Origin of the sequence: Pelosinus propionicus DSM 13327 (genome assembly GCF_900114615.1) — a bacterium.
Taxonomy (GTDB): Bacteria; Bacillota; Negativicutes; order DSM-13327; family DSM-13327; genus Pelosinus; species Pelosinus propionicus.
Genome location: NZ_FOTS01000017.1, coordinates 57,672 through 103,937 on the forward strand (window position 1 = coordinate 57,672; position 46,266 = coordinate 103,937).

45 protein-coding genes, 1 pseudogene and 2 riboswitches (1 of these 48 cut by a window edge) are annotated in these 46,266 nt (G+C 38.5%); of the genes and pseudogenes, 10 read left to right on the forward strand and 36 right to left on the reverse strand.

The window, feature by feature from the left end; translation table 11 throughout:
* Nucleotides 1-669 carry the 5' portion of a sensor domain-containing diguanylate cyclase gene (locus tag BMZ99_RS10985; RefSeq protein ID WP_245754921.1) on the reverse strand. 642 nt of this gene lie to the left of the window's left edge, so only the first 669 of its 1,311 coding nucleotides appear in the window; it begins with the start codon at nucleotides 667-669; its stop codon lies beyond the left edge, outside the window.
* 113 nt (nucleotides 670-782) lie between these two features.
* Nucleotides 783-1,412 (reverse strand): PAQR family membrane homeostasis protein TrhA, encoded by a 630-nt coding sequence (gene trhA / locus BMZ99_RS10990; protein ID WP_090936697.1) that lies wholly within the window; start codon nucleotides 1,410-1,412, stop codon nucleotides 783-785.
* A 203-nt stretch (nucleotides 1,413-1,615) separates the two neighbouring features.
* On the opposite strand from trhA, the gene BMZ99_RS10995 reads away from it, so the two are divergent.
* Nucleotides 1,616-2,167: a cysteine hydrolase family protein gene (locus BMZ99_RS10995; RefSeq protein WP_090936703.1), complete on the forward strand. Its 552-nt coding sequence runs from the start codon at nucleotides 1,616-1,618 to the stop codon at nucleotides 2,165-2,167.
* Nucleotides 2,168-2,253: 86 nt separating this feature from the next.
* Here BMZ99_RS10995 and BMZ99_RS11000 read toward each other — a convergent pair whose 3' ends face one another.
* The 22 genes from BMZ99_RS11000 to mutY form a co-directional block, all read right to left on the reverse strand.
* Nucleotides 2,254-2,844, reverse strand: coding sequence for an IS3 family transposase (locus BMZ99_RS11000; RefSeq protein ID WP_090936706.1), 591 nt, complete (start codon nucleotides 2,842-2,844; stop codon nucleotides 2,254-2,256).
* A gap of 94 nt (nucleotides 2,845-2,938) precedes the next feature.
* Entirely contained in the window at nucleotides 2,939-3,253 is a 315-nt protein-coding gene (locus BMZ99_RS27005; RefSeq protein ID WP_245754922.1) for a helix-turn-helix domain-containing protein, read from the reverse strand.
* Nucleotides 3,254-3,411: 158 nt separating this feature from the next.
* Nucleotides 3,412-4,812 carry an anion permease gene (locus BMZ99_RS11010; RefSeq protein WP_090936709.1) on the reverse strand — a complete coding sequence of 467 codons (1,401 nt, stop codon included), beginning with the start codon at nucleotides 4,810-4,812 and terminating at the stop codon, nucleotides 3,412-3,414.
* 137 nt (nucleotides 4,813-4,949) lie between these two features.
* Nucleotides 4,950-7,400, reverse strand: coding sequence for an ATP-dependent helicase HrpB (hrpB, locus tag BMZ99_RS11015; RefSeq protein WP_090936711.1), 2,451 nt, complete (start codon nucleotides 7,398-7,400; stop codon nucleotides 4,950-4,952).
* Nucleotides 7,397-8,437 carry a DUF2157 domain-containing protein gene (locus tag BMZ99_RS11020; protein ID WP_090936714.1) on the reverse strand — a complete coding sequence of 347 codons (1,041 nt, stop codon included), beginning with the start codon at nucleotides 8,435-8,437 and terminating at the stop codon, nucleotides 7,397-7,399. Before BMZ99_RS11020 ends, hrpB begins: the two co-directional genes overlap by 4 nt.
* A gap of 35 nt (nucleotides 8,438-8,472) precedes the next feature.
* Nucleotides 8,473-9,756 (reverse strand): 4Fe-4S dicluster domain-containing protein, encoded by a 1,284-nt coding sequence (locus BMZ99_RS11025; protein WP_090936717.1) that lies wholly within the window; start codon nucleotides 9,754-9,756, stop codon nucleotides 8,473-8,475.
* Between the two features lie 170 nt (nucleotides 9,757-9,926).
* Complete coding sequence (locus BMZ99_RS11030) at nucleotides 9,927-10,325, reverse strand: response regulator (RefSeq protein ID WP_090936720.1); 399 nt, start codon at nucleotides 10,323-10,325, stop codon at nucleotides 9,927-9,929.
* Between the two features lie 30 nt (nucleotides 10,326-10,355).
* The gene (locus BMZ99_RS11035) at nucleotides 10,356-11,522 is read right to left on the reverse strand and encodes a sensor histidine kinase (RefSeq protein ID WP_090936723.1); all 1,167 of its coding nucleotides are present in this window, start codon (nucleotides 11,520-11,522) and stop codon (nucleotides 10,356-10,358) included.
* Nucleotides 11,523-11,565: 43 nt separating this feature from the next.
* Entirely contained in the window at nucleotides 11,566-12,597 is a 1,032-nt protein-coding gene (locus BMZ99_RS11040) for a protein-glutamate methylesterase/protein-glutamine glutaminase (RefSeq protein WP_175490531.1), read from the reverse strand.
* Between the two features lie 11 nt (nucleotides 12,598-12,608).
* Nucleotides 12,609-13,424 carry a CheR family methyltransferase gene (locus BMZ99_RS11045; protein WP_245754923.1) on the reverse strand — a complete coding sequence of 272 codons (816 nt, stop codon included), beginning with the start codon at nucleotides 13,422-13,424 and terminating at the stop codon, nucleotides 12,609-12,611.
* A gap of 75 nt (nucleotides 13,425-13,499) precedes the next feature.
* Nucleotides 13,500-15,893: a HAMP domain-containing methyl-accepting chemotaxis protein gene (locus BMZ99_RS11050; RefSeq protein ID WP_090936732.1), complete on the reverse strand. Its 2,394-nt coding sequence runs from the start codon at nucleotides 15,891-15,893 to the stop codon at nucleotides 13,500-13,502.
* Nucleotides 15,894-15,923: 30 nt separating this feature from the next.
* A complete protein-coding gene (locus BMZ99_RS11055) occupies nucleotides 15,924-16,421 on the reverse strand; it encodes a chemotaxis protein CheW (RefSeq protein WP_090936735.1) in 498 nt (165 codons plus the stop codon).
* Nucleotides 16,422-16,445: 24 nt separating this feature from the next.
* Nucleotides 16,446-18,518 carry a chemotaxis protein CheA gene (locus BMZ99_RS11060; protein WP_090936738.1) on the reverse strand — a complete coding sequence of 691 codons (2,073 nt, stop codon included), beginning with the start codon at nucleotides 18,516-18,518 and terminating at the stop codon, nucleotides 16,446-16,448.
* A gap of 57 nt (nucleotides 18,519-18,575) precedes the next feature.
* The gene (locus BMZ99_RS11065) at nucleotides 18,576-19,154 is read right to left on the reverse strand and encodes a TetR/AcrR family transcriptional regulator (RefSeq protein WP_090936741.1); all 579 of its coding nucleotides are present in this window, start codon (nucleotides 19,152-19,154) and stop codon (nucleotides 18,576-18,578) included.
* 166 nt (nucleotides 19,155-19,320) lie between these two features.
* Complete coding sequence (locus tag BMZ99_RS11070; RefSeq protein WP_217645079.1) at nucleotides 19,321-20,568, reverse strand: sensor histidine kinase; 1,248 nt, start codon at nucleotides 20,566-20,568, stop codon at nucleotides 19,321-19,323.
* 299 nt (nucleotides 20,569-20,867) lie between these two features.
* Nucleotides 20,868-21,545 carry a response regulator gene (locus tag BMZ99_RS11075; RefSeq protein WP_245754924.1) on the reverse strand — a complete coding sequence of 226 codons (678 nt, stop codon included), beginning with the start codon at nucleotides 21,543-21,545 and terminating at the stop codon, nucleotides 20,868-20,870.
* Entirely contained in the window at nucleotides 21,529-23,136 is a 1,608-nt protein-coding gene (locus BMZ99_RS11080) for a Spo0B domain-containing protein (RefSeq protein WP_090936749.1), read from the reverse strand. The genes BMZ99_RS11075 and BMZ99_RS11080 overlap by 17 nt, the downstream gene beginning before the upstream one ends.
* A gap of 123 nt (nucleotides 23,137-23,259) precedes the next feature.
* Entirely contained in the window at nucleotides 23,260-24,801 is a 1,542-nt protein-coding gene (citF, locus tag BMZ99_RS11085; protein WP_090936752.1) for a citrate lyase subunit alpha, read from the reverse strand.
* Nucleotide 24,802: 1 nt separating this feature from the next.
* A complete protein-coding gene (locus BMZ99_RS11090) occupies nucleotides 24,803-25,687 on the reverse strand; it encodes an aldolase/citrate lyase family protein (protein WP_090936757.1) in 885 nt (294 codons plus the stop codon).
* 34 nt (nucleotides 25,688-25,721) lie between these two features.
* A complete protein-coding gene (citD, locus tag BMZ99_RS11095) occupies nucleotides 25,722-26,003 on the reverse strand; it encodes a citrate lyase acyl carrier protein (protein WP_090936760.1) in 282 nt (93 codons plus the stop codon).
* A gap of 226 nt (nucleotides 26,004-26,229) precedes the next feature.
* Entirely contained in the window at nucleotides 26,230-26,730 is a 501-nt protein-coding gene (gene msrA / locus BMZ99_RS11100; RefSeq protein ID WP_090936763.1) for a peptide-methionine (S)-S-oxide reductase MsrA, read from the reverse strand.
* 21 nt (nucleotides 26,731-26,751) lie between these two features.
* Nucleotides 26,752-27,834: an A/G-specific adenine glycosylase gene (gene mutY, locus BMZ99_RS11105; RefSeq protein WP_090936766.1), complete on the reverse strand. Its 1,083-nt coding sequence runs from the start codon at nucleotides 27,832-27,834 to the stop codon at nucleotides 26,752-26,754.
* 173 nt (nucleotides 27,835-28,007) lie between these two features.
* Between mutY and BMZ99_RS11110 the strand changes: the two genes are divergently transcribed.
* Nucleotides 28,008-28,697 (forward strand): HAD family hydrolase, encoded by a 690-nt coding sequence (locus tag BMZ99_RS11110; RefSeq protein WP_090936769.1) that lies wholly within the window; start codon nucleotides 28,008-28,010, stop codon nucleotides 28,695-28,697.
* A gap of 1 nt (nucleotide 28,698) precedes the next feature.
* Here the strand turns inward: BMZ99_RS11110 and BMZ99_RS11115 are convergent, their stop codons facing one another.
* Nucleotides 28,699-29,169, reverse strand: a complete 471-nt coding sequence (locus BMZ99_RS11115; protein WP_090936772.1) for a hypothetical protein — start codon at nucleotides 29,167-29,169, stop codon at nucleotides 28,699-28,701.
* Between the two features lie 136 nt (nucleotides 29,170-29,305).
* On the opposite strand from BMZ99_RS11115, the gene nfsA reads away from it, so the two are divergent.
* Complete coding sequence (gene nfsA / locus BMZ99_RS11120) at nucleotides 29,306-30,043, forward strand: oxygen-insensitive NADPH nitroreductase (protein WP_090936774.1); 738 nt, start codon at nucleotides 29,306-29,308, stop codon at nucleotides 30,041-30,043.
* Nucleotides 30,044-30,087: 44 nt separating this feature from the next.
* Here nfsA and BMZ99_RS11125 read toward each other — a convergent pair whose 3' ends face one another.
* From BMZ99_RS11125 to BMZ99_RS11145, 5 genes are all read right to left on the reverse strand, one after another.
* Entirely contained in the window at nucleotides 30,088-30,654 is a 567-nt protein-coding gene (locus BMZ99_RS11125) for a nitroreductase family protein (RefSeq protein ID WP_090936776.1), read from the reverse strand.
* Nucleotides 30,655-30,787: 133 nt separating this feature from the next.
* On the reverse strand, nucleotides 30,788-32,062 hold the full coding sequence (locus BMZ99_RS11130; protein ID WP_090936779.1) for an Nramp family divalent metal transporter: 1,275 nt from the start codon (nucleotides 32,060-32,062) through the stop codon (nucleotides 30,788-30,790).
* Nucleotides 32,063-32,064: 2 nt separating this feature from the next.
* On the reverse strand, nucleotides 32,065-33,354 hold the full coding sequence (locus BMZ99_RS11135; protein ID WP_090936782.1) for a magnesium transporter: 1,290 nt from the start codon (nucleotides 33,352-33,354) through the stop codon (nucleotides 32,065-32,067).
* Between the two features lie 209 nt (nucleotides 33,355-33,563).
* Nucleotides 33,564-33,734: riboswitch (M-box (ykoK) riboswitch) on the reverse strand.
* Nucleotides 33,735-33,739: 5 nt separating this feature from the next.
* Nucleotides 33,740-33,865, reverse strand: a complete 126-nt coding sequence (locus BMZ99_RS27365; protein ID WP_281246783.1) for a hypothetical protein — start codon at nucleotides 33,863-33,865, stop codon at nucleotides 33,740-33,742.
* A riboswitch (M-box (ykoK) riboswitch) is annotated at nucleotides 33,865-34,041 on the reverse strand. (Overlaps the previous gene by 1 nt.)
* Before the next feature lie 268 nt (nucleotides 34,042-34,309).
* Complete coding sequence (locus BMZ99_RS11145; protein WP_090936788.1) at nucleotides 34,310-35,242, reverse strand: DMT family transporter; 933 nt, start codon at nucleotides 35,240-35,242, stop codon at nucleotides 34,310-34,312.
* Between the two features lie 209 nt (nucleotides 35,243-35,451).
* Here BMZ99_RS11145 and BMZ99_RS11150 point away from each other — a divergent pair, with 209 nt between their 5' ends.
* The 6 genes from BMZ99_RS11150 (at nucleotide 35,452) to BMZ99_RS11170 (ending at nucleotide 40,559) form a co-directional block, all read left to right on the forward strand.
* Nucleotides 35,452-36,759: an ABC transporter substrate-binding protein gene (locus BMZ99_RS11150; RefSeq protein WP_090936791.1), complete on the forward strand. Its 1,308-nt coding sequence runs from the start codon at nucleotides 35,452-35,454 to the stop codon at nucleotides 36,757-36,759.
* An 85-nt stretch (nucleotides 36,760-36,844) separates the two neighbouring features.
* Nucleotides 36,845-37,723: a carbohydrate ABC transporter permease gene (locus BMZ99_RS11155; RefSeq protein WP_090936795.1), complete on the forward strand. Its 879-nt coding sequence runs from the start codon at nucleotides 36,845-36,847 to the stop codon at nucleotides 37,721-37,723.
* Complete coding sequence (locus BMZ99_RS27010; protein ID WP_245754925.1) at nucleotides 37,713-38,033, forward strand: ABC transporter permease family protein; 321 nt, start codon at nucleotides 37,713-37,715, stop codon at nucleotides 38,031-38,033. Before BMZ99_RS11155 ends, BMZ99_RS27010 begins: the two co-directional genes overlap by 11 nt.
* Entirely contained in the window at nucleotides 38,002-38,610 is a 609-nt protein-coding gene (locus tag BMZ99_RS11160; RefSeq protein ID WP_245754926.1) for a carbohydrate ABC transporter permease, read from the forward strand. The genes BMZ99_RS27010 and BMZ99_RS11160 overlap by 32 nt, the downstream gene beginning before the upstream one ends.
* 8 nt (nucleotides 38,611-38,618) lie before the next feature.
* A complete protein-coding gene (locus BMZ99_RS11165; RefSeq protein ID WP_090936798.1) occupies nucleotides 38,619-39,716 on the forward strand; it encodes an ABC transporter ATP-binding protein in 1,098 nt (365 codons plus the stop codon).
* 180 nt (nucleotides 39,717-39,896) lie between these two features.
* Complete coding sequence (locus tag BMZ99_RS11170) at nucleotides 39,897-40,559, forward strand: sugar phosphate isomerase/epimerase family protein (protein WP_245754927.1); 663 nt, start codon at nucleotides 39,897-39,899, stop codon at nucleotides 40,557-40,559.
* A 21-nt stretch (nucleotides 40,560-40,580) separates the two neighbouring features.
* Here the strand turns inward: BMZ99_RS11170 and BMZ99_RS11175 are convergent, their stop codons facing one another.
* The 3 genes from BMZ99_RS11175 to BMZ99_RS11185 all read right to left on the reverse strand — a co-directional run bounded on the left by BMZ99_RS11175 (nucleotide 40,581) and on the right by BMZ99_RS11185 (nucleotide 42,845).
* Entirely contained in the window at nucleotides 40,581-41,780 is a 1,200-nt protein-coding gene (locus BMZ99_RS11175) for an aminotransferase-like domain-containing protein (RefSeq protein ID WP_090936801.1), read from the reverse strand.
* A 77-nt stretch (nucleotides 41,781-41,857) separates the two neighbouring features.
* Nucleotides 41,858-42,169, reverse strand: a complete 312-nt coding sequence (locus BMZ99_RS11180; RefSeq protein ID WP_090936804.1) for an AzlD domain-containing protein — start codon at nucleotides 42,167-42,169, stop codon at nucleotides 41,858-41,860.
* A complete protein-coding gene (locus tag BMZ99_RS11185; RefSeq protein ID WP_090936806.1) occupies nucleotides 42,159-42,845 on the reverse strand; it encodes an AzlC family ABC transporter permease in 687 nt (228 codons plus the stop codon). Before BMZ99_RS11185 ends, BMZ99_RS11180 begins: the two co-directional genes overlap by 11 nt.
* A gap of 120 nt (nucleotides 42,846-42,965) precedes the next feature.
* Between BMZ99_RS11185 and pdxR the strand changes: the two genes are divergently transcribed.
* Entirely contained in the window at nucleotides 42,966-44,477 is a 1,512-nt protein-coding gene (pdxR, locus tag BMZ99_RS11190) for a MocR-like pyridoxine biosynthesis transcription factor PdxR (RefSeq protein ID WP_090936809.1), read from the forward strand.
* A 9-nt stretch (nucleotides 44,478-44,486) separates the two neighbouring features.
* Here the strand turns inward: pdxR and BMZ99_RS11195 are convergent, their stop codons facing one another.
* The 3 genes and pseudogenes from BMZ99_RS11195 to BMZ99_RS11205 all read right to left on the reverse strand — a co-directional run.
* Nucleotides 44,487-44,879: a NusG domain II-containing protein gene (locus tag BMZ99_RS11195; RefSeq protein WP_245754928.1), complete on the reverse strand. Its 393-nt coding sequence runs from the start codon at nucleotides 44,877-44,879 to the stop codon at nucleotides 44,487-44,489.
* Between the two features lie 70 nt (nucleotides 44,880-44,949).
* A complete protein-coding gene (locus tag BMZ99_RS11200; RefSeq protein ID WP_245754929.1) occupies nucleotides 44,950-45,825 on the reverse strand; it encodes a LysR family transcriptional regulator in 876 nt (291 codons plus the stop codon).
* Between the two features lie 210 nt (nucleotides 45,826-46,035).
* Nucleotides 46,036-46,266, reverse strand: a pseudogene (locus BMZ99_RS11205) (IS110 family transposase); the annotation flags it as partial.

Here is a 46,266-nt window from a genome sequence, read left to right on the forward strand (position 1 = left end):
TATAATCTCGCCTCTCCACTGTCCATCGGTAAGTAACGAGTTCCAGATATCTTGATAGAATTCTGTTTGATGCCTGCCTGATTTTAATATTCCAGGCGTTTTGCCTACGATCTCATCCATGGAATATCCGCTATGCTTTGCAAAAGCGGGATTCACATATTGGATAATCCCTTTTATGTCAGTCACTAAAATACCATCGCTAGCATGTTCAAATACTTGTGAGGCCAGCTGCAAGCGATTGCGCATTTGCTGCAATTCTGTTACATCCTTTAATGTAATCATTAAATATTTTTCACTATCACGTTGGGCTACTTTAAAGGAGCTGCCAAAATAGAGTATCTGTCCATCTTTACACCAATATTGACGCAAATCAATTTCCAGCAGCCCATGATTTAAAATTTTATTGATATTAGAATTTACCTCTTCCACTTCAGCACCAATGATATCATATATAGAAAAATTGCCTAAATCTTCAACATCATACTTTAATAATTTTAAAAAAGCATGCGTAGCATCAACAACAATTTTCGTATCCATATGAATCATATATGTGATTTCAAGGCTATCTTTTTCTAAAGAACAACAATAATACTTCTTCCCAGGAAGGTGCTGTATATTACGACTAGTTCTACATAAAAATGCTTTTTGAAAGTTTAATGTTTTCAACATATGCCTCCTGTGTTCTTTTCTAGGATCAGCACTTTGCATAATCTTGTATATAATTTCGCCTAATTATGAGCAACACCTTCTAGTCTTTATGCTGTATATCAACTTTTTATCAGCTAAGAGCGTAGTGGAACTGGCAGAATATAAAAAAATACGGCAATAAAATGTGATATGCTCCCTGCTAGAACAAATAAGTGCCAGATCGCATGATTATAAGGTATCTTTTTCCACAGATAAAAAATGCTTCCTAATGTGTAGAATAAACCACCTACCAGCAGCCACGTCATCCCTAAGGCAGGGACTGTTTCAATCAAAGGTTTAATCGCAAAAACGATAAACCATCCCATACCAAGATAACATAAGGTAGAGATAATATTAAATCGCCCAGCAAAAAATATTTTTAAAACAATTCCAATCATAGCAAGCCCCCAAACAACGCCAAAAACAGTCCACCCCAGTACACCATGGAGAGGTACTAAGGTAAAGGGAGTATAAGTCCCTGCAATAAGCAAATAAATTGCAGAATGATCCAGTATCTTAAAGATTCTCTTTATTTTTTCATTCGTAAAGCTATGATAAAGGGTCGAAGCTAAATACAGCAACACTAATGTTGTGCCATAAATACTGAAACTAACAATATGCCAGATATCTCCATGCAAATAAGCCAATACCGTTAACAATACTAATCCTGCAACTGCTAATAAAGTACCAATACCGTGAGTAACCGCATTCATAACTTCTTCCATGTCAACCTCCTAAAAGCTAGATTTCGATCTATTATTTAATAATAACTATTATTTAATCCTTACTAATAAATTATATCATATTTAGGAAGACCATACATATAAGAATAGTTCTCAATTTAAAATAATCTTCCTTTTTTGCGCAGGAGTGCATTGAATCTTGTCGTATCTATACTATAAAATATTATGACAAAGAGGTGTTTTATATGAAGCCGGCTCTTTTAGTAATCGATGTGCAAAAGGCATTCTTCAAAAACCCCGAAACCAGTCAATCTCTCAATCAGGCAATTGCCCAAATTAATATGGGCATTGAATTATTTAGAGAAAAGAAACTGCCCATAATTTGTATCCAGCATATGGTGAAAGAAAATGGATTGCTTCCGGGTACAGAAGGATTTGATCTGCCAGATTCTCTTATGATTCTGCCTACAGACCCACACATCCATAAGACCTATGGAAACGCTTTTAATAAAACCTCCTTAGAGGTATTATTGCGCGAATTGCATGTTGATACTCTCATTATTACAGGATATTGCGCGGAATATTGTGTCCTATCTACTTATCGTGGTGCCCTTGATCTTGATTTTACCCCTGTCCTATTGCGTGGTGCTATCGCCAGCCGCAATCCAGCTAACATTCCTTTTGTTGAAAATGTTAATGATATCATTTCTTATGGTATTTTAAAAAAGCTTGTAACGCCCTTTAAAACAAACCCAGATACTAATCCAGAATATTATAATCTGAAAAAAATGTTATAAAAAATAGACTGCCCAATTTTGAACAGTGAACAGAACCCCAAGGAACGTACACGAAATAAATAGCCCTATCGTAGAATATCTTTAAGTTACGCTGGCTGGCATCTTTTTTCATAGGGTGTCAGCCGCGTTTTTAGCTGAATGCGTTCAAAATTGTAAAAGTAGATATATTCATCAATGATCTGACGAGCTTCATCAAACGTCTTTATCCTATGCCTATGTATGCATTCTGCTTTGAGAATACCAAAGAAATTTTCTGCCATAGCATTGTCATAACAGTTTCCGCGCCTTGACATAGAAGGCGTAATGCCATATTCTTTTGTTAGGTTGAAATATCCTGTGGAAGTGTATTGAAACCCTTGGTCACTGTGGAGTTGCAGCTCTGGAGTGACCCTTTCCTTTTGTTTAGCCTCTTTAATAGTGTTTAGAACCAGATTGACCGTTTGTGTGGTGCTCATCTTATGTGCCACAATACTACCATCGAATAGGTCACGAATTATGGACAAATAGATAATACCTTGTCCCGTGTGAATGTAGGAAATATCCGTGACCCATTTTTGATTGATTGCTTCTGCATGGAAGTCCCTATTGAGTAAATTCGAATATTTATGTAGATGTTCTCCCATACGCTTATACTTTTTGCTACGTCGAATCTCTGCGAGTAAACCGTACTGGTTCATTATCCACTGCGTGACACAAAAAAAAATTGACACATGACTTTAATACTGTATTTAGCTCTATGCCGATAAATTGCTAAATACTTTACCGTTTTTTTCACCTCCTTCCACCGAGTTGAAGAAAAGAGCGTAACAATTCATTTTCCATCTTCAAACGCTTAATTTCATTATCTTTTTCATCTTCAGTGATTTGATAACCTTTAGCTGTTCTGCCTCGCCTCTTGGGTGAAATCCCTGCTGCTAAAGCACGTTGCTTTTGATTATAAAGTTGGACGATGTTTTTTACTGTTTTGATATTCGCAAGTCCAAAGAGCTCTACTATTTCCTTATTGGTTTTTCCTTCGGATTTTAGTTTTATAATATCATCAATAATTACCGAGCTACAATGCTTCATTCCCTTTTTACCAGACATGATAAAACCTCCTATCGTAGATGATAAAATTCTACAATAGGAGGTCTTTTTCTTCAATGTCCGTATTTTCGGGTTCTGTTCATTTCGTGGCAGTCTATTTTTACGTTATTACATAATCACTTTTCTACAAGAAACCTTACACATTTGAAAAGGTCTGACTACCAGTATCCAAGAACTTTCCACCAGACACCTCCAACACCAACCCAAATAACAATGTGCATCAAAGATACGATAAATCCTAATTTCCACCAAGTTTTTTGATCTACATAACCAGCACCAAAATAGACAGGTGACGGCCCAGAGCCAAAATGCGTTAAACAACCGCAAATATTAGAAGCCAGAGCTACAACAAATGCCGATATAAATGGTGGTGCCCCTGAGGCAACACCTAAAGTAATTAAAGCTCCATACATAGATGTAATATGAGCTGACATACTCGCAAAGAAATAATGGCTGTATAGGTAAATCACAAAAGATAGTATAACAGCTGTAAGCATGCTGACTCCTACCATTTGATTTTCCAGGATTTTAGCAAACCAAGGGATAAATCCTGTTTTATTTAAGTAATCCGACATTAAAATAACACTGCCTACCCACACAAGAGTATCCCATGCTTTTGTTTCTTTAATTACATGATCCCATGTAAGAACTTTCGTAAGTAAAAGAACACATAAGCCCATAAAAGCAATTAACGTGCCATTCAGCTTCGTAAATTCTGCTGTTGCCCATAGAATCAATAAACCAATAAATACAGCCATCATGATCTTCTCGCCTCTCGAAATAGGCCCCATCTCTTGCAATACTTTATTAGCCATTTCTTTTGCTTCCGGTGTCTTTTTAATTTCAGGCGGATAAATTTTAAACAGAACATAAGGAATGGCAATGAGCGCTACAACACCTGGAACAACAGCTGCAATAAACCAGCTCATCCAAGTAATATCCACATTCAAAATCTTTTTTGCCAGTTCCGCAGCAATTGGGTTACCAACCATAGCTGTTAAGAACATAGCAGAAACAACAAAATCAATATGAAATACCGATGTCATTAAAAATGCACCAATTTTCCTGGAAGACTCCCCTGGATGAGAATCAAAAGCCTGGCATAAGCTAGCTACAATAGGAAATACAAGTCCACCAGATCTAGCAGAGTTAGAAGGAATTGCCGGCCCTATAATTACATCACTAATCACTAGAGAATACACTAATTTCAGACTGCTATCACCAAAAGACCGCATTACCAAATAAGCGATACGACGCCCAAGCCCTGTAATAATAAATGCTCTTGCTAGAATAAATGCAGAAACAATAAGCCATACCGTAGATCCACTAAAAGCAGTTAATACTTCTGTAAACTTTATCGTATTCGTCAATGCCACCATCACCATGGCAACTAAAGCTACAGATCCCGCTTCAATAGGCTGTAGGATAAAACCAATCACAGTACCCATAAAAATCGCAAATAAATGCCAAGCTTGAGGTTTCAACCCTTCTGGAACTGGCATAAACCATAAGATTGCGACAAGCCCGACCGTCAGCAGCGCTGCAATGCTCTTGTTCATAAAAAACACACTTCCTATCAATTTCATATTATTTGAAAATTCCTATTTTATACTAACATGAAACAAAGAGAGGAAGAATGTTTTGTTCATTAAGTTCATAATGGCACAAAGAAGTCTATATTAAATCATACACTTTTCTAGGAATGAGGACGAACCCGATGGGTTGGCATGGCTTTAAGAGGATCATCCGGCCAATAATGCTTTGGATAACGTCCCATAAGATCTTTCTTCACTTGAAAGTATGTATTGTCCCAAAAACTAGCAATGTCTTTGGTTACCTGGACCAAGCGATGAGCTGGAGATAAAAGATGAAGAGTCATTGCAACCTTTCCCTGCCCAATTTTAGGTGTTTCTTTTAAACCGAACATTTCCTGCAGCTTTACTGCCAGTACAGGTACAGCTGCATCACTATAATCAATAGGTATACGCTGTCCACTAGGAACAAGAATATGGGTTGGTGCCCATTCGTTTAATTTTTGCCCTTGTTCCCAACTAAGCATTCCCCCAAGTATGGCTGTCAAGTTTAGCCGCTGCAGGTGATCACAATTAATCATGCCATATAGATAGGGAGCTAACCACTCTTCCAATGTTATTTTCAAGAAGTCATCTGACACATTTGGCCAATCAGGATCGATTTTATGCATAAACATAAGCCGCTGACGAAATTGACATGCACTTTTTGTCCAGGGCAGAATATGCAGTCCTTCCTCTTTAATTCCTTCAAGGAGAGCAAAGAGGACATCTTCTTTATTACAATTTGCCAAAGGCATACTTTCTAAAAGCAAAGCATCAAATTTTTCAATTCTTCGTGCCCGTACAGCTTTTGCTTCATGATCCCAGACAATACGCTCCTGCACGCTGATCTGTTCATCAAAATGCTCTTTTATCATATATAAGTGAACGGGCGCTGCTAAAAAAATACGCTTTTCGCCTTGCTGATCTCCCCCTAACTCAGCGGCGACCAGATAGGGTTCCATCGCCAGCAATTGAGGTTCTTTAAACACTGCACCATGACCATTACGCAGCAAAAAACGTCCATCTCCCCGCCCTTGACCGATCCGCTCCGGATAAGCAAATGCCAGCAGTAAGCCACAGGCTTCCAAATTATCACTTCCCCCCTGAGGCACTGCAAAAATCTGTTTCCAATAACGAATTTCCGTTTCGATAGTGTGATAGCCGCCTTTACGTACCAGCTCAATGCGTAATCGCAAATCAACATCAGACAATCCTTGAAAAAGCTCTCGATGATTCAGTATAGCTGCCATTTCACAAGCTAGTTTACCATATCCTAGCCTTAAACCCTGAAATACCATATGTGCAATGCGAGGATGAAGACCGATTTTTATCAACTGCTGACCATGAGAAGTAATGCGACCGTCACAGGATAACGCTCCCAGTTGAAAAAGCAATTGTCTTGCTTGAAGAAAGGCAGGCTCAGGCGGCAGATCAAGCCACTGTAATTCACCTGGATTGTGTATCCCCCAAGCAGCTAATTCTAATACCAAGGAGGTCAAATCAGCCTCCATAATTTCCGGAGTGTTTTTGTCCCTATGAACCACTTCTTCCTCGTAGGTCCATAAGCGATAACAAATTCCTTCTTTAGTGCGTCCTGCTCGACCACGACGCTGGTCAGAAACGTCCCGCGATACCTTAACCGTCTCTAAATGCATCATACCTGTACGAGCTGAAAATCGGGGTATCCGCATAAGTCCACTATCAATCACAATGTGCATTCCTTCCAAGGTAATACTCGTCTGAGCAATGGAAGTTGCTAATACAATTTTTCGTTTTCCTAATGTTTGAGAAAACATCGCCAAATCCTGATATTCTTGAGATAAGCCTCCATAAAGTTTGATAATCATGGCATCCTTTTGCATGCCGATTTTTAAAAGCTGGGACTCAACTCTATGTATTTCACCAGCCCCAGGCAAAAAAACTAGCATATCGCCGCCTTCTTCGCTAGCTGCCTCCTGGATCTTTCGCACAACAGCCAGCTCAATTTGCTCTGTAATTGGACGCTGTGCATAATGAGTTTCAACAGGAAAAGATACTCCTTCACTGATGATGACAGGTGCATCTCCTAGCAAGGAAGCAATCGGTCCCGTGTCTAAGGTCGCAGACATAATTACAATTTTTAAATCTTCACGCAGTACAGACTGGGTCTGCAAGCAAAGAGCCAATCCTAAATCAGCATGAAGGCTCCGTTCGTGGAATTCATCAAAAATTATCATCCCAACGTCTTCTACTCCAGGATCATTCTGCAGCAGCCGAGTTAAAATGCCTTCTGTAATCACTTCGATACGAGTTTTAGAACTGATGCAGCTATCGAGTCGAATCCGATAACCTACCGTCTCTCCTACTTTTTCTCCCAGAAGAACTGCCATTTGGCGAGCTGCAGCCCTTGCAGCCAAACGCCGAGGCTCCAGCACGAGAATTTTTTTTCCTATAAGCCAGCTCTCTTGTAATAGTGCCAAGGGGAGGCGCGTAGTTTTACCGGCCCCTGGAGGTGCTACTAAAACGGTATTCATAGAATCACATATCGTCGTTCGTAATGTGGACAAAATTTCATCAATCGGCAGTTTCTTCATTTTGGCAGAAACTTTCGAATGGATTCAGGCACTTTATCTCTAATATACTGTTCAATTTTCAATTGATTTCGGTTATAGAGAATGCCAACGTAAATGATCCCTATACCAGCAACGCTCAAAACAAAAGGAAAAAGTATGGAATGGTTAAATACTCGATATGCTAAGTGACCAATATAACCATTTACTCCAATAGCACCACACACCAAGAATATTTTACGCTGCAGAAGGACTCCCGCAATTAATAAGATGACATTAATGAGACAATATAACATTTTTGACCATTCCTGATTACTGTCAAGAAGCGTAAGCCCTAGCCAAAAAACAAAGGTTCCAAACAAATATCCCCAAAAAGCATAGTCTTCTTTATAGTTATGTTTGCGGCAGTAATAATCCGTAAGAAATGCAATGACCATCATCATTAAACCAAATAGCAATGACATCCAACGCACATTGGTCCACTCACTGCCTATTCCAAAGATGAAAGGCGTTATATCAATGGACAATATATATAAGGAAAAAAATAAAGGTGCTGTTAAGAAAGGGAACTTAAAAAATCGCAGAGCCAGGGATCCACTGACAATGGTCCCCAATTCCATCCAAATCCAGCCGCCACGCATCCACTCATAATGATCTAGGTAATGACCGGGATAGGATTGCGGCCACCACCCCAGAGTCCGCTCTAAACCAAGAATTGCTAAAGGAGTCATACAAACTGCCATTACAATTAGTAATCCTCCGGCAACCTTTAGATCTTCTTTCGCCCATAAGTGCCTTCCAACGAAGATAAAACAACATGCATATAATACAGCAATACTAAACATTCCCATGCCGCCAAGAACTTCCCAAGCCGTATTCATAAACCAACCCATAGCAGAAATAACAATCAACGCCCCTACGTAATAGGCCAAATGTGAAATTTGAAAACCATTTCTGCGCTCTTCTTTTTCATTCCATAAATGCCATAATCGATCACCTTGCTCCTGAGTAATAATATTTTTAAGAACTGCTTCTTCGATTTCTTTAACCGTAATATTCACTTTTAACCACCTCCTAGAACTTTCTTTTAGAATCCTTATACAAATTTCTTAGCACCTGCAACAATACTCTTTAAAAAGACTGATTTAATCGGTTCAATCGCTAAGAATGCCTTTACAGGTGAAGATTTTTCTAGCAAAGCAGCAATTCTTCCTAATGCCCGATGACTAAGACGAGAAGGATCATCAAAAATAAAATTCGATAACTTTCCCCTTTCGATAGCCATAGAAATCATCCGATCAAAGGTATTTTCAGGTACAAGCACACGTTTTTCCCTCGGCTTCATATGAATGCTGTTAAATTTGCATGCAGCTACGCATACACCACATCCTAAACATAATTCCTCATCACAGAAAGCACGCCTGCCGGTGCTAGTGCTTTGCGTTTTTTTCTCTAGTACAATCGCCCCTAATGGACAGGCTTTTATACATGCATTACAGCCACGGCATTTCTCTGCATCGACCTGAGCTAACCAATTCGATGTCACTACCGCATGACCCATTGAAAAAGTTTTCATCGAATGCAGCATGCCGCAGCAACAACCGCAGCAATTACAGATGAATCCTACATGATTTTGCACATTATCAGCAATCTGTGCCAGCCCAGCTTCTTTACATTTTTCTAATACAGCCATTGCGTCCTTACAGCTTATCTCTTCAGCCATTCCTTTTTTGATTAACATCTGAGCACTGCCATGAAAAGTCATACATGTCTTTTGTGGAGCATTGCAGCTTTTCCCTAAATGACTGGCTTTATGACGACAGGCACATAAAGATAATCCAATCGTTTTCGCTGAATAAATCACAGCGCTTGCCTTCTCCCAATCTAATATTTCTGTATAATCACCAGAAGGTAGTGCCTCTTCACGCACTAAGGATCGCCCTAGTTGAGTAGTTTCAGAAAAAATACTATGAGCAAAACGATCATCCTGAAACATATATTGTTCAAAAAGATGAGCTAATTCTTTTAATGGCATCTCATCACGAGTGCGCATAAAAACAAATTCAAAGAATCCAATAACGACAGGTGCTAGCACTACATAACATTCTTCCTTATGTTCTACATCAAACACTAACCCTTTCTCCGCCATAACGGATACCTTGTCACGCAATTGTTCTATATGCATATCTAATTTACGTGCTAACGTCTTGATCGATGTGGGACGCAGCGGAATCTGTCTAGCTAGGTCTGCTTCTTCCGCTGAAAACAATAATTTTAAAATTTCAATAAAAATCGGCGAATAGGGTGCTCCTGTTATATTATGATCTAAGCGTTGCTGCAGCAAAAGATATTCCCTTTGATTATTAACAATGTGTCCCATTTTCCCTCCTGCTAAAACTAAGATTGAAATAACAAAGTATAGCGTTCGATTACTAAATATAGCATAACTATAAGCATTAGTGAAATTTTCATTATATCTTACTATAACAAAAAGAAGATCGCTTTAAAAGGCATAAAGCAACCTTCTTACCAGTATCTTATTTCGTACTTTTATTGTTTTATTAATCCTAATTTCTCCAATACGATAATAAATTTATCTATTTCGATCGGCTTCCAAGCATAAGCTTCACATCCGGCATTATTAGCATTCATTACAGTATTTTTGTCATTTAATGCTGTTGTCATAATGACTTTAACCTTATTGCAATCTTCTATTCCTTTTTGCTTTTCAATATCGCGAATCGTTTGTAAAGCTTTTAATCCATCCAATTTTGGCATCATAATATCCATACAGATAAGATGGTATGGTTCCTCTTCTTTTATTGCCATTAAAAATGCATCAATGGTTTCTAAACCATCCGTAACTATGTCACAATCCCCATATTTGGAAAGAAACTTCTTCATAAATACTCTGCTTGCCAGATCGTCTTCAGCAATTAAAATTCTCATACTACACTCCACCTTTCGCCCTTATTATAGTCAATCTTCATTTAATGGCAGTTTTATATAAAAAGTTGTCCCTTCTATTTGGTTGGTATCGAATCCAACCGTACCTTTCAAGTATTTTTCTCCTATCAATTTCATGCTATAAGTTCCTAATCCACGTCCTCTGCCTTTTGTAGAGAATGACTCATGGAATATAACCCGCTGCAATTCTTTTTCTATATAATGATCATTATGCACCCATAACACAATCTGATCATTTCTATCTCGATCTATATTACAGCCAATCGTAATCAAACCACTTTCGTTTGTTGCTTCTAAAGCATTCTTAATCATATTTCCTAGTATTCTTCGAAGTAATTTGTAATCAATCTGGAATACAATTCTACTACTTTTGTCATCTAGTAGAATTGTCTTATTACTTGATAACTCATGCCCTTCATATAGCTTAATGGCTGATGTCAGTACCTCGATTGAGTCTACCTTATTGGTTTCTAAAACTAACTCGCCGTTTTCTGCTTCTAAAATAGCCTTTTGTGATCGAATCTCTTCCACCAAATACTTAAATGTATTCTCTACAAATTCAAATTCTGGTTTCACTTCTTCAGGTACATCCTCTTTTAGCAGCCCTATGATTCCCGTTAAAGCACCCGTTGTATTGATAATATCGTGAAAAAAGATTTGTTCAAACATTTTGACCTTTAAGGAATCGCCAATATCAGTAAAAGTCACAATATAAAAGGTTTCATCTCGGACTTCTATAGGGGCTATATGAATCTCCATATTGAAATGCACCTTAGAATTTTTTATATGGTTTACACTAGAGAATTCACCTGAATAAGTGCCTTTTGCTTTAATCGACTTTAGGATTAATTTATAAAAACCGCAATAATTGCATGCAGCTACTTCTCCACACCCAGTCGAAGTTTCATGAGAATGAACACACCTTAATACCTGTCCTAACGTTTCCCCCAAAGAAGGCTGCTCAGTCTTTACGTATATCTTATCTAAGAAAAACTGATTTGCAAAAATAACCTGAGTACATTTGTTTAAAAGTAAAACCATACTTCCAGTAGCGTCAAAAGCTTGTTTAAATAAAGGTAATTCCCGAAAATACTCAATTTGCTTCTCTACATCCTCATTGGAACGATCGACGAATGCGGGAAATCGTGCGTCAACACTCCTTCCTCTAATTTTATTCATGACAACAATCCTTCTTTTTTCCTTATTTCCATATCGCTTTGCATTATAAATTCCCAGCTACAAAAGAATGCAGTAACTTAGGAATATTTTTTAGTGTTGTTTGCTTTTGAACGGCTCCTAAATCATAAGCAACTTTAGGCATTCCATACACAACGCAGCTTTCTTCATCTTGACCAATTGTTTTTGCACCTTGTTTTTTCATATTGAGCAGTCCTTTTGCTCCATCATATCCCATACCAGTCAAAATAATGCCAATTGCATTACTGCCAACCTTTTCTGCCACAGAATGAAACAGTACATCAACAGACGGACAATGACCATTTACCTTTTCACCTTTAAAACATTCAACGTGGTAACTGCTGCCTTTTCTATTAATCTTCATATGATAGTCTCCAGGTGCAATCAATACTTTCCCTGGAACAACCAAATCTCCATTTTGTGCTTCTACCACTTCCATCCTGCATGAGTGATTCAGTCTTTGCGCATACATTCCTGTAAAAACTGGCGGCATATGCTGAACAACTACAATTCCCGGCATATCTCGGGGCAGGGAACGAATTACTTCATAAATTGCTTCTGTACCTCCTGTTGATGCACCAATAGCAATAACAGTCGTCTTTGCTTTCTCCATCCCTTCGCTCACAAGCAGGTGGCTATATTCCCTTTTTAAGTGCCCTACCTTTGCCATAGAAGCAATCTTTATTTTTATGATCAGTTCCTGTATAAAAACATCCATGCTTCTTTGGGACCGCACATCCGGCTTATTTACAAAATCAACCGCTCCAGCATTTAATGCTTCAAATACATTCTCATTTACCGCACTTACAACTACAACGGGAATAGGATATTGCGGCATAAGCTTCTTTAGAAATTCCAGCCCATTCATTCTAGGCATTTCTACATCAAGAGTAAGAACATCTGGCGCTAACTCTAATATTTTATCCCTCGCGGCGAAGGCATCTGCTGCTGTTCCAACTACTTCTAATCCTGCATCATTAGCTATACTCTTCGCTACTGTCTCTCGAAAAAGCAAAGAATCATCAATAATTAAAACTTTTGTTTTTCTTTTTGCCATATTCATCCTCCCTATCCTTTTCTATAAACTGCTGGCATCACATATTGATATTGTGTATCATTTCTACTAATTGACTCGGAATGGCCGATGAATAAGTACCCTCCTGGTTCGGTAAAGTCATAAAACTTTTGAATAAGACGCATTTTTGTGGCATGATCAAAATAAATCATTACATTTCTACAAAATATACTATGAAACTTTTTTTTGAATGGAAATTGATCATCCATAAGATTAAACATTCTAAAGATAATCTCCTGTTTTAGTTCCTTTGTTACTTGATAACAGTCTTCATTCATCTTTTTAAAATAAATACTTTTCCAATATCTAGGTATTCCATCTAATGAATCCGTTGAATACATTCCTTCTTCTGCAGCTGCTAATGCTTTAGCCGATATATCTGTTGCTAATATTTTCGTATCCCAATGTAATTTTTCATTAACAAAATAATCTCCCATGATCATAGCTAACGTATACGGTTCCTCACCAGTTGAGCAGCCTGCACTCCATATTCTTATATCTTTTTGTTTCACATTTATTTTTAAATAAGGCAGCACCTTGTTCTTAAAAAATTCAAAATGCTCCACTTCCCTCATAAAAAAGGTGTGATTTGTTGTTAGCTTACTAATCAAAATCGTTATTTCCACCTTGCTTTTATCAGCAAAAATATAGTTTAAATAATCCGAAAAATTCGTAAATCCTTTTTCAAGTAAAATACTGCTTAACCTTCCCTCAATGAGATTTTTTTTGCGAGTAAGATTAATACCGTAATTAACCTGTATATACTCCGTCAATGTTTTGAATTCCTTTGGAGTTATTACAATCATCATAGCACCTGCCAAAACCATAGAGCTAATCGTAATAATTAGCTCTATGTAAATTTCATTCGAGTATTCTATTATTTCCTAGTATTTTCCGAACTCTTTATCACTAAGAGAAATTCTAGGTTTCTGAGATGTAGCAGCAGCTTCTCTACGCGCAGCAAATATACTTGCTCCTGCTCTAAACTTGCTTCTATCATCCATTTCAGAAGAAGGCATGTCAATCATTTCGTGCCTTGCAAGCTGTCCTAAATCTCTTTTTAATTTAAACTTAGCTACCATAGTCTTCAGAATATCAGCTTGTCCGGAAAGTTCTTCACTTGCCGAAGCACTCTCCTCGGCCGTTGATGAGTTGTTTTGCACCACTTCAGCAACTTGTTCAATGCCTTTGTTAATTTCAGAAATAGCAGTGGCCTGTTCATTGGAAGCAGCAGAAATTTCACCGACAATACTCACAGCCTTTTCGACTCCCTGAACAATATCTTCAAGAGCCTTTGCAGTTCCATTTGCCGTTTGGGTCCCCACTTCCACATTCTTAACAGAGCCTTCAATAAGTACAGTTGTCTCTTTAGCTGCATTTGCGCTCCTTGCAGCTAAATTCCGCACCTCTTCCGCAACAACAGCAAAGCCTTTCCCATGCTGTCCTGCTCTAGCAGCCTCTACCGCAGCATTTAAAGCCAATATATTGGTCTGAAATGCAATTTCATCAATTACTTTAATAATTTTAGAGATTTTGGAAGAAGATTCATTGATCTCCTCCATAGAATTCAGCATTTTCTGCATATGCTGATTACCTTGTTCGGCACTTTCTTTTGCCCTGATAGCAAATTCATTGGCTTGATTTGCTTTTATCGCATTGTCTTTTGTTTGAGCTGCAACTTGCCCAATGGACACGGTCAATTCTTCTATCGCACTCGCCTGTTCCGTTGCCCCCTGTGATAACCCCTGACTGCCATCTGATACTTGCCGCGATCCAGAAGCAACTTGATCTGCCGCATTATTAATCTCGCCAAATACATCGTTGAATGAGGCGATAATCAAGTTTAATGCATCTTTAATCTGAGCAAAGTCTCCTTTGTATTCATTATTGATTTCCACATCTAAATTGGAGTTAGCCATTTGGTTAAGAACTTGAGAGATTTCATTTACATAAGCAGAAAGAGAATCCAATGTCTCATTCATTGCATTTTTAATATCTGCATGGTCTCCTTGATATTCACCAGTAACTCTCAACTGAAGATTTCCATCAGCCATTTCTTTTAAGACTGTACCAGCTTCCCTGATCGGTTTTACAATCGCTTCTAAAAGTTCATTAAGTCCTAAAATTAGTTCTTTCCAATCCCCTTGAAAGCTTTCAGCATTCGCTCTTGAATCAAGTTTTCCATTAATTGCAGTACTAACTAATTGAGCAACTTCCTCATTAACTCCTTTAAGATTTTTTCTTAGATTTTCAACGGTTTCATTAATAACTCTCTTCTTGCCAGGAAATAGCTCTAGTTCGGCATTAAAGTTTCCTTTTGCAAACTCCGATACACATGCCATTGCTTTCATTTTTACACTGATGTGGCCTGCAACCATTCCATTAATACCCTTTGCCATTTCCTGATAGGCTCCAGAAAATTTATCTTCTGGTACAACCACGTAGATTTCGCCCAAATCATGCTGATCGGCTATGTACTTTAATTCTGAGATTAAGGAATGGAGTACCGTATTAATTTGACGAAGTGCCAGCTCCAGCCTTCCAGTTTCGTCCTGTAAGTCATTGTCAAAAACACTATCTAATTTCCCTTCTGAGATTCTCGTTGCTACCGCCACCATCTTATTAAGCGGTCTACTTATAAGCCGGGCAATATACAATCCGGATCCAATAGCAATACACATAGCAAGAACAGAAACACTAAACATGATCATTGTCGTCTTGTCTATTAAAACACGTGTGGCTTCCAGCCGATCTTTTGCCTGCTGCATGTTAATATCCATAAGCCGCTGTGTGGCCATATCAGCTTCTCTTCCTACCTGCCCAGTATCGGTACTAGCAAATTTTGCAAGCTCTTCCGTTTTATTTTCACTCACTACTACGCCTAATTTATCTAGATTTACTTTATATTGTGTTAATAAGGATTTTAAGTTATTGAATTCAACTCTTTCATCATTTTCAAAAATATAACTTTTCTCATATTGCAGCATATTCTTATCAATCTTACTAAACAACGTTTTTGCTTCTTCCATGAGCTGCATCTTGTTATTATCATTTAATCTTATGTTTCGCGAAAGTACTCGTACTCGTAAAAAATCTGCCTCAATTGCCCCCATAATTGATAATGCCACCGTATTCTCCTGGTACATTCGCACTTCTTCATCACCTATGCTGCGTAAATTAACTATGCCAAATAAACCGACTAATCCGCCTAGTAAAGCTACAAGAACAAAACCAATAATTAACTTGGAAGATATGTTCAGATTATAATACCATCTCATATTTTATACCTCCTAAATATATGTTCAAGACTATCCTACAGCTTCAGCAATTTCATCTATTTCATCCTCATTTAATAACCTGTCGCAATCCAGTAATAATTTTACCTCATTTTCTATTTTACCAATCCCTTTTACATAACGATTATGAAAACCTATCTTACTATCTGGCGGAGGAACAATGTTTTCAGCAGCAATAACGATTACCTCAGCAACATGATCAACAATGAGCCCAATGGAAATATCCTGAATTTCTATCACAATAATACAAGTTCGCTCATTATAATCTCTTGGTTCCTTCTTGAACCGTAATCGAACATCCACTACTGGAATGATCTTGCCTCGCAAATTTATTATTCCTTTAATGTACAGTGGCATTTGTGGTATTTCTGTGATCTCTTGTAGGCCAATAATTTCTGTCACATACTTAATTTCAAGTCCATAATATTCTTTGCCAATCGAAAAAGTAAGAAACTTCCCCTGCTGAGTATCCTCAGTTGACTCCGTTAATTCACTTAAAACGTCCAACACATATTCACTTCCTTTATCATTTGGTCATTCTCTCCCTAAAATACCATTAGCATCCAAAATTAAACTGATCCCACCATCACCTAATATAGTACAACCAGCAATACCTTCAACTTTTTTGATATATTTAGGAAGCGCTTTTACAACCACCTGCTGCTCACCAACCAATTTGTCAACAAATAGGCATGCTGCTTTTGTATCGGTTTCTACCATTACCATAATACCTTCACTAATAGAAGTCACTTGTGTTGTAATATTAAAGAGCTTGTGAAGTCTTATAACGGAATAACATTGACCGCGAATCATAATCATTTCATTCCCATCACTATCAGCAATAATATCATTTGCATCCATTCTAAAAGATTCGCGAATGGAAGTAGTCGGTATCGTATAGCGAGACTTTCCTACATTTATTTCTATTCCATCAATAATAGCCAGAGTTAAGGGGATCTTTACCAGGATTTCAGTACCAACGCCGAAAGTACTTTCTATTGTTATATTTCCGCCAATTTTTTCAAGATTTTTTTTCACTACATCCATTCCTACCCCACGTCCAGAAAATTCTGTTATTTTATCTTTCGTTGAAAATCCTGGAAGAAGAATAAAAGAAAATACATCTTTGTCTGAAAGCTCGTTTTCAGGTTTTTTTACAAGTCCTGTTTCTCTCGCTTTCTTCAAAATACTTTCTCGGCTCATCCCCTTACCGTCATCTCTAATGGTAATGAGTACATCACCGCCATAACTTTGCGCCTCCAAAACAATCTTGCCTTTAACAGGCTTCCCAGCTTCAATCCTGCCTTCCTTGCTCTCCAAACCATGGTCCATTGCATTCCGAATCAAATGCATTATAGGGTCAGATAGCTGATCGATAACATTTTTATCAACTTCTGTAGTTTCGCCAATGATTTCTAATTCAACTTCTTTATCAAGTTTCTTACTCATATCTCGTACGATACGGTTCATTTTGTGAAAAACCATCGATATTGGCATCATACGAATAGACATCACAATGTCCTGAAGTTCATCAGTAAGCTTTCGCAGCTGCCTCGCAGCTTTTTGAAAACCATCTAATTGTAAGCCTTCTAGTTCAGGATTTCTAGTAACCATGGCTTCCGAAATAACAATCTCCCCAACAATATCCATCAGCATGTCCAATTTAGTAACCGTCACACTAATCATACTCTGCTGTCGATTGTTAATCCCGGACTGACTTTCGACCTCCTCTTTGATTGCCTCAATTTGAGGTGATCGAACAACCTCGCTAACTTCATCCAGTATTATTTCTTTTCTTTTGGGAGTGCTTTTATTCCCTATATCTGGGTATTCGTCAACTTGCTCTACTTCCAATTTCCTTATAAAAGCCGCCTGCTTTAAAATACTATCAACTTCTGAATCTGAGACTTCTGTACAAAAATTAACTAAAAAACCGGTATCCTTAATGATTTCATCACTTTCCGCACTATCAGTAATGTTTTCAGGAAAATGAAATATTTCGCTTGCTATGTCCTTCAAATTATGAATAACCATATAAGCACGAACACTTTGCATCTGACAATCCTCTTCAAAGAAAACTCTCACGTTGTACTTTCTGCCAGATTCACTAGATGCCTTTTGGTAATTACTTATATAGTACATCGTTTTTTCTTCCTCTTTAGAAGCAGACTGTTCAGTATAGTTATCTGTATGAGATGCTTTCATTTCTTCTAGAAAATGATCAATTGCAGAAATAAGGTTTTCCGGTGCACCATCTGCTACCTTATCATTTTCAATTTTCGTAATTTCACCCTTAACAAAATCAATTCCCGATAGCACCAAGTCAGATAATCCTGCATAATCAATATGCGTGATTTTATTTTCCCGAATAAAATAAAATAGATCTTCTAACGAATGAGCTAATAAGGCTATATTAGTAAACATCATCATCGCAGAAGATCCTTTTATGGTGTGCATAATCCTAAATATTTCATTTACAGATTCTAGCTCAATTTTTTTATTTTTCTCACATTCAATAATAATTTCTTCTAGCTGCTCTACTAACTGACTCCCTTCAAAAAGGTACATTTCCAGCATGGGCTCCCGACTCAATCCGTCACCAGTCATATCTATCCCCCTATCTTACCAGAAACCATTGTGTGGTAACCTTATTCATTTTCATTACTACGATCCAAAAATACATTTGATTCCCTTCATGACTCTTTGCTTGAGATCAAATTGACATCCATCTAGTTTCCACATAAACGTAGTAGAACATATGATGCCAAAAACGGCATCCGTCATAGCTTGTACATCAATATCTCTAGAAAATTGGTTTTTCTCTTTCGCTTCCGTCACCAGAAAAAATAACACCTGATATCGTTTCTTCATAATTTCAGTCATCTTCTCATGTAATTGTGCATCATAACGGAACATATCAAAAGAAAACATAGCGGTAGTAATCTGAGGATAATTCTGGTAGTATTCCGTATAGGAATTTACAAAATATTCGATTCCTGCTCTGCCTGTCATTTCATTATCAACTATTGTATTTTTTATTTCATCATCAAAATTTGCGTATCGATCCAAAATGGCAGTGACAATTTCTTTCTTACTGCTAAACTGCTTGTAAACAGCAGGTTCTGTTATATTTTGCCGATTGGCGATTTCTTTTGTTGTAAGTCCATTAATTCCCGCCTCATCAAATAAGTCAATTGCTGCAATAGTAATTCTTTCTTTTCTTTTTAGAACCGCCTTGTACATAAACACCTCCCAAAAACTTGGTTAGTTAGTACTAACTTACATTTAATATACAAAAATACACATTTTTTGTCAATAAATATTTTAAATTGTAAATTTGTATTTGTTTTCCAAGATAAAAGCAATTATTCTCTCAACTAGAAAATAATTGCTTTTTTGTAAATTTAAATTAAGAAATCATTTTAACTCGAGTTGTAAAATAAAATTTACTGCCTAGCCCCTCTTGGCTTTCGACCCAAATTTCCCCCCCCAATAACTCCACAATTTTCTTCGAGCTAGCCAATCCCAATCCGATGCCTCCATATGTTTTAGTATATGTATTGTCAAGCTGAGAGAAACTTTCAAACAAAAATTCTCTCTTGTCCTGTGCTATGCCAATGCCAGTATCGCTAATACCTAACCGGATCATAGCATATTCATCCTTTTGCTCTTCAACTAAAACCTCAACAGCTATTTTCCCCTGATTGGTGAATTTCAAAGCATTCCCAAGTAAGTTACATAAAACTTTTATAATTTTGGCTGCATCGCCAATAACAGCTTCTGATAGATTTTCATCACAGACCAGACACAGTTCAATTCCTTTTTCTCTTGCTGCACTAGCAAACATCATGATCACATCATTGACTTTGTCTTTCAAATTGAAGATCGTTTGCACCATCTCATCATTTTCAAGTTTAGAATAATCCAGAACCTCAGTTATTATTTTGAACAAGGAACTAGCAGAAATTTTAACAAGTTCTAGATTTTCTCTTTGCTCATCCGTTAAATCTGTCATTAGTGTTAAATCAGTTAAACCTACGATGGAATTCATCGGCGTTCTAATTTCATGACTCAAATTGTTAACAAACTGATTTTTGATTGAGTCTGCCACCGCAGCCGCATGTTGAGCCTCTAAAACTGCTTGTTCTGCCATAATACTTTTGATCCATAAAGCAAGTATCGCTTCTATTTCCTTCAAAAAGGCAACTCTCTTATTTACAAAAGCATACTCCTCTTCCGCATAAAGATTAAGTATACCGATAACTTTTGTCGCATAAAAGAGCGGGATCGATACAAATGAACCAGATTTCATTTCCTGAATTTCATCTCGCCAGCCATTATATTGATGATTATTCTTTATATCATTAATAATCATCATCTGTCCTGTCTTAACAGCAGTAACCGTAGTTTCAGGACTATAAGGGGAACCATCCCAAGTAAATTCCAAATTAGAAAAAGTCTTTTTATCAAGTCCAGCATGAGCGATTAATTTAATCTCAAAGCTATCTTTTTGTATTGCTTCAACCCATGCTACCGTAATAAAAGTCAGCTGTGTTAACGTTTCACATAGTTGCTGATATAAATCAGATTCATTGGCTACATTTAATAGTAAACGCTCTATTTTTCTCTTAATAATTGAAATTTCGATATTTTGCATCCATTTTGTTGTCTTTTTAGAAAATTGGATATGCATCTTTTGCAATATGATGGGATGATTTTTCAGAAATACCCCTCCAATGCTATAGGATGATTATTCACGCCCCTTAATATGACACCTCCTGTTGCAAAATTCACCTTATTTTTACTAAAATTTACATTTTTTCTATGAGCATAAAATTCTCTAGAATTATTAAAATTCCTTCCTAATATTTTCAAATTCTTTCATAAAATGTACTTAATTCACTCCGAACACTTAATAAATTTTCAATGAGTAATGCGAAAAAGAAGACCTATTCATCACTTCATTTTAAAGCGATGAATAGGTCTGCCGACTGGCATATATTCCAACACCATTTGCAATTTTCCTTCTAGTACAAGATAATCTAAATATCGACGAGCTGTAACGCGAGAAATCCCAACTTCACTTGCTACTTCATCAGCTGACAAAGCTTCACTAGCAGCACTTAATAAGTTCACAATGGAATCTAAGGTTACTCCATGCATGTTCTTGGGCAAATGCTCATTAGTCTTAGCCATTTTAGCAGAAAAGAACTTATCCAATTCAGCTTGACTAAAACTACTTTGCCGGTTCATTTTGTTGTTAAAATCTCGATAAGCCTCTAAGGTATTGCGATATCGATCGAATTTGAAAGGCTTTATTATGTAATCAATTGCACCATAGCGCATAACGCGGCTGATCATTTCACTGTCATTCGCCGCCGTTATCAGAATCACATCAACATCAGCGTCTTCTTTACGCAGTAATCCCAATACTTCCATGCCATCAACTTCTGGCATGTAAATATCTAATATAATTAGATCCGGCTGCAATTTAGTGACCAATTCGATTGCTTTATTACCATTGCCAGCAATACCTACTACAGAAAAACCATCCACAGCTTCCGTAAATTTTTTATTAATATCAGCAACCATAGGATCATCATCTACTATTAGTACTTTAATTTTCTTCATCATTTTCACCTTTACTGCAATAAGGAATCCATACTTTAAATTCTACGCCACCTTCTGGAAGGTTGCAATGAGAAATAAAACCATTATTAACTTTAATTTTTTCTGACACCAAGGCTAGTCCATAACCTCGATGGGCTCCCTTACCAGACATGCCCCTTACATAAATGCTATCACCCAAACTCTCATTGATCCAAGGTCCCGAATTTTGAACCATAATTGCAACTCCCGCCTCTTCTTCTCGAATACCCAGAATTATTTTTTTACTCTCGACAGCCGCAACAGCTTCTGTTGCATTTTCAATGAGATTTCCTAAAATGATTACCATATCTCCACTAGTTAATTGACCAGGTAAGTTTTGCATGGCGGTATCAGATGTAATAATAAACTCAATGCCAAGTTCTCTTGCACGACTCATTTTCCCTACCAGCAGGCCAAAAGTAACAGTATCCTTTATCCTGTAGCGCAATTTTTCAAACTCATCTTGGTTCGTGTCATAACTTTCAATAATTAAATCTACGGCTTGCTCGTAAGATCCTAACTGAATGAGTCCTGCAACAGCATGGAGCTTATTTTTAAATTCATGGGTTTGGGCACGCAAAAGATCTACAAATCGATGTACCCCTGTCATTTCTTCTGCTAATCGAGAAATTTCGGTACGATCCCGAAAAGCAATAACTGCTCCTACAACATGGTCATCTACAATAGTAGGAACAACATTGGCAAGAATAATCACATCGTTCACACGCTGTTCCTGATCATACAATGCTTTACCACTATCAATGACAAAATCTAGACGCAATTCAGCAATAAAGTTTGCAATTGCCTGACCAAATATTTCTTCTGGCTTTTTTCCAATAATAGCCGCAGCTTCATTGTTAATAACACGGACTATTCCTTTTACATCTACAGCCACTACCCCCTCACGCAACGCATCAAGAGTAGCTTCATTTTCTCTAAACATCGTAGCAATTTCATAAGGCTCTAATCCATAAATGGCTTTCTTTATATTTTTTGCAACCAGTGCCGAGCCAATAATACTTAGTATCAAAGCTATCAGTAAGGCATATAAGACATTCTTACCGCCTTCTAATACTTTGTTATAAATTTCATCTATATAAAATCCGACGGAAACAAAGCCGATTTGCTGCCCTTCTACTGCAAATATAGGCACATTTGCCCGTAGAGAAGGCGCTAAGCTGCCCTTGGCAATATACATATATTCCTGACCTTTTAGAACCGGGTCACGATATAAACTGGTCAAAGGTGTTCCTAAATTCTGCGAAGTTGGATGGGACAAACGGATTTGATTCATATTTGAAATTACAATAAATGCCGCTCCTGTTGACTTGCGCCATTCCTCGGCAATAGGCTGCAATACATCTGATGGATGTTGATTATAAAGTATACTTTCTCGTACCTGCGGCATTTGAGAAATAGACCTTCCAATAGATAATGCTCGATTGCCAATATCATCTTGAATTTCCTGATAAATATGATGTATCACAAACGCACCAGCCAGAGTTAATGCTAGGCACACAATTCCTACTGTCAATAGCATAATCTTATATTGTAAAGATATTCTCTTTTTTTGCATATACAAAAAACCACCCCATGACTGCATAACATTCCACATGGATTATCTTGTTCCTGCTCATATAAGAGACAATACCTAATAAAAATGCAGATGAAGGCAACTCCATCTGCATTTTTATCTTTATTATACTGGTTTACGTATCACATCAAGTATCGTACCATCCCGATATTCGACGACACCTACTATTTCGTCTGTAACCGGAATCGATTCGGGTTTTCCTGTTAAATCATAAGCAATTTGCTGCAGCTCCTCAATTGACATGAGAGGAATGTTTGCCTGCTTTAAATTTTCGAAAACATCCTTACGGTTTGGATTCACTGCAACCCCTCGTTCAGTAACAATGACATCCACTGTTTCACCAGGTGTTACGATGGTATGAACTTTATCTAGTACCATAGGTAAACGCCCTCGTAATAAAGGCGCTACTACAATAGAAAGACCTGCACCTGCTGCAGTGTCACAATGACCGCCTGAAGCCCCCATAATGACGCCATTGGAATTGGTAATAACATTTACATTAAAATCAACATCTACTTCTGTTGCACTTAAAATTACTACATCCAGCTTGTTGACAATGGGTCCTCGATTATGAGGATTTGCATAATAGGAAGCTGACATTTCCAAATGGTTCGGATTATTTCGCAAAGAATCAATCGATGGTATATCAAAATCCTGAACATCAAACAATGTCTTAAATAATCCTTGATCGAGCATTTCTACAAAAGGAGCTGTAATGCCGCCTACGCCGAAGCTGCCAACAATACCCTGGGCTATCATTTTTTCTTTAATAAATTGTGCTGCTGCTAAAGAAGCACCACCGCTGCCTAATTGCAGAGAATAATCATTTTTGAAGTAACCTGAGTACTCGATAACACTACTGGCATATTCCGCTATAATCAGTTCCTTTGGATCTTTACTAATTCGCAATGCCCCAGAAGCAATCCCTTTTGGGTCGCCAATAGCTTCCACTTCAACAATAAAATCTACATTCGTTTGGGGAATGCTAATCGGATACAAGGGGTGAGGTACCAGATGATCCGTAATGGCAACTACCTGATCAGCATACGCTGCATCGCACATGGCATATCCCATAGAACCACATGCCGACTTACCTTCAATACCATTAATATTGCCATAGGTGTCACATGCAGGAGCCCCTATAAAAGCAACATCAATTACCACTTCTCCAGCTTCAATGGCTCTGGCACGCCCACCATGCGAACGTATTAGCACTGGCTTTTTCAAGAATTTACCGGAGGTAAACAATTCCCCTAATTTTCCGCGGCCGCCACTTGTTTCAATCGCAGTGATGACGCCTTGCTCAATATAAGGAATGATCGCATCATGAGTACTGGTTAGTGAACTGGCAGCCAGCGTTATATCACGAATTCCTTTGCGAGCAATAGCCTCCACTACCATATTAAGCACATAATCACCATTGCGGAAATGATGATGAAATGAAATGGTCATCCCACTCTTTAATCCTGTTGCTTCTATAGCCTGATCGATGGATTTTAAAATTTTTTCTGAGCGAGGCTTATTTACAGTAATTTTAGGTCCTACAACTCGCCCAGTAGGATTGGCTGCAAATGGCCCATTATATAATTTTACTTCTTTGAAACCCGGTATTACTGAAGGAATATCTCTGCCCGCTTTATTTAGCATCTTATTGCCCCCCTTTGCGTAAGCCAAGAGCAATCGCATAACTAATGACTCGTTCTGCACGTGTTACCACTGGTACATCAATCATTTTTCCGTTTAAGGCAATAACTCCTGAATTCTTTGCTTTTGCTTCTTCATACGCTGCAAGAACTCGTTCTGCCAAGTCAATCTCTTTTTCTGTTGGCGTAAATATTTTATACAGCAATTTGATTTGTCGTGGGTTGATTACAGACTTACCATCAAAGCCCAATTCTTTAATGCGAGTCGTTTCGGCAATGAAACCGTCTTCATCGTTTACATTGGAAAATACGGTATCAATGGCCTGGATCTCAGCAGCACGAGCGGCTAACAAAATTTGTGATCTAGCTGCAAACAACTCATTACCATGAGAGCTTCTTGTTGTTTTTAAATCAGCAAGAAAGTCTTCGGCACCAATAGCAAGAGCTACCATCCGGGGGCTGGCAGAAGCAATATCATAAGCTTTCATCAAGCCTTTTGCCGTTTCAATGGCAGCCATCATCTTAATGGAGCCTTGAGAGAAGCCATTTTTCATTTCTGCCTCAGAAATAATTTCATCAATCTCCCGAATTTCTTCTGCAGTTTCTGCTTTCGGCAAACGAATCAGGTCTGGTTTCGCAGGTAATATGGCTGCTAAATCATCTCGGCCATAGGGTGTTGTGATATGGTTTATGCGAACTGCTACTTCACAAGGATATTTGATATATTTAATGGCATTATGCACTAATTGCCTTGCTGCATCTTTTTCACTTACTAATACAGAATCTTCTACATCAAAAATCACCGTATCGGCTTTATAAATACCTGCATTCTGTAACATGCCTGGATTATTGCCTGGTACGAACATCATGGCTCTACGCAACTTTTCCATTATAATCCTCCCCTGTTTTTAACTTACTTATAAATTAAATGCGATCTTTTTTACATCGGGCAACCGCCGTTAAGACCCTAGCTTTAATGGTACAATCTAACGCGCCTCTGTCATTTGCAAAAACTTTCACATCAGTTAGTCCCTGCTCACTCACTAAGCTCACAATTAAATTCTCAATGTGGCGTCCATATTGCTTAACAACAGGACTCTGCAAATCAACCACAATACCCGTCTTGGCACCTTCAGCAGGAGATATGGTAACCATAATATCACTGGATTCTAAAGTACCAGCCTGACCTGTTCCTACGATAGCCATTTTATATAAACCTCCATTACAATTTGATACTACTACCTAGCTCCGTATTAAAATTAACTTCGTGTATTATTAAAACATTAACTATACAGGCAGAAAAGCTTTTGTTCATTTTGGTCACAATATTCTTAATATGAAATTATAGGGTAAAATAAAATCGGGCAGTTCTTGATGTATTTCATATACATAACATCAAAGGCCTACCCGCTATCTCCTAATACTTACTACTTTATATCTTTTTTTCTTCTGCTTTTGCCAGCATTAAATCGACATGACAATATCCATTGGGTGTTTTCTGTAAATAATCCTGATGGTACGCTTCTGCCAAGTAAAAATTCTTAACAGGCTCTACTTCAACTACTATAGGCTCTGAATGAAATACTTGCTGTTCCTTAATAAATTCCAGGATACATTCCTTTTCCACCTTGTCTGCATAATAGATGCCACTGCGATATTGAGTCCCTAGATCAGGCCCTTGGCGATTGAGAGTTACTGGGTCAATAATTCTAAAAAAATGTTCTAATAATTTTCTTAAAGACAGTACCTCTTCCTGATACGTAACCTCACAGACTTCTGTATGTCCTGTTTTTCCTGAGCATACTTGCTGATACGTAGGATTTTCTATATGTCCTTGTCCGTATCCTACTTTGGTACCTGCTACTCCCTTTAGTTGCTGAAAATAGGCTTCCACACCCCAGAAGCACCCTCCTGCCAGCCAAATTTTTTTCATAGCAAATCTCCTCTCCAATTTTTATTCAAAAGCCTGCCAAATCTCTTGGCTATTTTTTTCTGCTAAGTATTTTTCCATTTTACGATGAGGTCCGGCAAAAGATAGTTTCTCCCAATCTCTACGGTTTACCCACTTTAGTCCCTCATCATTCGGTACAATTCGGTCTGGTGCAACGATACAATAATGGAAGGATATATCCCATTGCCGATGACTAAAAATATGTGTGCACTGCAGCAGTAATCTTTCTAATTCAATCACCTGACCTGTTTTTTTATGAATGCCCTGACGAAAGATATCCATAGGATCTCCATCTTCCTTAATTTCTACAGTTGGAAATTCCCACATCCCCGCTAATAAACCTTTATTAGGCCTTTGATGCAATAGATAAAATTCACCTTGACGAATCACTCCTGCGATAAGACGCACTGCTTTAGGCGGTGCTTTTTTCTTCTTTACAGGAAGCTGTCCTTCCTTGCCATTTCTTTTTGCATAGCAGCAGTCTGCTAGCGGACATAAGGCACACCGGGGTGTTTTCGGAATGCAAATAGATGATCCTAAATCCATTAAAGCCTGATTAAAGTCACCAGGCTGCTCTTCGGACATCTCATCGGCAACCAGCTGTTTTATATTTTTTTTAGCAGCAGGAGACGAAATGTCTTCCTCTACACAAAATAGTCGGCTAAAAACCCGCAGAACATTTCCATCAATAGCTGGCTCTTTTTTATTATAAGCAATACTTAAAATAGCCCCGGCAGTATAGTCACCAACGCCGGCAAGACCTATAACCTCTTCTTTCGTTTGCGGTACTTGTCCGCCATAGGATTGGTTCACCTCTCGTACCCCTTGCAGTAGATTTCTAGCCCGGGAATAATACCCCAATCCTTGCCAGTAACGGACTACTTCCTCTTCCTCAGCCTCTGCTAAACTTTTTAAATCAGGGAATCTTTCCATCCATCTATCAAAATAGGGCTTAACAGCCTCTACCCGAGTTTGTTGCAGCATAATCTCTGAAACCCATATCCTATAGGGATCTTTATTCCTGCGCCATGGCAAATCTCGTTTAAAATCTTCATACCATGTCAATAATAACTGTGCAATTTTCATTTCTTCTCCTTATTATTACGCTGCTTACTTAAGCTTTTTTCATAATTTATAATTTTTTAACTATCCCTCTATAAAGTATTTTTTCATAAGAAGAAAAAATTATATAGAACAAGGATATTGAAGGTAAGTATCTAATTATAGTATAGAATCATTTTAGGAAGGAGGCACATTGCTTGAAGATTTTGTTTTGGGATATTGACGGCACTTTATTGAAAACAGCAAAAGCCGGCTTATATGCTTTTGAAGAAGCAGTTTCCGAAGCCCTGCATACAAAAGTTGATTTTACTACTATTAAAACAGCTGGCATGACCGACTATTATATTTCACATCAAATACTCCTTCTCGCCACAGGACGGGAACCCTCTGTCCATGAAATCTGCAATCTAGTCAGCCTTTACGAAAAAATATTGCCAAGCCACTTAGCATCCCGCAAAGGTCATCTTACTCCTTCAGTAAAAGATATTCTGATCTACCTGCAGCAGAATCCAGACTACGTATCCTTAATCCTTACAGGCAACACCGAATTTGGTGCTAAAGCAAAATTACGCCAATATGAGCTGGATAGCTTTTTCAATTTCTCATCCAGCGCTTTTTGCGACAATTGCTTCAATCGCAGAGAGATATCCAAACAAGCCCTCGTAAAATTACAGCAGCACTACCCGCAAGTTCCTTTGGATCAAGTGTATGTTATTGGTGATACGCCTAATGATATTGACTGTGGTAAGGCCATTGGTGTGCAAACTATTGCAGTAGCTACAGGGGGATATACATTGCAAGAATTGCAGGATCACTCGCCATGGTGGGCTGTCTCTACACTGCCTTCACCCCAAGAATTTGCAGAACACTTGGAGAGAAGAAAATAGTTTAATACTTCTTTTCCCAAAACATGTGTATACTATCAGGATGATAGGTTTTATCACGCTCAACTTTAATTACTTCTTGCTCGCCAGGGATTTTTATCGTGATGCCTTTACTAGGCTGAAAACTCACGCCCGGGCTGAGAATAATTTCCTTCTTTTTATTCTTAATAGAGTATGTATGTTCTTCCAGATCTACAGAATCTTCATGTGAAGTGACTGCGGGCACAGAAGAGAGGTTTATCTTTTGGCTTTCCAACTGGTTAGAGGGATCTACAGCAGCCTGCCCCTCCTCTACCTTTATAGCCTTGCTGTCACCCTCCCTATTTAGAATTACAGTTTCAGCGGGAGGGATATTTTCCGTACCATTCTCTGATTTGTTTTTTTCGTCTATATCATGTCTCTGAAAATACAAGTAAGCCCCCAATAAAACTACCGCGATTAGAGAAAAGCATATCACTTTTAAAATTCTCTTCACAATAATCTCCTTTACACCCTTATATACCATTAAACAAATTGTATTATAATTATATTCTACTACTAGTGTAAATCACATGACATTGCAAAGCAACTCATTTCCAATTTTCTTCCATTTATTTTTAGGAGGTTTTACCATGAATCATGTAATCGAATTGTTAAAAAAACATGTATCGGTTCGTAAGTTTACCACGCAGCCCGTTGATGATCAACTGCTAATAGAAATCATTAAGGCAGGCCAGCAAGCTTCCACCTCCAATCACATCCAGGCCTATACCATTATCAGGGTAAAAGACAAAATTAAGAGAAAATCTATTGCTAAATTAGCAGGCAATCAGGCCTGTGTTGAAGAAAGCCCCGTTTTCTTAGTATTTTGTGCTGATTTAAACCGATTAGGCAAAGCCTGTAGAATGAATAATAAACGATTTGAAAGCGGTTATACGGAAAATTTTATTTTAGCTACTGTTGATACAAGCCTAGCAGCGCAAAACATCATGGTTGCAGCAGAATCAGTGGGCCTTGGCGGTGTATATATCGGTGCATTACGAAATAATCCTGAAGATGTTTGCGAGTCACTAAACCTTCCCCATAACGTATACCCTGTCTTTGGCATGTGTCTCGGCTACCCTGAAATCCGAAATAAAGTTAAACCTCGTCTCCCTTTATCCTTAATCTTTAAAGAAGATAGTTATCATACTGAGGGAGATGAAGAAATCTTAAAAGAATATGACCATAGCATTAGAGATTATTATATCGCGAGAACCAATGGACAAAGAAACAATACCTGGACAGAAGGTATGTCATCTTTCCTAAAAGACAAGCAGCGCCCTCATATGAAGAACTTTTTAGAAACGAAAGGGTTTGAGATGAAATAAAAGCACAAAAGTCTGATCCACAAAATGGATCAGACTTTTATTGCTTATTCTACAATAATATCCTGCAGCTTACGTTTTGGTACATGATGTTCCTGATTATTATCCCGCCAGTATTTTATGTCCTCTCCATCATTAATTTCATCGAGAATAACAGTCTCTTTTGGCTTACCTAAAGCAATAACAAGTAAAATTTCGTATTGATCAGAAATCTGCAATGCAGTTTTCAGCTCGTTACGCTTAATACTTTGAATGATGCACCCGCCAAGCTCCATGGAGCGTGCTCCAAGCAAAATACTCTGTGCTGCAATTCCATGATCAACACCACTGGGCCCTATATTCGTATCTTGAAGAATCACAATATAACCAGAAGGCCGTTCTCCTTCTTCTGGTCCTGCCCAGTCCTTTAAGTAACCAGCCCACTGTAAATGGGGGAATATTGAATCATTCTTTGATTTATCCCTTGATATGATATATTTCAAAGGCTGTTTATTAGCTCCTGAAGGCGATAATCTCCCGTAATCAACAAGTTCTCTCATTCTTTCTACTGAGATACTGTGTTCTTCATGAAATCGTCGATAGGAACGATTAGAAACAATTAAATCATAAAACATATAGTGATTCCCCCCATTTTATATTTTAAAGTCTTTTTCGACATCTACTCTATTTTAACCTTTAATTCCCAATCTAGTCCCATATCATAATTAAAAATTCAGATGAAACAAAAGCTTCATCTGAATTAAGTATCTATAATCCTAAATACTTTACTACATTCTCCATAAAGTCTGGCATTAATGTAGACGCTAAAAGCATCAGGGTCAATAGAATCAACACTACGGTAAATGTCCATGAGACCACATTGTACCATGCAGGATTTACATAATTACCCATGATGTTTTTATTATTCGCGATCAGCACCATAAAAATTAGGATGGGCGGTAAAAGTGTGCCGTTAACAACTTGGGAAGTAAGCATTACTTGATACAATGATAAATCCGGCCATAATACCAATCCAGCACCAATAACGATTAATGCCGTATATAGACCAAAAAAAGCAGGAGCCTCTTTATAGGTTTTACTAACACCGCTTTCAAAACCTAATGCCTCGCAAACAGCATAGGCCGTACTAAGAGGCAGTATAAATGCCGCCAACATAGAAGCCCCTAATAAACCAAAAGAAAATAGCAAACTGGCATACTCACCAGCCATTGGCTTTAATGCCATCGCTGCATCTTTTACAGTATCAATGTCAATGTTATTTACATGTAAAGTAGCTGCTGTTGCCACGATAATGAAAAAAGCAATCAGCCACGTAAAAAATGCACCAAACATCACATCCCAAAAGGTATATTTATAATCTTCAGCAGTGATTCCCTTATCAACAATGGATGCCTGAACATAAAACTGTCCCCAGGGTGTAATCGTGGTGCCAATTACACCAATCGCCATAATTAGAAAATCAGCATCAGTTGAAAAGCTTGGTGTAAGCGATGCTACAAATACTTCACCCCATGGCGGATCAATAATGACACCTGAAATAACATAACTTAGAAAAGTAGCACACAACACTAAGAAAATCTTTTCTATTTTTCCATAATCAGCCTTTAATACCAGCCACCAAATTAAAAACGCCATAATGGGCACTGCAATGTATTTACTTACACCAAAAATTTCAAAGCTCGTCGCAATACCTGAAAATTCGGAAGCCGTAGTCCCTATATTAGCAATTAACAATACACTCATTGCAAAAAAGGTCCATTTAACGCCAAATAATTCACGGATTAAATCCGATAACCCCCGTCCTGTAACAGCTCCTGTCCTTGCAGATATCTCTTGGGCAATCGCTAGGCAAATACTGCTGATTAATACAATAAATAGCAGTCCATAGCCATATTTTGCTCCAGCAGCAGCATAGGTGGCAATACCGCCAGCATCATTATCAGCAAATGCGGTGACAATTCCTGGTCCCATTACAGCTAGGAATAATCCTAATCTCTTACGCATATTCTTTAGTGCATTCATCTTTATCGCCCCCGCCCTGCCGTTTTTGTTAAGGCAAACCAGGAGTACGTATCTAGTTTGCCGCGCTCTGGCATTAATATATCAAGAATATCATCGACTGTTACAATTCCGACCATAACATTTTGTTCATCAACCACTGGTACGGCTAATAAACTATATTTATTAATAACCTCCGCTACCTTTTGGTAATTATCCTGATCCTGCACTACCGCCACTTTCGTGTGCATCAAATCTTTCAAAGTTGTTTGAGGTGCAGCAACAATTAATTCCCGCAATGACAGAACTCCCTGAAGATGCTCTTCATCATCCATAACGTATAGGTAATAAATGGTCTCAGCCGTCGGTGATAATTCTCGCAACTGATTGATAGCCTCTTCCGTGGTAATATGAGAAGAAAATGCAATAAACTCATTCGTCATTAACGCTCCAGCAGTACCTTGCTCATACTGCATAAGTTCTCTAACATCCTCAGCGTCATCACTTTCCATTAATTGGAGCAATCCTTCGGATTTTTCTGCTGGCAGTTCACCCAAAATATCAGCCGCTTCATCTGGAGCCATCTCTTCTAAAATATCCGATGCTCTCTGTGCGTCCATTTGTTCAATAATTTCTACCTGGGTATCTAGATTCAATTCTGCCAAGGTATCAATTGCCTGTTGATCATCTAGGTTTTCTATAAAGTTGGCACGACGTTTATAATCCATTTCCTCAAGTAATTCTGCAATATCTGCGGGATGAAGTTCGGTCAGCTGCTGCTTTAAACGATTGAGTTGAAGATGTGAATTCCAGCTTTCTAAAGGCTTAATAAACTCTAAAATCAGCCAATTTTGTTTGAACTTTGTAAAGAAAAATTCCAAACCCAATCGCCTGAATAAGCCCCGAACACCAATGTCAACAGCGACTAACACCATATGCTGCTTTCCATCCTGCACTACCCAAGATAATATAATATCGTTTACCCTTACCATTTTAGAACCTTTAATATCAATGATCTGTTTATCCAGCAGCCATTTGCTGGCATAAATATCATTTTCATGCAAAGGGACCGTTTGATCGACAGTAAAGTTTCCGATGAGCTCTATCCTATCATTATCGCCAAGTACAATCCATTCCATTGGAATCAGATTATGTATTTTATTTGCATATTTGACACCAATTACCCTCGGATATACACCATCCCAGCGCACTGCGATATCTTTTACCCGCCCAAAACGATTTCCTGCTTTATCATAAATCGACTGACCGATTAATTGGCTAAAGTAGAATTCACCTACCATTTTTAATGCATTCATATTTTATTCCTCCTTCTTTGCCTGGAGTCCGTCCGCTTTAACGTGAACAGACAAGTTGTTACTTTGATGCTTTATTATATGATCACTGGGTCCGGAATCCATAAAACCACCTCCTATTTCTAGTATACCTTCCTATATGAATTAAAATGAAAAGACCTTCTCATTAGATAAGAAGGTCTTTTCATGCTGCCATGCTTCATACTTGCTCTGACCTTCTCCAATCGTTGAGTTTTAGCACTGCATAACGTAGAGGTATACAATCCTCAGCCACCTTGAGTAAAACCTTAATTCGGTAATACCTGTTCTACCCATTGGCGTCTTTCGACGTTTCCGGGCAGTGGCCTGTGTTTATACAGGAGCCTCACCTAACGAAGAAGTTCTATATTTACATTTCTAATTTTCCTGCCTTACTATAGTATATCCAGCTACAGCCACATTGTTCATCCAAAGCAAGAAAATAGATAAAGCCCCCGTTACCGGAAGGCTTAAAAAGCGAATTTAATACACTCATACCTTCCCCACTCGTACGAGTTTTGGCACTGCATAACGTAGAGTAAAAGTAAAAATCCCTCAGCCACCTTAAGTAAAACCTTAATCCGGTAATACCTGTTCTACCCATTGGCGTCTCTCGACATTTCCGGGCAGTGGCCTATGTTTATGCAGGAGCCTCACCTAACGAAGAATTATTTTTCTATTATGAGCGTACTACTTTTAGCGAAATGTGTCAATACCTATTTTACATTTCGTCAAATGTTTAATTGCCTTATTAATATGATCTTATAGAAGAAAAACGTTCATCACTAGCGATTATCCCCTTAAATCTCCCTTTATGTCCATTTTTATTCCTTTACCTATTTAATATGCGTTCCTACTTCTAATTCTTCTAGTCCTTTACTGCTTTTTCACATTCTTTTCATAAGAAAAGCAATCCTATCATTTCTCTATATCTTATTCATTATGGCACCATATTGCTTTCCGAATCAATTGCCGTATCATTTACACTCTCTTTTGGTCTCGTCAAATTTTGCAGTTGAGACAAAAGCATTCCGGCGAACATAATGACACACCCTAACGTTTCCTGAAAACCTAACCTCTCATTTAAAATCAACCAGCCGCCAATGGCAGCAAATACGGTTTCCATACTTAGAATAATGGCAGCATGAGAAGGTTGAGCACTTTTTTGCGCAACAACTTGCAGGGTATAAGCAACGCCTACAGAAAAAATACCGCCGTATAAAATAGGAACAGCAGCTTGATAAATAGACTCAATACTAATCGTTTCCAAGAACAATGCTGAGATTAAACTCAAGATAGAACAAGTAATAAACTGAAAAAAAGCCAACTTCAATACTGGTACACGACAAGAAAAATGATCAATTATTAAAATGTGAATTGCCCAAAAAAATGCTCCTGTAAGTTCTAATATCTCTCCATAGGAAATATAAAGACCATCTTTCACACAAAGAAAGTATAAACCTACAACGGCGATTACAGAACCAATCCAAGTGCTCATACTGACATATTGTTTTAGAAGAATTCCTAATATCGGTACAAGTACAATATATAGGCAAGTAATAAATGCAGCTTTCCCCGCGGTTGTATAGATTAATCCAATTTGCTGCAAAGTTGCGGCAATAAATAATACAATACCAGCAATGATCCCCGCTATCATTACCTGCTTTGTTCCCTCTTCTGCCCGATTGTCCTTGGGAGAGCGATTTTGATAATAAAAAATTAAGGGCAGTAAAGAAAGCCCTCCCAAAGCAAATCTCACACCATTAAAGGTAAAGGGTCCTACATATTCCATCCCTACTCGCTGTGCCACAAAAGCCAATCCCCAAATAGCTGCAGCAAGTAAAAGTAATATATTCGATCTAAGTATACTCATAATAACCCACTCTCTAATTTGTATTTTAATTAAGATACAATCTATCACATATAACAATATTAGTCAAAGGACAGCTTCCTCATGCTATCTTACACGGCTAAACTAAATTACTTTAGAACTTAATATAGATTTAATCTTTCTCTAACAATAGCCTTCTCTTAATAAAGATATTATTATATTGTACATAAATTATCTAGGAGGGCTAAACATTGAAAAAAATAACTCAGTTAGTTGTTTTGCTATGCATCGGAGCATTCACTATTTTAGCTTTAGGGTGCGGCAATTCTCAAAACACATCCTCAAAAACCCCAAGCAAGGTTATGATTGAATATTGGCATGTAAATGCAGAAAGTTTTGGCGGTCCTTCCGTGAAACAACTGGTAGAACAATTCAACAAAGAAAATCCTGATATTGAAGTCGTAGAAAAATATAATCCTGACATGTATAAGGGATTAACACAAAATTTGCAGGCGGCTATGGCATCTGGGAAAAATCCTGATGTTGTACAAATGGGCTACAGCTACTTAAATTATGCAGGTGAAAATTTAAAGTATGCGTCTATACCCGATATTATCACAAAACTATCACCAGAAGATAACAGCTACTTACAAGATAATTTTCTGCCGAATGTACTTGCCTTAGCTACAACTGATGATGGTAAACAAATTGGAATTCCTTACTCTGTCAGTGTACCTGTACTCTACTACAATCCAGATGTTTTTAAACAAGCTGGTTTAGATCCAAACCAGCCACCACGCACTTGGCAAGAAGTAACTCAATATGCCAAAACCATTAAAGAAAAAACAGGTATCATGGGCTTCTTCATGCAAGAATATGCTGACAACTGGGCACAACAAGCTTTGATAGAATCGAACGGCGGACAAATTTTAGCAAAAAAAGATGGCCGCACTATGGCTGGTTTTGACACTCCTGAAGCATCCGAGGCCTATCAAGTACTTGCAGATATGGTGAAAAACGGTAACGGTCTTCACGCAACAAACGAAGAAGCCTTCCAAGCCTTCTTAAGCGGAAAACTAGGCATGGTATGCACAACAATTGGCAAGCGGGATAACTTTGAAAAAAGTGCAAAATTTACCGTCATGGCTGCACAGTTCCCATCGTTTGAAGGAAAAACAAGAAGACTCCCTGCAGGCGGAAATTTACTCATGATCTTTTCTCAGGATCCTGACAAACAAAAAGCAGCTTGGCGCTTCGTTAAATTCTTAGAATCTCCTGGAGCTCTCGCTCTTTGGAGTAAGGGTACTGGCTATCTGCCACCACGCAAAGGAGTGACAGAAGATCCTCAAGGATTAAAAGATTTTGCCGAACAAAATAAAAATATGCAAGTGGCTATGTCTCAAATGCCTGAAGTTGTGAAATGGGCTAGCTTCCCTGGTGCTAATGGTTTACAAGCTGAACAAGCACTAATTGATGTCCGGGATATCATACTCAGTGGAAAACAATCTGCTGCTGATGCTCTCAAACAAGCAGCTGCTAAAATCAATTCTATGCTTTAATCAAAAAAAGCTAAAAATGTCGTAAGAAGTCAAAAGTTTTTTACGACATTTTATGCTTACTACTTATGGAAGGATAACAAACCAAATGAGTCGTTTTACTTGGCAGTCTGTTTTATTTCTAGCGCCAGCCGTCATTACATTATTACTTTTTGCTTATTGGCCGCTATTGCAAGACGTCTGGCTCAGCTTCCACTCCTGGAATATGGTAAGCCCTACGATGAAATTCGTAGGACTTCAAAATTATCTACAGTTACTTTCTAGCGGCGAATTGATCAAAATACTCTTAAATACAATCCTTTATATTTTGGTCTTAGTTTGTGTCAATTTCATTTTACCTTATCTTTTATCCTTTATTATTGCTCATCGTCTCAATCGTTTCAGCTTCTTTTATCGTTCCGCCTTATTCATTCCCAGTACAGTTTCTCTGGCTGTAGCCAGTATTCTCTTCCTTTGGATATTGAATCCCTTAGCTGGCCCCCTCAATATTATCCTTTCTGCAATTGGTTTAGAATCCCCTCGTTGGTTCAAAGAGTCTGGGTTAGTTATTATCATTATTGGACTGATTATTGGCTGGAAAGTTTTTGGCTATAACCTCATTCTACTAGTAGCTGCTATGGTGGATGTTCCTAAAGAACTGATTGAAGCCGCTCGCCTAGAAAATGTCTCCAATTGGCAGCTTTTTCGACGCATTATCGTCCCTATGACATCGTCAACAGCTCTTTATGTCTTTGTAATTACCGTTGTATTTGGTTTACAATACGTTCTTGTTCCCGTGAATATGTTAACGCAAGGTGGTCCAGACCAAGGCAGCACCAATTTGGTATACATCGTGTATCAATACGGTTTTGTCTTCTTTCAGACAGGCAAAGCTTCTGCCTTCGCCATAGTAACGATGCTACTATATGCCCTCTTTTTGATTGTGAAGACGAAGGTATTAGACAAGAAGGTGCACTATGAAAATTAACAGCTATCGAGACTGGTACTGGCATATTTTACTCTTATTCGCAGTAGTGATTCAACTTTGGCCTCTCTTCTTTATGCTTTCCACTTCCTTTAAGACTATGGATCAAATTTTCTTATCCACGTTAAATCCCCTTCCCGCCAAACCTGTACTAGACAATTACTTGTATGTGCTGAAGAATCTCCCACTTGTTCAGTATATTGTAAATACCTTGCTGATTGCCAGCAGTATCACTCTTGCTAAGATTATCACAAGTATTTTAGCTGGTTTTGCTTTTGTTTATGCTGATTGCCAGCAGTATCACTCTTGCTAAGATTATCACAAGTATTTTAGCTGGTTTTGCTTTTGTTTATTATGAATTCTCCCATAAAGAAAAGCTTTTTAACACATTATTACTGACCTTTTTTATTCCCATTACCGTTGTCATGATGCCAAACTATTTGCTTATATCCAAACTTGGTTTATTGAATACGCCTTGGGGAGTCATACTGCCTCAGCTAGCTGACGGCATGGGAATCTTCTTAATGCGTCAAAGCATGCGCAATATCCCTAAGCCATTGCTAGAAGCAGGAAGATTAGAAAACGCCAGTCCTTGGGTCATATTAACACGAATTATATTACCACTTATCAAACCTTCCGTCATTGCCATGGGAATTGTCTTCTTTATTAACTCTTGGAACGATTACTTTTGGCCACTGCTCATTCTACATGATAAACCCACGTACACATTGCCTCTGGCTTTACAAATGTTTATCAGTGCTGAAGGCGGCAGTGAATGGGGCATTGCCATGGCAGTCGCCATGCTTACTGCCTTGCCCCCCCTCTTATTATACCTAACCTGTCAGCGTTTTATTATGAATACCTTTATGCAATCTGGGGTGAAAGGATAGATAAACTTATGAATGGAATTATTTTTGAAAATGTTTGCAAATCCTATGGTGAAACTCCGGTGGTCAAAGATTTAAACATGGTCATCCAAGGAGGAGAGCGACTCATTCTGCTGGGTCCATCAGGTTGTGGAAAAACGACAACACTACGAATGGTCGCTGGTCTGGAAACCATCACAGCAGGTACCCTCAAGATGGGAGGGCAAGTTGTAAATACAGTTGAACCCGGTGCGCGAAACATCGCCATGGTGTTTCAAAACTACGCATTATACCCCCATATGACCATATGGGAGAATATCACTTTCGGTCTCTTCCTTCAAAAAATACCAATAGAAGAAATCAAAGCAAGAACGGAGCAAGCACTAGAAATCCTTAATCTTTCAGCCTACGAACAACGAAAGCCAAACGAATTGTCCGGAGGTCAAAAACAGCGAGTAGCTCTTTGTCGTTCCCTAGTGAAGCAAGCTCCTTATTTCCTCCTAGATGAGCCTCTTTCCAATCTGGATGCACAACTTCGCCTGCAAGCCCGTACTGAATTAGTTAAAATCCACAATCTCTATCGTCCGACTTTCATCTATGTTACCCATGACCAAGTAGAAGCAATGACTGTAGGGCAGCGAATCGCAATCATGAACCAAGGCGCTCTGCAGCAACTAGACACACCAGATGCCATCTATCAACATCCTGCCAATACTTTCGTTGCTTCTTTCATCGGCTCTCCACCGATGAATTTAATGAAAGGATCTTTTCGCGATGGCGCTTTATGGATAGCAGACAGTCGTGTAAATCCCCCCACTAAATGGCACAGGCATTTAGCAGAGCATCAGGAGCTATGGATTGGGATTCGTCCAGAACAATGCTGTTTAAGCGACACCCCCATGCTCTATGGACAAATAGAATTTGTCGAACATCTAGGCAGCCAGCGCTGTATCCATCTTCGCCTGCATCACGACGGTCAACGTTTGCTGTGTATGCTTCCAGTGGATCAACCCATTCCTGCAGGAACATTAGGGGTATCTTTCTCTTGGCAGCATGTGAATGGATTCGATAGACATGCTGGACAAAATATTGAACTCCCAAACAGCCTTTCTCATAGCTATGCCTGCTAATTCCTATTAATTCGTAAAATACTCTATTCATTACGCTTTTAAAGGAGGTCGAAACGTTGCTCTTATCTCTTAGCAATTTATCTTTTATCGGATTTAACTATACTGCATTAAAACAACTCCCTGACAGCTTAGGACTAGAAATTTTTTTATGAATTTGGCAATCATTCTCATTGGGATAAAGTGTTAAAAGAAATTTATCCTCATCAATCACCGCAAAATTTAAGCATTCACGGACCATGCATTGGAGTTAATTTAGCTGATGAAAATGACAGCCACTATCTGGCCCATTACAAAGACGTATTTGAATTTGCCGCCAAGTGGAATGCCAAATTTATTGTAGTGCATACCAATGAAGAATTTACGGGAGACAAAACGGTTGTCCGCCAGCGGGTACAGCATCGACTTCAAGAGCTTTTGCTACTCTCTAAAAATTATGAGATCCAAATACTCATTGAAAATGTTGGATTACAGACAAAAGGTACTCTATTATTCGATTGGAAAGAATACCGAGAACTACTAGTAATGTTACCAGAAGCAGGTTCGTTGCTCGATGTAGGACACGCATACATTAATCGATGGAACTTACCGAATGTCATTGAACAATTAGGAAAAAGGCTTATCGCCTGCCACCTGCATGATAATCACGGATTATCTGATGACCACCTGCCGATTGGTCAGGGAACGATTAACTGGAATGTATTATTTGCTGCCATTTGCTCGTCTGTTCCTAAAACTACTCTCGTCTTTGAATACGCCAATGTAGATATACAGACGGCCTTAGCTAGTATTCAAGCTACTGAGAACAGTTATCTTGTGCAAGCAGCGAAGATCACGCAGGATTAAGATTCAGCTGGAGTGAATACTTCAGCTGTTTTTTATATCATTACATTTCTTTATCGCTTGTGATAATCGTTGTATCCCTTCAATGATTTTTTTTTCTGACATATTAGAATAGTTTAAGCGAAATGTATTTTCAACGCCGCCATTAGGAAAAAAAGAATCCCCCGGTACAAAAGCTACATTATTTTTCAGACAGTCATGAAGTAAGTCTATGGCCTTAATATGCTCAGGAAGCTCTACCCATAGAAACAAACCTCCCTGAGGATGAGTAAAGCGTACTCCCTGGGGCATTGTTTTCCTCAGCTCTTCCACCATTACATCTCGGCGTTTTCGATATACAGCAACCAGCTTCTCAATATGTGCTTCAAAGTCAAACACATCCATGTAGGCTGAGATCTCCATCTGGCTTCTTATGGATGTACATAAATCAGTCCCCTGTTTTACTAATACATACTTTTCAATAAATTCAGCATCAGCAGCAACCCATCCTATACGTAAACCTGGACAGAAGGTTTTGGAAAAAGTGCTTGTAAAGATGACATTTCCTGACCTATCCATTGATTTTAATGAAGGAAGAATCTCATTTTCAAAACGTAATTCTCCATATGGATTATCTTCAATAACTGGAATATTATATTGCTGCAGCAGCTTCATAAAATCACGTCTACGCTCCAGCGACCAAGTTTTTCCCGTAGGATTTTGAAAATCAGGGATTACATAAATTAGTTTTATACTTTTTTGTGCTGCAATTATTTTTTCAAGTTCTTCTATAATCATTCCCTGGTCGTCCGTGGGAACTTTTATAAAACGCGGTCCATAAGCTTTAAGAGCGCTAATGGCCGCTAAATAGGTTGGGCTTTCGCACAGTACAAGATCTCCTTCATCTAAGAAGAGCTTTCCAGAAAGGTCTAACGCCTGCTGTGAACCACAAGTGATTACTATGTTATCAGCAGTAACACTTGTTTTAAATTTCCGGTTCATTCGCTCTGCTATTTTCTCTCTCAAGGGTTTATATCCTTCAGTAGTGGAATATTGTAAGGCTTCTCTACCCATTTGTTCTAATATTCTTATGGATATCTCCTTTAATTCTTCCACCGGAAACAATTCCGGAGCCGGTAATCCCCCTGCAAAAGATAATACCTCTTCCCTCTGAGTAATCTTTAATATTTCCCTGATTTCTGACGCCCGCAATGTTTTCATACGTTTTGCAAAAGTAACCGCCATCACAAAGTCCCTCCTATATGTATTATTATGAAAATGTTTACTGTGAATAGAACTCCCATTTGCGTCAAACAGCAAACTCACATCATGCGCAATACCAATATCATGGTCATACCTGCCCCCATAGTCACAATAGGAGGTTGACGATTATAAGCTACCAAGGCTGTTACTATACCTGCCAGCAGATAATGATTCGAAAAAGTTATTGCGATATAACCTTTTGGTGCAAAAAGGGCTGGCGCAATCAAAGCAGTAAGTATCGCAGTAGGTACATGCTTCAAGAAACGTCCAAGTCCGGCAGGTACATTCCCCAAAAGCCCTATACTGGCAAAACGAGTCGCAAACGTCACTACCGCCATAGCAAGGATACTTATAAGAATTTCAAATCGCATCTTGTTTCCCTCCCATAAGACCACCTGCCATAGCTGCAGCCAAGCAAGCAATAATGATATACCATTTACCAGGAATTAAAATAACAGCCCCGACGCTAACCACAGTTGCAACAAGGCATACGACTACACTAGCTTTGTCACGTAAGCGGGGAATCAGCAAGGCTAAGAAGGTAGCTGGCATAGCAAAATCCAACCCCCAGGAGAGTGGATCACTTATGTAATCTCCTAAAATAACACCACCGATGGTGGACATCACCCATAAGAGGTAGCATATTGCATTGCTTCCCAACTGATAGGCTCCCGTATAACAGCCAGCTTGTGCACGCTGTATCGTCACTGCATAGGTTTCATCCGCCATTCCAAAAGAAAGAAGAGCCTTAAACGGCATGGATAGCCCACTCATATAAGGAGCAAGGGAGGCACCCATCAATAGATGACGAAGATTGATTAGTAAAGTCGTAAAGCTGACCATTGCCAAACTAGCCCCCTCCATAAGCATCGGCAGACAGATAAACTGGGCCGATCCAGCAAAAACCAGTATGGACATTGCAATGGTCTCTCCTGAAGTTAAACCAATGGACTTTCCCAAAATACCATATGCTAAACCAAAAGGAATCATCCCAACTATTAAAGGTACTGTGTCACTTACACCCTTGCGAAAGTCCTTTTCCTGCATTGCTGCCCCTCCAATACTTTACAGTTTTTTTACTTATAATAGCTTGCAGGAATTTAATTGTAAATATCCAATATAATATAATTAAAATACCAATTCTATCTTTTAAGGAGAATTATATAAATGGATATTACCAAAACGCTAAGTGGTATTCGAATTGACCATTCTAGTTCAGCCCCCATGTATTTGCAGCTTGCAAATGGTTTAGCTGCAAAAATTCAAAATTCAACTCTTTCTGCTGGCACCAAGCTGCCTCCAGAGCGAGAGCTCGTCAAATTACTGGAAGTTAGCCGCACTACAATTATTAATGCTTACAGGCTTCTGGAGGAACGGGGTCTGATCATAACACGAGTGGGAAGCGGCACTTACGTTGCTGAGCCATCATTTATAAATGAGTCATCGGCCACTATTCTTTGGGAGCAATTGTTTACACCTCAATATAAATCACCGCTATCATCACTGCTGCGTACTTTAATTGCTACTCCCACTGCAGATGAGACAATTTCCCTTGCAGCCGGTATGCCTGATCCGGCCTTTTATCCTCTCTCCATCATTGAAAAAGCTCTCGTATCCAGTAAACATGACCTTGAAGTTTCCGATTTCGGTCACATGACTACCGAAGGGTATCTTCCTCTAAGGCATTCTTTAGCCGCATGGCAAAGCCGTCTGGGAATCCAAGCCACTCCCGATCAAATTCTAGTCGCCTCTGGCTCACAGCAAGGTCTATATCTCATCGTAAAAGCCTTCGTAGAACCCCGGGACTACGTGATAGTAGAATCACCGACTTACCTAGGGGCAATTCAGGCATTAGAAGCTTCTGGCGCTCGGATCCTAACCCTTCCGCCATCTGATGGTATTAACTTCGAATTGCTTGAAGACTACCTCATTCGCTATCGCCCTAAATTAATGTATACCATTCCCACTTTTCAAAACCCTACTGGTCGGGTTATGTCGTTGCACGACCGACAAGAACTAATTCGATTAGCCTCACGATACCGCTTGGTCATCATAGAAGACGATCCCTATAGTCAGCTCTATTACGGTCAGCAGCCCCCTCTTTCTCTCAAAAGTCTAGACACCTATGGCGGCGTAATTTATATGAGTACTTTTTCCAAAATACTTTTTCCTGGTTTGAGAACAGGCTGGATCATAGCAGCTCCACAGGTTATCAATCGATTAGCACAAGAAAAACAGCATATCGATCTGCATAGCAATAGTCTTTCTCAAATTATTCTTCATACTTGCCTGGAAGAAAATTACCTGATAAATCATTTAGCTACTGTCCGTATGGAATACAAAAAACGCCGGGATGCTATGGTTAGCGCAATCCGGCGATATTGCAATGGTTATATGGATTTTAATATACCCGAGGGAGGTTTTTACCTTTGGTGCACACTAACTCCTCCCGCCTCTGGAACAGAACTAATTCGTCGTGCAGCTGCAGCAGGAGTTTCTTTTGTACCTGGTGAAGCTTTTTATACAAATGGAACTAAAAGTAATGAAATACGTCTTTGCTTTGCCACCCATAATGAAGAATTGCTAAAAGAAGGCATACGAAGATTAGGGCGCATCTTTGCATCAGGTGCTGCGAATGCAGCACAGCCGTCAGACATAGCTGGGCGGCCAATCATTTAAAACATCTTTCTACCGTGCAATATCATCTACGTCCAGAGATTCATTTGACACTAAGTGAATCACAATGCGATAGGGCAAATTAACGACTTGTTGAGGCGGTTTGCTAATCCATCCCGTTTGTACACCAATCTGACGAGGAGAATCATCTTGCCGAATGCGAATCTTACCATCTTGGACTTCTATAATGGCATATTCCGTCTCGCCGCCAATGCGAATTTCCTCATAGTAGCCTTGCCTTAAGGTAATGGATTTAAACAGCTTATTGTCTACCCGAATTTCAGCAACTGTATTGGCTTGAGCGGGAAAGAGAATCACACTAAGAATAATTCCTGTCAACGATACTACGCAAAGTATCCCTATCAGCCATTTATCACCTAATGTAAGTCCTATCTTTTTCATCATATATCCTCCAAATGACAATTGCTATATATAGATTGTATCTAATTATTACAAAGCGCGCAAATTTGTACCCTCATTCAGGCAGCAACAATTCAATCAGCCGCTTTAGAACAGGGGATAGATACTTATTTCGATGATAAATAATGCTAAATTGTCTTTTAAAAGACACCCCTTCTATTTTTATGATAGTAAGCTCTTTTCGTTCTAATTCCTTTTGCACTGCCATCCATGATATAACGGAAACTCCCAGACCAATTGCTACAGCATTCTTTATGCTTTCAGCATTATTATAAACACCAATGACATTCCAGTTTATTCCTCTTTCTGTCATCACGGATTCAAATAAATTTCGAGTACCGCTTCCTGCTTCACGTACAATTACGTCAGCTTCTTCAAGCTCCCCTAACGTTATCTTTCCTCTTCTGCCAAAGGGATGAGCAGGAGCGCTTACTAATACTAACTTGTCTTCCATAAAAGGCACATGTAATATGCCAGAGGATTGAACTTTACCTTCAACCAAGCCGATATCTAACTGATCGGCCAGCAGCATTTCTTCAATTACTGTCGTATTATTCACAGTAGATACAACTTTTACCTTGGGATTGCTTTGCATAAATTCTCTTATCACACTGGGTAAAATATACGTTCCGACAGTAACACTGGCACCGATCCGTACGATACCATTATCATGAATCTCTCGCATAGACTCCTCTACTTCTTGGTTTAAATTGACGATATGCCGGGCATATGTTAACAACTTTTGACCTGCAGGGGTAATAAATAACTTACGTCCCAGCCGCTCAAACAATTTTACATTATAATGTTTTTCTAATTCAAAGATTGCCTGGCTGATAGAAGGCTGTGCTATAAAAAGTTTTTTCGCTGCGGCAGTCATATTGCCTGCATCGCATACACATAAAAAAACGTACAAATGTCGTAATGTCATCATATTTCCTCTTGTCATAGGTATTTACCTATCATTTTTATTATATTATAGTATTTTACATATTATTCTTCAACTGATAGTATCATGTTTATCAAGCAATCTGGTAATATGTCAAGCCCATAAAAAATAAGTTTTGTAAGTAATCCGCAAAAAATGGGTGCACTAAACAAGCCTCTTCTTCAAGCCGAAGAAAAAGTAAATAAATGGGATCTATTAACTTTGGCTTACTCTACTTGGAGAGTAAAGCTGATGGTTGGCCAGCAATCCAAAAATCAGCCGGATGAATTTACGAGCAGTAAGTGCGAGTGCGCGTTTGTGCTGATGAGTTTTAACTTCATCATACTTCTTCTGGTAAAAAGCTGCATATTCAGATAAATGATTCTTTACATGGCTAGTAGCTTCAATTAAATAGTATCTGAGATAAGTATTGCCAGCTTTTGAAAG

Bases quoted from the DNA above. Each gene is read 5' to 3' on its own strand.
- BMZ99_RS11010 (WP_090936709.1), bottom strand. From the start codon at position 4,812: ATGAACAAGAGCATTGCAGCGCTGCTGACGGTCGGGCTTGTCGCAATC.
- trhA (WP_090936697.1), bottom strand. From the start codon at position 1,412: ATGGAAGAAGTTATGAATGCGGTTACTCACGGTATTGGTACTTTATTA.
- BMZ99_RS11180 (WP_090936804.1), bottom strand. From the start codon at position 42,169: ATGCGATTTGAAATTCTTATAAGTATCCTTGCTATGGCGGTAGTGACG.
- nfsA (WP_090936774.1), top strand. From the start codon at position 29,306: ATGAATCATGTAATCGAATTGTTAAAAAAACATGTATCGGTTCGTAAG.
- BMZ99_RS11090 (WP_090936757.1), bottom strand. From the start codon at position 25,687: ATGGAAAAGTTGCGTAGAGCCATGATGTTCGTACCAGGCAATAATCCA.
- BMZ99_RS11175 (WP_090936801.1), bottom strand. From the start codon at position 41,780: ATGGCGGTTACTTTTGCAAAACGTATGAAAACATTGCGGGCGTCAGAA.
- BMZ99_RS11060 (WP_090936738.1), bottom strand. From the start codon at position 18,518: ATGACTGGTGACGGATTGAGTCGGGAGCCCATGCTGGAAATGTACCTT.
- BMZ99_RS11000 (WP_090936706.1), bottom strand. From the start codon at position 2,844: ATGAACCAGTACGGTTTACTCGCAGAGATTCGACGTAGCAAAAAGTAT.
- BMZ99_RS11050 (WP_090936732.1), bottom strand. From the start codon at position 15,893: ATGAGATGGTATTATAATCTGAACATATCTTCCAAGTTAATTATTGGT.
- BMZ99_RS11155 (WP_090936795.1), top strand. From the start codon at position 36,845: ATGAGTCGTTTTACTTGGCAGTCTGTTTTATTTCTAGCGCCAGCCGTC.
- BMZ99_RS10995 (WP_090936703.1), top strand. From the start codon at position 1,616: ATGAAGCCGGCTCTTTTAGTAATCGATGTGCAAAAGGCATTCTTCAAA.
- BMZ99_RS27010 (WP_245754925.1), top strand. From the start codon at position 37,713: ATGAAAATTAACAGCTATCGAGACTGGTACTGGCATATTTTACTCTTA.
- BMZ99_RS11040 (WP_175490531.1), bottom strand. From the start codon at position 12,597: ATGGCAAAAAGAAAAACAAAAGTTTTAATTATTGATGATTCTTTGCTT.
- BMZ99_RS11075 (WP_245754924.1), bottom strand. From the start codon at position 21,545: ATGATGAAGAAAATTAAAGTACTAATAGTAGATGATGATCCTATGGTT.
- BMZ99_RS11145 (WP_090936788.1), bottom strand. From the start codon at position 35,242: ATGAGTATACTTAGATCGAATATATTACTTTTACTTGCTGCAGCTATT.
- BMZ99_RS11135 (WP_090936782.1), bottom strand. From the start codon at position 33,354: ATGAATGCATTAAAAATGGTAGGTGAATTCTACTTTAGCCAATTAATC.
- hrpB (WP_090936711.1), bottom strand. From the start codon at position 7,400: ATGAAGAAACTGCCGATTGATGAAATTTTGTCCACATTACGAACGACG.
- BMZ99_RS11185 (WP_090936806.1), bottom strand. From the start codon at position 42,845: ATGCAGGAAAAGGACTTTCGCAAGGGTGTAAGTGACACAGTACCTTTA.
- BMZ99_RS11065 (WP_090936741.1), bottom strand. From the start codon at position 19,154: ATGTACAAGGCGGTTCTAAAAAGAAAAGAAAGAATTACTATTGCAGCA.
- BMZ99_RS11195 (WP_245754928.1), bottom strand. From the start codon at position 44,879: ATGATGAAAAAGATAGGACTTACATTAGGTGATAAATGGCTGATAGGG.
- BMZ99_RS11165 (WP_090936798.1), top strand. From the start codon at position 38,619: ATGAATGGAATTATTTTTGAAAATGTTTGCAAATCCTATGGTGAAACT.
- BMZ99_RS11025 (WP_090936717.1), bottom strand. From the start codon at position 9,756: ATGGGACACATTGTTAATAATCAAAGGGAATATCTTTTGCTGCAGCAA.
- BMZ99_RS11200 (WP_245754929.1), bottom strand. From the start codon at position 45,825: ATGATGACATTACGACATTTGTACGTTTTTTTATGTGTATGCGATGCA.
- BMZ99_RS27005 (WP_245754922.1), bottom strand. From the start codon at position 3,253: ATGTCTGGTAAAAAGGGAATGAAGCATTGTAGCTCGGTAATTATTGAT.
- pdxR (WP_090936809.1), top strand. From the start codon at position 42,966: ATGGATATTACCAAAACGCTAAGTGGTATTCGAATTGACCATTCTAGT.
- mutY (WP_090936766.1), bottom strand. From the start codon at position 27,834: ATGAAAATTGCACAGTTATTATTGACATGGTATGAAGATTTTAAACGA.
- BMZ99_RS27365 (WP_281246783.1), bottom strand. From the start codon at position 33,865: ATGAGTGTATTAAATTCGCTTTTTAAGCCTTCCGGTAACGGGGGCTTT.
- BMZ99_RS11160 (WP_245754926.1), top strand. From the start codon at position 38,002: ATGCTGATTGCCAGCAGTATCACTCTTGCTAAGATTATCACAAGTATT.
- BMZ99_RS11035 (WP_090936723.1), bottom strand. From the start codon at position 11,522: ATGAATAAAATTAGAGGAAGGAGTGTTGACGCACGATTTCCCGCATTC.
- citF (WP_090936752.1), bottom strand. From the start codon at position 24,801: ATGCTAAATAAAGCGGGCAGAGATATTCCTTCAGTAATACCGGGTTTC.
- BMZ99_RS11080 (WP_090936749.1), bottom strand. From the start codon at position 23,136: ATGCAAAAAAAGAGAATATCTTTACAATATAAGATTATGCTATTGACA.
- BMZ99_RS11130 (WP_090936779.1), bottom strand. From the start codon at position 32,062: ATGAATGCACTAAAGAATATGCGTAAGAGATTAGGATTATTCCTAGCT.
- msrA (WP_090936763.1), bottom strand. From the start codon at position 26,730: ATGAAAAAAATTTGGCTGGCAGGAGGGTGCTTCTGGGGTGTGGAAGCC.
- BMZ99_RS11045 (WP_245754923.1), bottom strand. From the start codon at position 13,424: ATGATGATTGTAATAACTCCAAAGGAATTCAAAACATTGACGGAGTAT.
- BMZ99_RS11030 (WP_090936720.1), bottom strand. From the start codon at position 10,325: ATGAGAATTTTAATTGCTGAAGACGATCTGGCAAGCAGAGTATTTATG.
- BMZ99_RS11070 (WP_217645079.1), bottom strand. From the start codon at position 20,568: ATGCAAAATATCGAAATTTCAATTATTAAGAGAAAAATAGAGCGTTTA.
- citD (WP_090936760.1), bottom strand. From the start codon at position 26,003: ATGGCTATCGTAGGAACAGGTCAGGCTGGTACTTTAGAATCCAGTGAT.
- BMZ99_RS11125 (WP_090936776.1), bottom strand. From the start codon at position 30,654: ATGTTTTATGATTTAATTGTTTCTAATCGTTCCTATCGACGATTTCAT.